This is a genomic window from Streptomyces sp. BK239 (genome assembly GCF_004217285.1).
Classification (GTDB): Bacteria; Actinomycetota; Actinomycetes; order Streptomycetales; family Streptomycetaceae; genus Streptomyces.
In genome coordinates this window covers 56,701-113,936 of sequence record NZ_SHKS01000003.1, presented here as the reverse complement: position 1 = coordinate 113,936, position 57,236 = coordinate 56,701, and the positions used below count along the sequence as shown (strand labels likewise).

General features: G+C 72.1%; 48 protein-coding genes, 1 tRNA gene and 2 pseudogenes (1 of these 51 running past the window's edge). 33 read left to right on the top strand and 18 right to left on the bottom strand.

Annotation, left to right across the window (positions count from 1 at the left end; translation table 11 throughout):
* Window positions 1–177: 177 nt before the first annotated feature.
* The 12 genes from EV567_RS10425 (at window position 178) to EV567_RS10365 (ending at window position 20,697) form a co-directional block, all read left to right on the top strand.
* Window positions 178–780 (top strand): small secreted protein, encoded by a 603-nt coding sequence (locus EV567_RS10425; RefSeq protein ID WP_130438498.1) that lies wholly within the window; start codon window positions 178–180, stop codon window positions 778–780.
* A gap of 97 nt (window positions 781–877) precedes the next feature.
* On the top strand, window positions 878–2,401 hold the full coding sequence (locus tag EV567_RS10420; protein ID WP_130438496.1) for a class I SAM-dependent methyltransferase: 1,524 nt from the start codon (window positions 878–880) through the stop codon (window positions 2,399–2,401).
* Window positions 2,402–2,717: 316 nt separating this feature from the next.
* Window positions 2,718–2,918, top strand: a complete 201-nt coding sequence (locus EV567_RS10415; protein ID WP_130438494.1) for a hypothetical protein — start codon at window positions 2,718–2,720, stop codon at window positions 2,916–2,918.
* A 403-nt stretch (window positions 2,919–3,321) separates the two neighbouring features.
* Window positions 3,322–6,159 (top strand): type I DNA topoisomerase, encoded by a 2,838-nt coding sequence (gene topA, locus EV567_RS10410; RefSeq protein WP_130438492.1) that lies wholly within the window; start codon window positions 3,322–3,324, stop codon window positions 6,157–6,159.
* A 134-nt stretch (window positions 6,160–6,293) separates the two neighbouring features.
* A complete protein-coding gene (gene tmk / locus EV567_RS10405) occupies window positions 6,294–9,602 on the top strand; it encodes a dTMP kinase (protein WP_130438490.1) in 3,309 nt (1,102 codons plus the stop codon).
* Window positions 9,603–9,993: 391 nt separating this feature from the next.
* Window positions 9,994–11,199: a DNA polymerase III subunit delta' gene (locus EV567_RS10400; RefSeq protein ID WP_130438488.1), complete on the top strand. Its 1,206-nt coding sequence runs from the start codon at window positions 9,994–9,996 to the stop codon at window positions 11,197–11,199.
* Between the two features lie 125 nt (window positions 11,200–11,324).
* Complete coding sequence (locus tag EV567_RS10395) at window positions 11,325–12,902, top strand: alpha/beta hydrolase (protein ID WP_130438486.1); 1,578 nt, start codon at window positions 11,325–11,327, stop codon at window positions 12,900–12,902.
* Window positions 12,903–12,998: 96 nt separating this feature from the next.
* Window positions 12,999–13,072, top strand: a tRNA-Thr gene (locus tag EV567_RS10390).
* 1,234 nt (window positions 13,073–14,306) lie between these two features.
* The gene (locus tag EV567_RS10380; RefSeq protein WP_242620747.1) at window positions 14,307–15,578 is read left to right on the top strand and encodes a glycosyltransferase family 2 protein; all 1,272 of its coding nucleotides are present in this window, start codon (window positions 14,307–14,309) and stop codon (window positions 15,576–15,578) included.
* Window positions 15,575–17,626 (top strand): right-handed parallel beta-helix repeat-containing protein, encoded by a 2,052-nt coding sequence (locus EV567_RS10375; RefSeq protein ID WP_130438482.1) that lies wholly within the window; start codon window positions 15,575–15,577, stop codon window positions 17,624–17,626. The genes EV567_RS10380 and EV567_RS10375 overlap by 4 nt, the downstream gene beginning before the upstream one ends.
* A 128-nt stretch (window positions 17,627–17,754) precedes the next feature.
* Window positions 17,755–19,179 carry a nitrous oxide reductase family maturation protein NosD gene (locus EV567_RS10370; protein ID WP_242620746.1) on the top strand — a complete coding sequence of 475 codons (1,425 nt, stop codon included), beginning with the start codon at window positions 17,755–17,757 and terminating at the stop codon, window positions 19,177–19,179.
* Between the two features lie 258 nt (window positions 19,180–19,437).
* Window positions 19,438–20,697, top strand: a complete 1,260-nt coding sequence (locus tag EV567_RS10365) for a UDP-glucose/GDP-mannose dehydrogenase family protein (protein WP_242620787.1) — start codon at window positions 19,438–19,440, stop codon at window positions 20,695–20,697.
* A gap of 58 nt (window positions 20,698–20,755) precedes the next feature.
* Here the strand turns inward: EV567_RS10365 and EV567_RS10360 are convergent.
* Window positions 20,756–21,110, bottom strand: a pseudogene (locus EV567_RS10360) (NAD(P)-dependent oxidoreductase); the annotation flags it as partial.
* 201 nt (window positions 21,111–21,311) lie between these two features.
* On the opposite strand from EV567_RS10360, the gene EV567_RS10355 reads away from it, so the two are divergent.
* Complete coding sequence (locus tag EV567_RS10355; RefSeq protein WP_130438476.1) at window positions 21,312–22,205, top strand: glycosyltransferase family 2 protein; 894 nt, start codon at window positions 21,312–21,314, stop codon at window positions 22,203–22,205.
* Between the two features lie 427 nt (window positions 22,206–22,632).
* Window positions 22,633–24,839: pseudogene (locus EV567_RS10350) on the top strand (BTAD domain-containing putative transcriptional regulator); the annotation flags it as partial.
* Window positions 24,840–24,862: 23 nt separating this feature from the next.
* Here the strand turns inward: EV567_RS10350 and EV567_RS10345 are convergent.
* The gene (locus tag EV567_RS10345) at window positions 24,863–26,548 is read right to left on the bottom strand and encodes a bifunctional 3'-5' exonuclease/DNA polymerase (RefSeq protein ID WP_130438472.1); all 1,686 of its coding nucleotides are present in this window, start codon (window positions 26,546–26,548) and stop codon (window positions 24,863–24,865) included.
* Window positions 26,549–26,636: 88 nt separating this feature from the next.
* The gene (locus EV567_RS10340) at window positions 26,637–27,371 is read right to left on the bottom strand and encodes a Clp protease N-terminal domain-containing protein (protein WP_130438470.1); all 735 of its coding nucleotides are present in this window, start codon (window positions 27,369–27,371) and stop codon (window positions 26,637–26,639) included.
* Window positions 27,372–27,473: 102 nt separating this feature from the next.
* Between EV567_RS10340 and EV567_RS10335 the strand changes: the two genes are divergently transcribed.
* Complete coding sequence (locus tag EV567_RS10335) at window positions 27,474–28,592, top strand: DUF2786 domain-containing protein (RefSeq protein ID WP_130438468.1); 1,119 nt, start codon at window positions 27,474–27,476, stop codon at window positions 28,590–28,592.
* Window positions 28,593–28,604: 12 nt separating this feature from the next.
* Here EV567_RS10335 and EV567_RS10330 read toward each other — a convergent pair whose 3' ends face one another.
* The 4 genes from EV567_RS10330 to rpmB form a co-directional block, all read right to left on the bottom strand.
* Complete coding sequence (locus tag EV567_RS10330; RefSeq protein WP_130438466.1) at window positions 28,605–29,147, bottom strand: DUF4232 domain-containing protein; 543 nt, start codon at window positions 29,145–29,147, stop codon at window positions 28,605–28,607.
* A 79-nt stretch (window positions 29,148–29,226) separates the two neighbouring features.
* Window positions 29,227–29,781 (bottom strand): hypothetical protein, encoded by a 555-nt coding sequence (locus tag EV567_RS10325; protein ID WP_242620745.1) that lies wholly within the window; start codon window positions 29,779–29,781, stop codon window positions 29,227–29,229.
* A 129-nt stretch (window positions 29,782–29,910) separates the two neighbouring features.
* On the bottom strand, window positions 29,911–30,216 hold the full coding sequence (gene rpsN, locus EV567_RS10320) for a 30S ribosomal protein S14 (RefSeq protein ID WP_130438464.1): 306 nt from the start codon (window positions 30,214–30,216) through the stop codon (window positions 29,911–29,913).
* Window positions 30,216–30,452: a 50S ribosomal protein L28 gene (gene rpmB / locus EV567_RS10315; protein WP_130438462.1), complete on the bottom strand. Its 237-nt coding sequence runs from the start codon at window positions 30,450–30,452 to the stop codon at window positions 30,216–30,218. Before rpmB ends, rpsN begins: the two co-directional genes overlap by 1 nt.
* 62 nt (window positions 30,453–30,514) lie before the next feature.
* Between rpmB and rpmG the strand changes: the two genes are divergently transcribed.
* The 5 genes from rpmG (at window position 30,515) to EV567_RS10285 (ending at window position 33,446) form a co-directional block, all read left to right on the top strand.
* Entirely contained in the window at window positions 30,515–30,679 is a 165-nt protein-coding gene (gene rpmG, locus EV567_RS10310; protein WP_130438460.1) for a 50S ribosomal protein L33, read from the top strand.
* A gap of 9 nt (window positions 30,680–30,688) precedes the next feature.
* Window positions 30,689–30,952, top strand: a complete 264-nt coding sequence (locus tag EV567_RS10305) for a type B 50S ribosomal protein L31 (protein WP_130438458.1) — start codon at window positions 30,689–30,691, stop codon at window positions 30,950–30,952.
* A complete protein-coding gene (locus EV567_RS10300; protein WP_130438456.1) occupies window positions 30,949–32,154 on the top strand; it encodes a GTP-binding protein in 1,206 nt (401 codons plus the stop codon). The genes EV567_RS10305 and EV567_RS10300 overlap by 4 nt, the downstream gene beginning before the upstream one ends.
* A gap of 7 nt (window positions 32,155–32,161) precedes the next feature.
* The gene (rpsR, locus tag EV567_RS10295; protein ID WP_130438454.1) at window positions 32,162–32,431 is read left to right on the top strand and encodes a 30S ribosomal protein S18; all 270 of its coding nucleotides are present in this window, start codon (window positions 32,162–32,164) and stop codon (window positions 32,429–32,431) included.
* Window positions 32,432–33,185: 754 nt separating this feature from the next.
* Window positions 33,186–33,446 (top strand): DUF397 domain-containing protein, encoded by a 261-nt coding sequence (locus EV567_RS10285; RefSeq protein WP_207228730.1) that lies wholly within the window; start codon window positions 33,186–33,188, stop codon window positions 33,444–33,446.
* 114 nt (window positions 33,447–33,560) lie between these two features.
* On the opposite strand, the gene EV567_RS10280 is transcribed toward EV567_RS10285, so the two are convergent.
* The gene (locus EV567_RS10280) at window positions 33,561–34,058 is read right to left on the bottom strand and encodes an ATP-binding protein (RefSeq protein ID WP_130438450.1); all 498 of its coding nucleotides are present in this window, start codon (window positions 34,056–34,058) and stop codon (window positions 33,561–33,563) included.
* Window positions 34,059–34,431: 373 nt separating this feature from the next.
* Here EV567_RS10280 and EV567_RS10275 point away from each other — a divergent pair, with 373 nt between their 5' ends.
* From EV567_RS10275 to EV567_RS10255, 5 genes are all read left to right on the top strand, one after another.
* Window positions 34,432–35,256, top strand: a complete 825-nt coding sequence (locus EV567_RS10275; protein ID WP_130439492.1) for a helix-turn-helix transcriptional regulator — start codon at window positions 34,432–34,434, stop codon at window positions 35,254–35,256.
* 108 nt (window positions 35,257–35,364) lie between these two features.
* The gene (locus tag EV567_RS10270; protein ID WP_130438448.1) at window positions 35,365–36,825 is read left to right on the top strand and encodes an aldehyde dehydrogenase family protein; all 1,461 of its coding nucleotides are present in this window, start codon (window positions 35,365–35,367) and stop codon (window positions 36,823–36,825) included.
* 50 nt (window positions 36,826–36,875) lie between these two features.
* A complete protein-coding gene (locus EV567_RS10265; RefSeq protein WP_130438446.1) occupies window positions 36,876–37,517 on the top strand; it encodes a PadR family transcriptional regulator in 642 nt (213 codons plus the stop codon).
* Window positions 37,518–37,612: 95 nt separating this feature from the next.
* Complete coding sequence (locus EV567_RS10260) at window positions 37,613–38,593, top strand: ATP-binding cassette domain-containing protein (protein WP_130438444.1); 981 nt, start codon at window positions 37,613–37,615, stop codon at window positions 38,591–38,593.
* Window positions 38,590–39,351, top strand: coding sequence for an ABC transporter permease (locus EV567_RS10255; protein ID WP_165430342.1), 762 nt, complete (start codon window positions 38,590–38,592; stop codon window positions 39,349–39,351). Before EV567_RS10260 ends, EV567_RS10255 begins: the two co-directional genes overlap by 4 nt.
* Window positions 39,352–39,367: 16 nt before the next feature.
* Here EV567_RS10255 and EV567_RS10250 read toward each other — a convergent pair whose 3' ends face one another.
* The gene (locus EV567_RS10250) at window positions 39,368–40,765 is read right to left on the bottom strand and encodes a glutamate decarboxylase (protein WP_130438442.1); all 1,398 of its coding nucleotides are present in this window, start codon (window positions 40,763–40,765) and stop codon (window positions 39,368–39,370) included.
* Window positions 40,766–40,850: 85 nt separating this feature from the next.
* Window positions 40,851–42,137, bottom strand: coding sequence for an ion channel protein (locus tag EV567_RS10245; RefSeq protein ID WP_130438440.1), 1,287 nt, complete (start codon window positions 42,135–42,137; stop codon window positions 40,851–40,853).
* A gap of 201 nt (window positions 42,138–42,338) precedes the next feature.
* On the opposite strand from EV567_RS10245, the gene EV567_RS10240 reads away from it, so the two are divergent.
* Window positions 42,339–43,103, top strand: coding sequence for a MerR family transcriptional regulator (locus EV567_RS10240; RefSeq protein WP_130438438.1), 765 nt, complete (start codon window positions 42,339–42,341; stop codon window positions 43,101–43,103).
* A gap of 54 nt (window positions 43,104–43,157) precedes the next feature.
* Here the strand turns inward: EV567_RS10240 and EV567_RS10235 are convergent, their stop codons facing one another.
* Complete coding sequence (locus tag EV567_RS10235) at window positions 43,158–43,523, bottom strand: YbjQ family protein (protein WP_130438436.1); 366 nt, start codon at window positions 43,521–43,523, stop codon at window positions 43,158–43,160.
* Window positions 43,524–43,665: 142 nt separating this feature from the next.
* Here EV567_RS10235 and EV567_RS10230 point away from each other — a divergent pair, with 142 nt between their 5' ends.
* Entirely contained in the window at window positions 43,666–44,553 is an 888-nt protein-coding gene (locus EV567_RS10230) for a DedA family protein (RefSeq protein WP_130438434.1), read from the top strand.
* 49 nt (window positions 44,554–44,602) lie between these two features.
* On the opposite strand, the gene EV567_RS10225 is transcribed toward EV567_RS10230, so the two are convergent.
* Both EV567_RS10225 and EV567_RS10220 read right to left on the bottom strand, forming a co-directional pair.
* On the bottom strand, window positions 44,603–46,267 hold the full coding sequence (locus EV567_RS10225; RefSeq protein ID WP_130438432.1) for a threonine/serine exporter ThrE family protein: 1,665 nt from the start codon (window positions 46,265–46,267) through the stop codon (window positions 44,603–44,605).
* Between the two features lie 175 nt (window positions 46,268–46,442).
* Window positions 46,443–46,934, bottom strand: a complete 492-nt coding sequence (locus EV567_RS10220) for an inorganic diphosphatase (RefSeq protein WP_055637912.1) — start codon at window positions 46,932–46,934, stop codon at window positions 46,443–46,445.
* Window positions 46,935–47,013: 79 nt separating this feature from the next.
* Here EV567_RS10220 and dacB point away from each other — a divergent pair, with 79 nt between their 5' ends.
* The 6 genes from dacB to folE all read left to right on the top strand — a co-directional run bounded on the left by dacB (window position 47,014) and on the right by folE (window position 54,770).
* On the top strand, window positions 47,014–48,678 hold the full coding sequence (dacB, locus tag EV567_RS10215) for a D-alanyl-D-alanine carboxypeptidase/D-alanyl-D-alanine-endopeptidase (protein WP_130438430.1): 1,665 nt from the start codon (window positions 47,014–47,016) through the stop codon (window positions 48,676–48,678).
* A gap of 131 nt (window positions 48,679–48,809) precedes the next feature.
* Window positions 48,810–49,940: a zinc-dependent metalloprotease gene (locus EV567_RS10210; protein WP_130438428.1), complete on the top strand. Its 1,131-nt coding sequence runs from the start codon at window positions 48,810–48,812 to the stop codon at window positions 49,938–49,940.
* A 172-nt stretch (window positions 49,941–50,112) separates the two neighbouring features.
* A complete protein-coding gene (gene tilS, locus EV567_RS10205) occupies window positions 50,113–51,174 on the top strand; it encodes a tRNA lysidine(34) synthetase TilS (RefSeq protein WP_130438426.1) in 1,062 nt (353 codons plus the stop codon).
* Window positions 51,175–51,233: 59 nt separating this feature from the next.
* Window positions 51,234–51,794: a hypoxanthine phosphoribosyltransferase gene (hpt, locus tag EV567_RS10200; RefSeq protein ID WP_130439488.1), complete on the top strand. Its 561-nt coding sequence runs from the start codon at window positions 51,234–51,236 to the stop codon at window positions 51,792–51,794.
* Between the two features lie 206 nt (window positions 51,795–52,000).
* A complete protein-coding gene (gene ftsH, locus EV567_RS10195) occupies window positions 52,001–54,040 on the top strand; it encodes an ATP-dependent zinc metalloprotease FtsH (protein ID WP_130438424.1) in 2,040 nt (679 codons plus the stop codon).
* 124 nt (window positions 54,041–54,164) lie between these two features.
* Window positions 54,165–54,770, top strand: coding sequence for a GTP cyclohydrolase I FolE (gene folE / locus EV567_RS10190; protein WP_130438422.1), 606 nt, complete (start codon window positions 54,165–54,167; stop codon window positions 54,768–54,770).
* Between the two features lie 42 nt (window positions 54,771–54,812).
* On the opposite strand, the gene EV567_RS10185 is transcribed toward folE, so the two are convergent.
* The 5 genes from EV567_RS10185 to folP all read right to left on the bottom strand — a co-directional run.
* Window positions 54,813–55,298: a DUF3180 domain-containing protein gene (locus tag EV567_RS10185; RefSeq protein WP_130438420.1), complete on the bottom strand. Its 486-nt coding sequence runs from the start codon at window positions 55,296–55,298 to the stop codon at window positions 54,813–54,815.
* A gap of 66 nt (window positions 55,299–55,364) precedes the next feature.
* Window positions 55,365–55,976: a 2-amino-4-hydroxy-6-hydroxymethyldihydropteridine diphosphokinase gene (folK, locus tag EV567_RS10180; protein WP_130438418.1), complete on the bottom strand. Its 612-nt coding sequence runs from the start codon at window positions 55,974–55,976 to the stop codon at window positions 55,365–55,367.
* Window positions 55,973–56,332, bottom strand: a complete 360-nt coding sequence (folB, locus tag EV567_RS10175; RefSeq protein WP_130438416.1) for a dihydroneopterin aldolase — start codon at window positions 56,330–56,332, stop codon at window positions 55,973–55,975. The genes folK and folB overlap by 4 nt, the downstream gene beginning before the upstream one ends.
* 270 nt (window positions 56,333–56,602) lie before the next feature.
* A complete protein-coding gene (locus EV567_RS10170) occupies window positions 56,603–57,154 on the bottom strand; it encodes a nuclear transport factor 2 family protein (protein WP_130438414.1) in 552 nt (183 codons plus the stop codon).
* On the bottom strand, window positions 57,151–57,236 hold the end of the coding sequence (gene folP, locus EV567_RS10165) for a dihydropteroate synthase (protein WP_130438412.1). 850 nt of this gene lie beyond the right edge of the window; 86 of the gene's 936 nt are visible here — the last part of the coding sequence; its start codon lies beyond the right edge, outside the window; it ends in the stop codon at window positions 57,151–57,153. Before folP ends, EV567_RS10170 begins: the two co-directional genes overlap by 4 nt.

Genomic DNA, 57,236 nt, shown 5'->3' with positions numbered 1-57,236 from the left:
CGGCTCAAGAGGCGGGCAGACGGCGCGTGTTGACGCGCCGTCTGCCCGTTTCGACGTGCCTGTGCACGGCTGGTGAGGCTTCTCTCGCCCGGTGTGAATGGACTCATCGGTCCATATAACGGACATTCGTTCTGGGGTAGGCACCCGGTTGGCGTGTATGTTCCGGGGCCGAGAGTCATGGAAGGGGCCGAACCGGTGAACAAGAAGCTCGGGGCCGCACTGTCCGGCGGTGCGGTACTGGTACTGGCGCTGTCCGCGTGCAGCGGCGGCGGCGACGACGGCAACAAGGAGCTCGACGCCTGGGCCAAGCAGGTCTGCGACGCGCTGCCCGCCCAGGACGCCAAGGTCGACGCGGCCAACGACGCGATCAAGAAGGCCGCCACCGACGACAACGCCCCGGTGAACGTCCAGAAGACCGACTCCAAGGCCTTCCAGGACATGTCCGACGCCTACAAGGCGCTCGGGCAGGCGGTCCAGCAGGCGGGTCCGCCGCCCGGCGTCGACGGCGGTCAGAAGAAGCAGCAGGACGCCGTGACGGCCCTCAACGGCCTGTCCACCTCGTACGCCGGCCTCAAGAAGCAGGTCGACGGCCTCGACACCAAGGACCAGGCGAAGTTCGCCGACGGCCTTCAGGACATCGCCACCCGGCTCGGCAAGCTCAGCCAGAGCGGGAACGCCGCGCTGAAGAACCTCGAGCAGGGCGACGTGAAGAGCGCCATGGCCCAGCAGCCGAGCTGCCAGAAGGTGGCGTCCTCCTCGTCCCGCGCCACGACCAGCTGACGCGCCGCCCTCTCGCCCGCCCGAGGGGGCCTGACGACGCGGTGCGGGTCGCGTGGGCCGCACCGCCTACGGGCGGCGGGCGGGACACAATGGGGGCGTGAGTGAAGCCACCCTGCCCCCGCTGCCCTCCGCCGAGCGCCCCGACGTCGCCGCCCGGCTGCGTGAGGCCCTGCTCGCGGCCTCTTTCACCGCCGACGGGCTGCTCGAACTGCTCGGCGCCCCCGCGTACGCGGCGCTGGCCCGAAGCGAGACGGTGCCCGCGCTGCGCGCCACCCGCGGCGACACGCCCCTGGAAACGCTCGTCCGCCTGTTCCTGCTCCAGCAGCCCGTGCCCCACGCGCGCGTGGAGGACGTCCTGCCCGTCCACGCGTGCGTGGAGAGCGGCTGGCTGACGCGGGCGGGCGGGGCCGACGGCGATGTCGCCGCGACCGTGGACGTACGGCCCTACGGCGGGTCCGACGGCGAGGACTGGTTCATCGTGTCCGACCTCGGGTGCGCGGTCGGCGGGGCCGGCGGCATCGGCAACCGCGACGAGGGCGTCGTCCTCGGCGTCGGCGGGGCGTCCACGACCCTCGCCGGGATCACCGTCCGCACGCCCGTCGCCTCCGCCCTCGACCTCGGCACCGGCTCCGGCATCCAGGCACTGCACGCCGCCCAGCACGCCACACGCGTGACGGCGACCGACCTCAACCCGCGCGCGCTGCACATCACCGCGCTCACCCTCGCCCTGTCCGGCGTGCCGGCGGCCGACCTGCGGGAGGGCTCGCTGTTCGAGCCGGTCCGGGACGACGAGACGTTCGACCTCATCGTGTCCAACCCGCCCTTCGTCATCTCGCCGGGCGCGCGGCTGACGTACCGCGACGGCGGGATGGGCGGGGACGATCTGTGCCGCTCGCTCGTTCAGCAGGCGGGGGAACGGCTGAACGTGGGCGGGTTCGCGCAGTTCCTCGCCAACTGGCAGCACGAGGAAGGGGAGGACTGGCAGGACAGGATCAGGTCGTGGGTGCCGCGCGGCTGCGACGCGTGGATCGTGCAGCGCGAGGTGCAGGACGTCACGCAGTACGCCGAGCTGTGGCTCAGGGACGCCGGTGACCACCGGGGCGACCCGCAGGAGTACCAGGCGCGCTACGACGCCTGGCTGGACGAGTTCGAGGCGCGCAAGGTGAAGGCCGTCGGCTTCGGCTGGATCACCCTGCGCAGGACGGCGTCCGCCGAGCCCGTCATCACCGTCGAGGAGTGGCCGCACCCGGTCGAGCAGCCCCTCGGCGACACCGTCCGGGCCCACTTCGACCGCGTCGACTATCTGCGCGAGCACGACGACGCCTCGCTGCTCGCCGGGCACTTCAAGCTGGCCCCGGAGGTCATGCAGGAGCAGGTCGGACTGCCCGGCGCCGAGGATCCGGAGCACGTCGTGCTGCGGCAGAACCGGGGGATGCGCCGGGCCACCAAGGTGGACACCGTCGGCGCGGGCTTCGCGGGCGTGTGCGACGGCTCGCTCAGCGCGGGCCGCATCCTGGACGCGATCGCCCAGCTCGTCGGCGAGGACCCGGTGCTGCTGCGAGACCGCACCCCCGCGCAGATCCGGCTGCTGGTGGAACAGGGATTCCTGGAGCCCGCCTGACGTCTCCGCCCCACCCGTGAACGCCGGACGCCGCCCACGCGCCAGGCGATCGGAATCGTTCAGACGCCCGCCCGAAATCGGCTGCCGGAACGGAACCGAACAGCCGATCAAGGGCGGCGGCGACAATTTCGAGTCGGTTCCGACACGCGGCGGAGCCCTCGTCGCGGAGATCACGCGCCCGCCCCGCGACCCCGACGGCCCCGCCGCCCCCACCCGTCGGCCCGGTGTTCACCTCGGGTTCGCTCCGGCGCCGCCCGCGCGTGTCAGTCTCCCGGCAAGGGGCCACGCGCGGGTGGGAGAAGAGGGGGCGCTGACGATGACGGAGAGCGGACCGGCGATCTTCACGGGGGCGGTGTTCGCCCTGTTCGGCGGCTGTCTGCTGGCCTGGACGGCGGTCCGCGTACGGCAGCGGCAACCCGTGGCGCAGGGTGTGAACCCGGTCGCATCGGCCGCCCTCGCCACCACCGTCGCGGTGATCGCGCTGACCGCCGGGGCATGGTGCTTCAGTCGTCTTTGACGCACCATGGAAGGCCCTGTGGAAGCCGGTGCGGGCATCACGCGGGAGCGGCTCCACGGACAATTGAGAGATCGCCCTCCGGTCCGGCGGAAAAGTGCCGGTCGGCACTCCGGGCGGCAGGAATGGCGGTAGTCGGGTTACCGTTCGAGTGGCCGTTGCGGGCTTTTCCCGTTTGACACGGGGGCGGGATGTACCGTCACACTCCGCAGCGTCACCAGCGAAGCGAGCCGAAGAGACGCGACGGTGTCCGGACGGCGAACGCGGAGAGGGCCCGAGGGCCGCTCGCGGTCGCCGCCTCGACGCCGGCTGTAGCGTCCGGAGGCGAGCTAGCCACGAAAGGGTGGCCCCGACCCCGGGAGCAAGGCCTGGGGAGGCCCAGCGTCGACCGGAGAGAAGAGCCAAGTTGTCCCCGACCAGCGAGACCGCGAAGGGCGGCCGCCGACTCGTCATCGTCGAGTCGCCTGCCAAGGCGAAGACGATCAAGGGCTATCTCGGCCCTGGATACGTTGTCGAGGCGAGCGTCGGGCACATCCGCGACCTCCCCAACGGCGCCGCGGAGGTGCCGGAGAAGTACACCGGCGAGGTCCGCCGCCTCGGTGTGGACGTCGAACACGACTTCCAGCCGATCTATGTGATCAACGCCGACAAGAGAGCACAGGTCAAGAAGCTCAAGGACCTGCTGAAGGAATCCGACGAGCTCTTCCTCGCCACCGATGAGGACCGCGAGGGCGAGGCCATCGCCTGGCACCTGCAAGAGGTCCTCAAGCCGACGATCCCCGTCAAGCGGATGGTCTTCCACGAGATCACCAAGGACGCGATCCGCGAGGCCGTCGCCAACCCGCGCGACCTCAACCAGAAGCTCGTCGACGCCCAGGAGACCCGCCGCATCCTCGACCGCCTCTACGGCTACGAGGTCTCGCCGGTCCTGTGGAAGAAGGTCATGCCGCGCCTGTCGGCCGGCCGGGTCCAGTCGGTCGCCACACGACTCGTCGTCGAGCGGGAACGCGATCGCATCGCCTTTCGTTCCGCTGAGTACTGGGACCTGACGGGCACCTTCGCGACCGGCCGCGCGGGCGATCCGTCGGACCCGTCGTCGCTGGTCGCCCGCCTGCAGACCGTCGACGGCAGGCGGGTCGCGCAGGGCCGCGACTTCGACTCCCTGGGACAACTCAAGAGCGCCAACACCCTCCATCTCGACGAGGCGAACGCCCGCGCCCTCGCCGCCGCCCTGGAGAGCACCAGCTTCTCCGTGCGGTCCGTCGAGTCCAAGCCCTACCGCCGCTCGCCGTACGCCCCCTTCCGTACGACGACGCTGCAGCAGGAGGCGAGCCGCAAGCTCGGCTTCGGCGCGAAGGCCACCATGCAGGTCGCGCAGAAGCTGTACGAGAACGGCTACATCACGTACATGCGTACGGACTCCACGACGCTGAGCGACACCGCCGTGGCGGCCGCCCGCGCCCAGGTCACGCAGCTGTACGGCGCCGACTACCTCCCGGCGCAGCCCCGGACGTACGCCGGCAAGGTCAAGAACGCGCAGGAGGCGCACGAGGCGATCCGCCCGTCGGGCGACCGTTTCCGCACCCCCGCCGAGACGGGCCTGACCGGCGACCAGTTCAAGCTCTACGAGCTGATCTGGAAGCGGACCGTCGCCTCCCAGATGAAGGACGCCACCGGCAACAGCGTCACCGTGAAGATCGGCGGCACGGCGGCCGACGGCCGGGACGTCGAGTTCAGCGCCTCCGGCAAGACGATCACGTTCCACGGCTTCCTGAAGGCGTACGTCGAGGGCGCCGACGACCCGAACGCGGAGCTGGACGACCGCGAGCGCCGGCTGCCCCAGGTCGGCGAGGGCGACGCCCTCAGCGCCGAGGAGATCACGGTCGACGGGCACGCCACCAAGCCCCCGGCCCGCTACACCGAGGCCAGTCTGGTCAAGGAGCTCGAAGAGCGGGAGATCGGCCGCCCGTCGACGTACGCGTCGATCATCGGCACGATCCTCGACCGCGGATACGTGTTCAAGAAGGGCACGGCCCTCGTGCCGTCCTTCCTGTCCTTCGCCGTGGTCAACCTCCTGGAGAAGCACTTCGGGCGGCTCGTCGACTACGACTTCACCGCCAAGATGGAGGACGACCTCGACCGCATCGCGCGCGGTGAGGCGCGTGCCGTGCCGTGGCTGAAGCGGTTCTACTTCGGCGAGGGCACCGTCGAGGGCGTGGCCGCCGACGCCGGCAACGGCGACGGGGACCACCTCGGCGGCCTCAAGGAGCTGGTGACCGACCTGGGCGCGATCGACGCGCGCGAGGTGTCGTCCTTCCCCGTGGGCAACGACATCGTGCTGCGGGTCGGCCGCTACGGCCCCTACATCGAGCGCGGCGAACGCGACTCGGAGAACCACCAGCGGGCGGACGTCCCCGAGGATTTGGCACCCGACGAACTGTCCGTCGAGCTGGCGGAGGAACTGCTCGCCAAGCCGAGCGGTGACTTCGAGCTGGGCGCCGACCCCCAGACCGGCCACCAGATCATCGCCAAGGACGGCCGCTACGGTCCGTACGTCACCGAGGTGCTCCCCGAGGGCACCCCGAAGACCGGGAAGAACGCCGTCAAGCCGCGCACGGCGTCCCTGTTCAAGACGATGTCCCTGGACACGGTGACGCTGGAGGACGCGCTCAAGCTGATGTCCCTGCCGCGTGTCGTCGGCGCCGACGCCGAGGGCCAGGAGATCACCGCGCAGAACGGCCGCTACGGCCCCTACCTGAAGAAGGGGACGGACTCGCGTTCGCTGCAGTCCGAGGAGCAGCTCTTCACGATCACCCTCGAAGAGGCGCTGGAGATCTACTCCCAGCCCAAGCAGCGGGGGCGGGCAGCCGCCAAGCCGCCGCTGAAGGAGCTCGGCGAGGACCCGGTGAGCGCGAAGCCGGTCGTCGTCAAGGACGGTCGCTTCGGGCCGTACGTCACCGACGGGGAGACCAACGCGACCCTGCGCTCCGGCGACAGCGTCGAGACGATCACCCCGGAGCGCGGCTTCGAGCTGCTCGCCGAGAAGCGTGCCAAGGGGCCCGCCAAGAAGACGGCGAAGAAGGCCACGGCGAAGAAGACGACCGCCAAGAAGGCCGCACCGGCCAAGAAGACGGCCGCCAAGAAGACCGCGGCCAAGACGACCACCGCGAAGAAGACGACGGCGAAGAAGACCGCGACGGCCGCCAAGAAGACGACGGCGGCCAAGGCGGCCTCGGAGGACTGATCCGCCCTTCCCCGAAGCGCCTGACGCACACCCGGCTTCACGGGATGCACACCCCGGCATCACATCGGTGTCGGGGTGTGCGTACGTGTGGATGGCTCCACCGGCCTGTCAGTCGCTCCCGATAGGCTGAACGCATGACGCGAGCCGAGCAGCCAACGGCCCCCCACCCGGCGCAGGACGAGGCCCTGGTGGCGGATTCCCGCGAGCGCGCCGTCCGCGCTCTGTTGCGCCAGCCTCAGTTGAAGCGCTTGTGGAGCGCGCAGTTGGTGAGCGGCGTCGGTGACGCCCTCGCCCTCCTGGTCCTCGTCCTCCTCGCCCTCCAGGCGGCCGTCGCCGAGGGCTCCTTCGGGGGCGGCTACCGGGGCGTGGCGTTCGCGGTGGCGACGGTCTTCGGGGTGCGCATCCTCGCCACCCTCCTCTTCGGCGCGGTCCTCCTGGGCCCGCTGACCTCCCTGACCTCACCGGACGGTCCGCTCGACCGCCGCTGGACCATGGTCGGCGCGGACGGCCTGCGCGCCGTCCTGCTCCTGGTGGCGCCCCTGTGGATCGACTGGGTGCCGGACGACGCCCTGGCGCTGCTGCTCGTCACCGTGTTCCTGACCGGTGTCGCCGAGCGGTTCTGGACGGTCGCCCGCGAGAGCGCCGCCCCCGCGCTGCTGCCCGCCCCGCCCCTGGAGGGCGCGGCGGTACGGCCGTTGCCGGACCACATGGACGCGCTGCGCCGGCTGTCGCTGCGGACCACCTTCATGGCGGTCCCGCTGGGCGCGATCGCCCTGCTCGTGGCATCCCTGGTCAACAACCTGCTGGGCGCCGGGATCGACTGGTTCGACCAGCACCAGGCGGCCCTCGCCTCGTATGTCGCGGGCGGTCTGTTCGCGGGTTCCCTGTCCGTCGTGGTCTTCCTGGAGCTGCCCGGCACGCGCACACCGCGCGCGCGGTCGCCCCTCGAAGGGCTGCGCCGTCCGCGGACGGCCACCGGCGCCGACGCGGGCCGCACCGGCTCCATCCCGCTGCTGATCCTCGCCTGCGCGGCCGTGGCCGGGGCGATCGCGGCCGCCGTCGCCGTGGCGGTCCTGCACGCCAAGGACCTGGGCGGCGGCCCGGTGCTCTACGGCCTGTTCGTCCTCGCGCTGACCGGAGGGGTCGCCCTCGGCATCCGTACGGCGCAGAAGGTGCTGGCGTCGCTGTCGCGGCGGCGGCTGCTCGCGCTGGCGATCGCCTTCACCGGCGTGGCGCTGCTCGCGGCAGGCCTGGTCCCGGACGTCACCAGCGTGCTGCTGATCGACGTCCTGGCCGGCGTCGGCGCGGGCGTCGCGGCCAACATCGGGCACGCGCTGCTCGACCAGGAGACCGAGGAGCACCGGCGCACGCGCACGACGGAACACCTGCACGCCGTCGTGCGGGTCGTCGTCGCGCTGGGCGCGCTGATCGCCCCCGTGGTGGCCGCGCTGATCGGGCCGCACCGCCTGGAGAACGGCAGGTTCGTCTTCGCGCACGGCGGGGCCGCGTTCACGTTGATGCTGGTGGGCGCGCTGCTGCTGCCGGTGGCCGCGCTCGTCCTGGCCAAGATCGACGACCGCTCCGGTGTTCCCCTGCGGCACGACCTGCGCGACGCGCTGCTCGGCGGCGACGACCCGGTGCAGGCGCCGGCCGCGAACGGTTTCTTCATCGCCCTGGAGGGCGGCGACGGCGCGGGCAAGTCCACGCAGGCCGAGGCGCTCGCCGAATGGATCAGGGGCAAGGGCCACGAGGTCGTCCTCACGCGCGAGCCGGGGGCCACGCCCGTCGGCAAGCGGCTGCGGTCGATCCTGCTCGACGTGTCGAGCGCGGGCCTGTCCCACCGCGCGGAGGCGCTGCTGTACGCGGCCGACCGCGCGGAGCACGTCGACACCGTCGTACGGCCCGCCCTGGAGCGCGGCGCTGTGGTGATCACCGACCGGTACATCGATTCGTCCGTCGCCTATCAGGGCGCCGGCCGCGACCTCTCCCCGACCGAGATCGCCCGGATCTCCCGGTGGGCGACCGACGGGCTGGTGCCGCATCTGACGGTCCTGCTGGACGTCTCGCCGGAGACCGCCCGCGAGCGTTTCACCGAGGCCCCGGACCGGCTGGAGTCGGAGCCCGCGGAGTTCCACACGCGTGTGCGCTCCGGTTTCCTCACGCTGGCCGCCGCCGACCCCGGCCGCTACCTCGTCGTCGACGCCGGTCAGGAACCGGACGCCGTCACCTCGGTCGTCAGGGCCCGGCTGGACCGGATGCTGCCGCTGTCCGAGGCCGAGATCAAGGCCCAGGAGGAGGCGCGGAAGAAGGCCGAGGAGGAGGCGCGCAGGAAGGCCGAGGAAGAGGCCGCCCGCAAGGCCGAGGAGGAGCGCCTGGAGCGTGAGCGCCAGGAGCAGCTGGCCCGGCTGCGTGCCGAGGAGGAGGAGCGCAAGCGCCGCGAGCTGGAAGAGGCCCAGCGGCGCGAGGCCGAGCGACAGGCCGAGGAGGCCCGGCAGCGGGCCGAGGAGGCGGCCCGGCGCGCGGAGGAGGAGCGCGTGCGGCTGCTCGCCGAGGAGAAGGCGCGCGTCGAGGAGGAGGCCCGCCGCAAGGCGGAGGAGGAGCGCCGCCGCAGGGAGGCCGAGGAAGAGGCCCGACTGCGTGCCGAGGCCGAGGCACTGCGTCTGGAGAAGCAGCGCAAGGCCGAGGACGCGCTGCTGCGGGCGGAGCAGGCCCGGCGGGCCGCCGAGCAGGCCGCCGCGGCGGCGCAGGCCGGCCCGAAGAAGCCGGCCGCGCCCCCGGCGACCGCCCCTTCCACCACCTCCTCGTTCGGGGCGGCCGGGGTCGGCCCGGAGGCGGCGACCGTGCCGACGCCGGTGGTCACGCCGACGAACGCTTCGGGCGGGCCGGTGGACGAGACGGCGGTGCTGCCTCGGGTGCGGATGGACAAGGACCCCGAGCCGGGCGCCGATGCGGCTCCCGCGCGGAAGCCGTCCGGGGCGTCTTCGGGAAGGTCCAGGCGTTCGCCGCAGTCGCCGAGGACCGCTGAGGCGACGTCCGACGCCGAGGTGACGACCGAGCTGCCGCAGCCGTCGCGGGCCGCGGGCGCGTCCGACGAGACGGCCAAGCTTCCTCCGGTGCGGGACGCGGACGCCGCCGAGACGGCCGTACTCCCGCCCGTGCGCGGGGAGGGCCCCGCGGACCGGGTGCCGCCGGGGTACTTCCGCGACGAGCGCCCGGGCGCCGGGCCGGACGGCTCCGAGGACCGCACGCGCGAGCTGCCGCAGCTCGACGAACAGGGCGCACCGCGCCGGCGTCAGCGGTCCGACTGGGCCGAGGAGACCCCGCTGGACGACCTGCCGTCGCTGGCGGACGAACTGCTGGGCCCGCACCAGGACGACGAGTCAGGCGACGACCAGCGCGGAGACGGCGCCGGCGGTGGCCGCGGGCGCGGACGTCGACGGTGAGGCTTCGCCGGTAGGGGGCTGCGGGGCGCGGACGTCGGAGTGAGGCGGGGGCTGGAGCCGAGGTTCGGGTGGCCGGGCGGCCCGGTGGCTCTGGCCGGCCCGGGTCGGTCCGGCTCGGGTACGGGACTGCCGCGGCAGGGGCCGGGCACCGCCCGTGCCGCGTCCGCGGTAGCACCCCGTCGCCAGCGGCACGCGATGTGAGTGGTCCCGATGTCAGTGGCCCCGATTGCCAGTCCGGCCCCGGATGTCAGTGGTCCCGATGGCGGTCCGGCCCCCGATGTCAGTGGCTCCCCGCACAATGGAAGCCGCGACGTGGGACGTGGTCCGCGGCGCGTGAGGCAGCCCGCGGCGTACCGGCGATGCGGGCCTGGACGAAAGGGCGGCGGGAGCCATGGCCGTGTGGGACGACCTCGTCGGGCAGGAGAAGGTGAGCGAACAGCTCGCCGCCGCCGCCCGGGACGCCGACGCGTTCGTCACCGCGGCCGCCACCGGCGCGCCGCCGCCCGAGGCGTCCAAGATGACGCACGCCTGGCTGTTCACCGGACCGCCCGGAGCGGGCCGGACCCAGACGGCCCGTGCGTTCGCCGCGGCGCTGCAGTGCGTGAGCCCCGACCGGGCGCTCGGCGGGGCGCCGGGCTGCGGCTTCTGCGACGGGTGCCATACGGCGCTCATCGGCACGCACGCGGACGTCACGACCGTCGCCGCCGTGGGCTCGCAGATCCTCGCGGAGGACATGCGCGACACGGTCCGCAAGTCGTTCACCTCGCCGGCGAACGGCCGATGGCAGGTGATCCTCGTCGAGGACGCCGAGCGGCTCAACGAGAAGTCCGCCAACGCAGTTCTCAAGGCGGTCGAGGAACCCGCGTCCCGCACGGTGTGGCTGCTCTGCGCCCCCTCCCTCGAGGACGTGCTGCCCACCATCCGCTCCCGCTGCCGGCACCTGAACCTGCGCACGCCCTCGGTCGACGCCGTGGCCGACATGCTCGTACGGCGAGAGGGCATCGATCCCGCCGTGGCCGCGTCGGCCGCCCGTGCCACACAGGGGCACGTGGACCGGGCCCGCCGCCTGGCCACCGACCCGGCCGCCCGTGAACGCCGCGCCACCGTGCTCAAGCTGCCGTTGCGCGTCGAGGACGTCGGCGGCTGCCTCAGGGCCGCGCAGGAACTCGTCGACGCGGCCACCGAGGACGCCAGACAACTCGCCGAGGAGCGGGACGCCAAGGAGACGGAGGAGCTGAAGGCGGCGCTGGGCGCGGTCCAGGGCGGCCGGATGCCGCGCGGCACGGCGGGGGTGATGAAGGACCTGGAGGACAAGCAGAAGCGCCGCAGAACGCGGACGCAGCGAGACAGCCTCGACCTCGCGCTGACCGATCTCACCTCCTTCTACCGTGACGTCCTCGCGCTCCAGCTCGGCTCGCGCATCGCCCTCGCCAACGCGGACGCCGAGGACGCTCTCGAACGGCTCGCCCGCGGCAGCGCCCCCGAGTCCACACTCCGGCGCATCGAGGCCATCGCTGCGTGCAGGGACGCCCTCGACCGCAATGTGGCTCCGCTGCTGGCGGTGGAGGCGATGACGATGGCGCTGAGAGCGGGTTGAGACCTATCGGCGGGGGGACGCCGCACGAGGCCGGCGAGACGGAGCGCCGGTTGACGCCGTCACTCGTCCGTGGCGCTTCCCGTACGGAATGACGTCGCTCGATCGCACAGGGTTACTCTCGCTGGATGCACACCAGGCGCTCCCGCTCCCCCCGAAGGTCCCGTATCGGCGTCGCGCTGGTCTCCCTCGCCGCGCTGCTCGTCCCCGCCTGCTCGTCAGGAGGGGCGGCGGGTTCAGCGAGCCCGGCCGTGGCGCAGGCGGCACTGGCCGCGCTGCCGCAGGCCACGCCGTCGGCGCTCGCGCCGTACTACGGGCAGAGGCCGGCCTGGCGGGACTGCGGCGTCCCCGGCTTCCAGTGCGCCACCCTGAAAGCGCCCCTCGACTACGCGCGTCCCGGCGAGGGCGACATCCGTCTCGCCGTCGCCCGCAAGAAGGCGACGGGCCCGGGGAAGCGGCTCGGTTCACTGCTCGTGAACCCGGGCGGACCGGGCGGCTCGGCGGTCGGCTACCTCCAGCAGTACGCGGGGATCGCCTACCCGGCCGGCGTCCGCGCCCGCTACGACATGGTCGCCGTCGACCCGAGGGGCGTGGCCCGCAGCGAGCCGGTGCGCTGCCTCGACGGACGCGACATGGACGCGTACACGCAGACGGACGTCACCCCCGACGACCAGCGGGAGAGGGACCGACTCGTCGGCGCCTACAAGAAGTTCGCCGAGGGGTGTGGCTCTCGGTCGGCCCGGCTGCTCAGGCACGTCTCCACCGTGGAGACGGCCCGCGACATGGACATCCTGCGCGCGGCCCTGGGGGACCGGAAGCTGACGTATGTGGGGGCGTCGTACGGCACGTTCCTCGGGGCGACGTACGCGGGGCTGTTCCCGGACCGGGTCGGACGGCTCGTCCTGGACGGGGCGATGGACCCGTCGCTGCCCGCCCGCCGGCTGAACCTGGATCAGACGGCCGGCTTCGAGACGGCGTTCCGCTCGTTCGCGAAGGACTGCGTGCGCCGGCCGCGCTGTCCGCTGGGCGCCCGGGCGGACGAGGTCGGGCCGAACCTCGGGGCCTTCTTCAAGAAGCTCGACGCGCGGCCCATGCCCACGGGGGACCCGGGCGGCCGCCGGCTCGGTGAGTCGCTGGCAACCATCGGCGTGATCGCCGCGATGTACGACGAAAGCACATGGGAAAGGCTGCGGGACGCGCTGACCACGGCGATCGACGACGGCGACGGCGCGGGGCTGCTCGCCCTCGCGGACAGCTACTACGAGCGGGACGGCGACGGCCGGTACGCCAACCTGATGGCCGCCAACGCGGCGGTGAACTGCCTGGACCTGCCGTCCGCGTTCGACGGCCCCGACCAGGTGCGCAAGGCGCTGCCCGCCTTCCGCAAGGCGTCCCCCGTCTTCGGCGAGGGCCTCGCCTGGGCCTCTCTGAACTGCGCGTACTGGCCCGTCGCGCCGACGGGCGAGCCGCGCCGCATCGAGGCGAAGGGTGCGGCCCCGATCGTGGTCGTCGGCACCACCCGCGACCCGGCGACCCCCTACCGCTGGGCCCGCGCCCTGGCCGGCCAGCTCTCCTCGGCCCGCCTCCTCACCTACGACGGCGACGGCCACACGGCATACGGGAGAGGCAGCGCCTGCGTCGACTCCACGATCAACGCGTATCTGCTTCGCGGCACGGTCCCGCCGAAGGGAAAGCGCTGCTCATAGCCCCTGCGACCACCCCCTCCGGGGGTGGTGCGGACCACCCTCGGAAACTGTGTAGACTTACCGACGTTGCTGATCGCACCATGGTGCGGACAGCGCGCCGCCTTAGCTCAGATGGCCAGAGCAACGCACTCGTAATGCGTAGGTCTCGGGTTCGAATCCCGAAGGCGGCTCTTTCTAAGCCCAGCCCAGACAGTGTCTGAGCTGGGCTTTCTCGTTCAGCGGATGCGGCGACGGCGCTGCGCGCGGGCGACGCGGTGATCCCCGGTCTCAGTTCTGGTCTCAATGGGGCCAGGGCCGGGGGCGACGGTGTGCCAGCAGCGAGCGGGTGGCTTGCGCCCCCGGGCGGGTGATTCGCCGGCGGCGCCGCGTTCCACGGCCAGGTGGTGGCCTGGCGGTCGACGCCGGCCGGGTGCCGGGGCGGCGCGTACACCCGCTGTGGTGGTCCGCGCGTGGACGTCGAACGCGGCGGGGACTCACAGGGGCGGGCGCGGGCATGGGCAGCGTCCGGGGCGTGACCTCGTGGGCGGGGGCGTGAGGCCGAGCCGTGCGTACATCTCGGTACCCAGCCTGTCCATGGCATCGCCGGGGGGGTGCGAACGCGGCCCGGGCGGCGGCGAGAGCCGGGCCCGGCCGGTACGGCCGCAGCGTCGTGGTCGGTGACCAGGCGTCGGCGGCGACCAGGACGGAGGCCCGAGCCGGCAGCAGCATCCCGGCGTCGCGGGCCGGCGCGAGCCGCTCAGCCAGCTCGTGCGTACCGAGCCGACTGCGTTCGTCGGGATGGACCGCGAGCGCCAACTGGTGTTCGTCGCAGGGGAGTCGGTTGACGAGCAGCGCGGTTGGCCAGGTGTGTCACCGGTGGCGCAGCGTCTCGTCGACTGCCTGAAGAGCCATCAGCCTCCTCTCCGGGAGCGCGCCTCCGGGAAGGGTGACGCCCCTGTGACAGGCGTGTCACGGGTGTTCGTACGATGGAATCGGGGTGTGTGAGGTGTATCACATTCCGTTTGCTTGTGTGAATCATGTGAAGCAAGCGCGTTCGAGGTGCGGGAGGGATGTACGCTTGCGTGTCGCGTTCATCTCAAGTCGCTTCTTGCGGACGCGGGGTGACGACATGTCAGACCAGTGGTCGGTGGCCGGAAGTCGGTGCTCGAACCGTTCACCGTTCGCTGAGAGATTGCTCGTCCTGTGAATGTTTGGTGCCCACCTCAGGTGAATTTTGTGTTGATCGTGTGTCGGAAGAGCTCGTTTCGGCCCTAGATTTCCCGGCGTAGACCGCGAACGTCGCACATATGGCCCATGCGGTGGGCTGCGCTCCGGCTGGGGGGTTCTGAGTTCGTGTCGGGTTTCTTCGACGATTTCTGGTCATGGATTGTCACGGCGACTGCCGAGACGTCATGGCGTGAGCTGATGCCGCTCGGCCTCGCCGGCGTGTTCGTCTGGGGTCTGTGGCTCTACCGGGCGGTGCTGTCCCGGTTCGCCAAGCCCGTGGTGAACGACTACCGGACGACGGTGTCCGTGGTCGTCCCGGCGTACCGCGAGGACGCGAGCATTCTGGTGGACTGCCTGGACACCTGGCTGGCGCAGGATCCCACCGAGGTGATCATCGTCCCGGACGTCGAGGACAAGGAAGTCCTGGAGCGGCTGGCGCAGGTGCGGGACCCGCGGGTCCGCGTGCTGGCCTTTGAACACCGCGGCAAGCGGTCGGCGCTCGGCGTCGGCATCCGCGCCGCGAAGAGCGAACTCGTCGTGCTGGTCGACTCCGACACCCGCTGGGAGCCGGGGCTGCTCGCCGCCGTGCAGATGCCCTTCGTCGACCCCGAGGTCGGCGGCGTCGGCACCCAGCAGAACGTCTACCAGCGCCGGACCAGCGTCTGGCGGCGGATCGCCGACTGGCTGGTCAACCTGCGCTACTACGACTACGTCCCGGCCATGGGGCGCGCGGGCGCCGTGGCCTGCCTCTCCGGCCGTACGGCGGCCTACCGCAGGTCGGCGATCACGCCGGTGCTGGAGAACCTGGAGAACGAGTTCTTCCTGGGCCGGCGTTGCGTCGCCGGCGACGACGGACGGCTGACCTGGCTGGTGCTGGCCTCCGGTTACAAGACCGTGCACCAGAGTTCCGCGCGGGCGATGTCGATGTTCCCCTCCTCCTTCCGCGCCTTCGTCAAGCAGCGGGTGCGCTGGAGCCGCAACTCCTACCGGTGCTACCTCACCGCCCTCTACAAGGGTTGGCTCTGGCGGGTCCCCCTCGTCACCAAGATCACCGTGTTCCAGATCCTGCTGACGCCGGTCACCATGGGCATGGCGCTCGCCTATCTGCTGTTCAGCCGACTGGAGTTGACCGGCCGGGGCGTGATCCTCGTACTGATCTGGCTGCTCGTGGGGCGCGGCATCCGCGGCTACTCCCACCTGCGCAGGCACCCGCAGGAGATCCTGCTGCTGCCCCTGCTCGCCGTCGTCGTCATCATGATCTCGCTGCCCATCAAGCTGTTCGCCTTCATCACCATGAACAAGCAGGGCTGGCTGACCCGCGCCAGCAACCGCATCGGCGGCGAGGGACAGAACTCGGCGTCCCTCGGCGGCGGAACGGGCACCGGTGCCGGCGCGTCCCGCGCGCCGGCGGCCGCCGCCGCGTCCACCGCCCACACCGCACCCTCGTGGGCGGAGGCCCAGCAGTCATGACACAGCGTCGACTTCCGTCCGCCCCGCGGACCCGTGCCCTGCCGTCCGCCCTGCGCGCCCGCACCCTCCCGGCCGTCCTGCGGGCGCCGCGCCTGTCGGCCGTGGTGCCGGTGCTGCGCGCCGCCCTCGTCGTGCCGCTCGCCGCCGGTCTGCTCGCCGCGTCCGCGACCGCGGCAACGGCCGCCGACACGGACGACAAGCCGAAGGTGAACGCCGCCGACGCGGAGAACGAGACCGCGCTCGTCGCCGCCGAGGACCACCGGCTGGACCAGGTCCGCGCGGTCGCCGCCGTCGCCCCCCTGAAGGGCGGCCAGTGGAAGGCGCCGTACCGCCTGGACACCGGCAGCGGCTACACCCTCGTGCTCACCCAGCGCAGCAACGCCTACACCATCTCCGACCTGCTCGAACTGGCGCCGCAGACGTTCGTCCGGATGCAGGACGGCTCCTACCTGCTGACCGAGAACATCTACCTGAACGCCGGGGCCAAGCTGAAGCTGTCCAACCCCGGCGGGCTGACGCTGCGGATGGCGAGCAGCAACAAGGGCTTCGTCAGCATCGTCTCCTTCGGCGGCCGGCTGACCCTGGAGGGCACCCCGCAGGCGCCCATGCGGATCACCAGCTGGGACGACAAGAAGAACAAGCCCGACACCGACGTACGGGACGGCCGCGCCTACATCCGCGCGATCGGCGGCCAGTACTCCATGACCTACGCCAGCGTCACCGACCTGGGCTTCTGGAGCGGCCGTACGGGCGGGCTGAGCCTCACCGGCACCGACCGGCCCGACACCGGCAACATCGACGACTCCCCCGCGAGGTCGGGCGCCAAGGCCGGCAGCAGCGGCGTCATCGCCCAGCCCTCCGGTTCGCTGACGACGCCGGACACCCGCTTCTCGGTGCCCAGCCTGTCGTACGTCTCGGCGGAGATCGGGCACTCGACGGTCACCGGCAACGCCTACGGTCTGTTCATCTCCGGCGCCACCGGGGTCAGCATCAGCGACACCACGGTGCAGGGGAGCCTGGAACACGGCGTCGTGCTGCACCGGTTCGTCACCAACGCGGTCGTCGAGCGGACCGTCTCCCGCAACAACGGCGGCGACGGGTTCGTCATGGCCCGCGCCACCGAGCAGGTGCGCGTCAGCGGCTCCACGGCCAAGGGCAACGGCGGCAACGGCTTCACCATCAGCGGCCGTCCGCTGGCCAGCGGGCCGTCGGCGTCCGGAGAGTCCATCAGCAGCTACGGCTCCAACTCCGTGTCCAACAGCGTCGCCACGGACAACGGCCGCTACGGCATCGAGATCTTCGGCGGCACGGACGTCGGCGTCCAGAACAACCGCGTCGAGGGCGGCGACATGGGCATCGTGGCCCGCAAGGACGCCACCGACGTGGCCATCACCGGCAACCACCTCAAGGGCCAGTCGCGGCAGGGCATTTCGGTGCGCGACGGGGTGACCGCCGCCACGATCACCGGCAACATCGTCGAGGGCACCGACACCGGCATCTACGTGCGCGACAGCGTGGCCGAGATCCGCGGCAACACCGTCCAGGACGGCCGCAACCACGGCATCTCCATGGTCGGCGGTGTCGACGACTCGATGATCACGTACAACGTCATCTCCGGCGTCGGCCCGAGCGCCGTCGACACCACCCGCGCGCACGGCGACATCACCGTCCGCTCGAACCAGCTGTTCGCCTGGCACGACACCAGTTCCTTCTGGATCAAGTTCCGGCATTACGCCAGCCCGATGACGCTGCTGTGGACGTTCATCCTGCTGCTCATCCTGATCTCGGCGGTCATGGGCGGCCGTGAGCGCGGGGGACGCCGCAACGGCCGCCGGCGCCTGGGCGCGCACCCGTACGAGGACAAGCTGCCGCTGAACGGCACGCCCGTCATCGAGGTGCCGGTCCGTCAGGTGACGCCCAAGCGGGAGTGGTTCACCGAGGAGGACCAGCGGACCACCGGCCTGCGCGTGTGGGCCTCCCAGTCCGCGCAGTCCGTCCCGGCCGCGCAGTCCGCGCAGCCGGCGTCGGCCGCCCGCGCGCCCCGATGACGATCTGACCGCCCAGCAGCCGGAGTTTGCCGCCTATGCCTTCCGATCCGTCCTCTGTCTCTCCTGAGCCGACCGAGCCGACCGAGCATTCTGTGAATCCCGAGTCCTCCGTGCCGTCCGAGCCCGCTGTGCCTTCCGAGGAGAGGGGAGCGTCCTCCGGGGAGCCTTCCGCTGCCTCGGGGACGCCCGTCTCCGGGACGCCCGCGTCTTCTTCGGACGGTCCGGCGGCCACGGAAACGGACCCGGCGTCCGAGGGGGCTCCGGCTCCCCGGAAGGACGGCGAGGCGCCCTCCGCGCTGCCCGAGCCGGCGGAGGCCGCCGGCCAGGCTGAACCGGCGGAGGCCGCCGGGCCGCCCATGCCGTCGTACGCGCCGTCGGCTACCGGGGGCGGTGGCGGCTCGTCGGCCTCCCGGCAGCCGGCCGTCTGGCTGGCCGGGGGCGCCTTCCTGCTCGCACTCACCGCGCTCGTCGTCGTGGTGGCGCGGGACGGCGACGCGGAGCCGAAGGTGACGGCCGGCGCCTCCACCGCCGGGCCCAGCGTGTCGCCGCCCGGGCTGCTGCCCGCCGAGGAGACCCCCTCGGCGCTGCCCAGCCGGTCGGTCGCCCCGAAGGCGCCGTCCACGGCCCGGCCCACCCGCGGTTCGGTGCCGTCGGAGGCCGTCAGCTGCCCGGCGGCCACCGTCAAGGTGAGCAACGCCGAGACGCTCGAACAGGCCCTCGCCCAGGCCCAGCCCGGGGACAGCATCGCGCTCGCCGCGGGCACGTACGCGGGCAACTTCGTCGCCGAGGTCTCCGGCACCGAGGCCAAGCCGATCTTCCTGTGCGGTGGCTCCGGGGCGGTCATCGACGGCGGCGACACCGACGACGGGTACGCCTTCCACCTGAAGAACGCCGGCTACTGGCGGCTGGTCGGCTTCACCGTGCGCAACGCCCAGAAGGGCGTGATGGCGGACGGCGTGGTGGGCAGCGTCCTCCAGGGCCTCACCGTCGAGCAGATCGGCGACGAGGCCATCCATCTGCGCGACTTCAGCTCGGACAACATGGTCAGGGACAACACGATCCGTACGACCGGGCTGCGCCGCGAGAAGTTCGGCGAGGGCATCTACATCGGCACGGCCGAGTCCAACTGGTGCACGGTGACCGACTGCAAGACGGACACCAGCGACCGCAACGTGGTGATGGGCAACCACATCAGCGACACCACCGCGGAGTCCATCGACATCAAGGAAGGAACGAGCGACGGCAAGGTCATCGACAACACGTTCGACGGATCGAAGCTGAGCGGCTCGCACAACAACGACTCCTGGGTCGATGTGAAGGGCAACGGCTGGCTCCTGGAGGGCAACACCGGCAGCCACACGCCGATGGACGGCTTCCAGACCCACCAGATCGTCAGCGGCTGGGGCACCGGCAACACCTTCCGGGGCAACACCGCCAACGTGGACGGGCCGGGTTACGGCTTCCACCTCACGTCCGAGGGCAACAAGGTCGCCTGCGACAACAAGGCGAACGGCGCGGACGAGGGCCTCACCAACGTCGACTGCGGTTCCTGACGCCCACGGCCCCGCCGCGTCCGCACCTCCTCACCGCCCGCAGACCTCCGCCTCCCGTCCCGACCACCCTTCCCTCTCCCCTTCTCCTCCTTCCCATCGCTCCGCAGACCGCCATCCGTGACCGGCTCGTGCGGCGGGCCGACGTGCCCTGACACACCCCTGGAGACCACCGTGACCCTGAAGGACGACGCGCACACCGACGCACCCCGTCTCACCGTCATAGGCACCGGCTACCTCGGCGCCACCCACGCCATCTGCATGGCCGTCCTCGGCTTCGACGTCCTGGGCGTCGACGTCGACCCGGCCAAGATCGAGCGGCTGAACTCGGGTGAGGTGCCCTTCTTCGAGCCCGGCCTGCCGGAACTGCTCGCCAAGGCCCTCGACAGCGGGCGGCTGCGGTTCTCCACGAGCTTCGCCGAGGCCGGCGAGTTCGGCGACGTGCACTTCATCTGCGTGGGCACGCCGCAGCAGCAGGGCTCGTACGCGGCCGACATGCGCTATGTCGACAGCGCGGTGGAGGAGCTCGCCCGGCATCTGCACCGGCGGGCGCTGGTGGTCGGCAAGTCCACGGTGCCGGTGGGCACCGCCGCCCGGCTGGCGGAGGTCGTCCGGCGGACGGCGCCGGCCGGGGCGGACGTCGAACTCGCCTGGAACCCGGAGTTCCTGCGTGAGGGGTACGCCGTCGACGACACCCTGCGGCCCGACCGGCTCGTCTTCGGCACGGAGTCGGAGTGGGCCGAGGAGCGGCTGCGTGCCGCGTTCGCGCCGGTGATCGCGCAGGGCACGCCGGTGGTCGTCACCGACCTGCCCACGGCGGAACTGGTCAAGGTCGCCGCCAACTCCTTCCTCGCCACCAAGATCTCGTACATCAACGCCATGGCGGAGGTGTGCGAGGCGACCGGCGCGGACGTCACGGGGCTCGCCGAGGCGCTGGCCTACGACGACCGCATCGGCGGCCGGTTCCTCAAGCCGGGCCTCGGCTTCGGCGGCGGCTGCCTGCCCAAGGACATCAGGGCCTTCAGCCACCGCGCCGAGGAGCTGGGCGTCGGGCAGGCCGTGTCCTTCCTGCGCGAGGTCGACGCCATCAACCAGCGCCGCCGGGCCCGCACGGTGGACCTGGTCCGTGAGCTGGCCGGCGGTGAGCTGGCCGGGGTGCGGGTGACCGCGCTGGGCGCGGCCTTCAAGCCCAACTCCGACGACATCCGGGACGCGCCCGCCCTGGACGTGGCCCGGACGCTGCACCAGGCCGGCGCCGTGGTGACCGTCATCGACCCGGCGGCCACGGAGAACGCCCGGCGGGCCTACCCGGACCTGAACTACGGCACGGACGTCCTCACGGCGGCCCGCGAGGCGGACGTGGTGGTGCTGCTCACCGAGTGGGCCGAGTTCCGGGAGATCGAGCCCGACGCGATGGGCGCGGTCGTCGCCCACCGCCGGATCGTCGATGGCCGCCACGCCCTGGACCCCACGAAGTGGCGTGCCGCCGGCTGGGAGTACCGGGCCTTGGGCCGCCCCTGAACCACCCGAGGGGGGAGCCGTCAGCGCGGAGCCGGCGGCTCCCCTCACCGGGAAGCTGTCAGCTGCCGTCCCGCTGCGTGCCCGGTTCCCGGAGCGGGGAGCCCTTGAGGAACGCCTCGATGTTCTCCACCGCCTGACCGTGGTACCGCTCGTAGTTCGCCCCGGGTGACGTATCCGAGGTGCGGGGTGGCCAGGAGGCGCGGCGCCGTGCGGAACGGGTGGTCGGCGGGGAGCGGTTCGCTGTCGTGGACGTCGACGGCCGCGCCGGCGATGCGGCCCCGGTGCAGGGCGCCGAGCAGGGCGTCCTGATCCACGATCGCGGCGCGCGAGGTGTTGACCAGGTAGGCGGTCGGCTTGAGGAGGGCGAGTTCGGCCGGTCCGAGCAGCCCGCGGGTGCGGTCGCTCAGGGCGAGCCGGTTCCTCCGAAGGTCGGTGCGGCGTGTGGCGTGGCCACTGCTCGTGATCATGGCCGTCGTGCGGGGGCGGGGTGGAAAGGGCAGGCAAAACGGGCCGCCGTCCGGGCAACGCCGGTGGCTGGGGCACCATCTAGGTGGACGACGGGTGTCGCGCGCACGGGCGCGGTCGCTCTCGCGGAGCCGGACGGAGAGTGGGACGTGGTGGAGCCGAGGATCGCCGTTGCCGTGGTGACGATGGGCAACCGGCCCGCCGAGGTCGACGCCCTGCTGGAGTCCGTCGCCAAACAGGACCTCCCGCCCGCCCGCATCGTGATCGTCGGCAACGGCTGCCGGCTCCCCGACTTCGCCCGCCGCCTCTCGCTGCCCGGCGAGGTGACCGTCATCGAGGTCGACGACAACCTGGGCTGCCCCGGCGGGCGCAACGTCGCCCTGGCCCGCCTGCGCGAGCACGGCGACGTCGACGTCGTCGTCGAACTGGACGACGACGGGCTGCTCGTGGACGCGGACGTCCTGCGCAGGGTCCGCGACCTGTACGCCGCCGACCCACGCCTGGGCATCGTCGGCTTCCGCATCGCCGACGAGAACGGCGAGACGCAGCGCCGGCACGTGCCGCGCGTCGGCGCCTCCGACCCCATGGTGGGCGGCTACGTCACCGGTTTCCTCGGCGGCGGCCACGCCCTGAGCATGGCCATGCTCGACCAGACAGGCGACTGGCCCGCCGAGTTCTTCTTCGCCCATGAGGAGACCGACCTTGCCTGGCGCGCCACCGACGCCGGCTGGAAGATCCTCTACGCCCCCGAGCTGCTCCTGCAGCATCCCAAGACCTCGCCCGCCCGGCACGCCATCTACCACCGCGTCACCGCCCGCAACCGCGTCTGGCTGGTCCGGCGCAACCTGCCGCTGCCGCTGATCCCGGTGCACCTGGGCGTGTGGATCGCCGTCACCCTGCTGCGCACCCGCTCGCTCGGCGGGCTGAAGGCCTGGTTCGGCGGCTTCGCGGAGGGCGTGCGCGAACCGGCCGGTGCGCGTCGGCCCATGCGGTGGCGGACGGTGTGGCGACTGACCAAGCTGGGCCGGCCGCCGGTCGTCTGACACCCCGGCGCCCGCCCGCAGCGGGGCGCGCGGCACGTGAAAACGGGGCGCGGGCCCCGGTCGTTCACCTCTGCCGACCGGGCCCGGACGCGCCCCCAACTCCAGCCGCGGCGGCGACACTCCCCCGAGCAACGCGTTCTACGCGCGCGCCGTCGGGCCGGAGCCGATGTTGTGATCACATCAGGCCACACCAACGAATCGCTAACATGTCGCCAACGGTTCTGCGTATCACCGCTGGTCGTCCGGTCTGAAGCCGCCGGACGGGCTGGGGACCGGCCGCGACGGCAGCCGGATTCCGCCGGGAACCGACAGGGACAGGATGGCGTGACGCCCCGCTCAGGGGCCAAATCCCGCCAAGAGAGCGGCAGTTGATGCACGGGGGCACGACAGGCCGGTACGCGGCGCGTGAAAGGCGAAGATCGGCGTGATGCGGTACGAGCTGCGGTTCGGACTGCTGGGAGCGCCGATCCTCTACGACGCCGGATCCGCCCTCTCCCGCAGCGTCCACGGCGATGACGGCCCGCACGGCGTCCTCCTCCCCGCGGCGAGGACCGTCCGCAGCCCCAAGGCGCGTGTCCTGCTGGCCGCCCTGCTGCTCGACGCCGGACGGATCGTCCCCGTCGACTCGCTCAAGGAGGCGCTGTGGGGCGGCGCGCCGCCGCCGTCCGCCCAGGCCTCGCTGCACAACCACGTGTCCCGGCTGCGCCGGCTGCTCGACGACCCGGACCGGCTGCGGGCGGCCCCGCCGGGGTACCGGCTCCGGGTCGACCAGGGCGAGCTCGACGTCCACGTCTTCGAACGCCACCTCGCGGCGGCGCGCGGCGCGTTCGCCGCCCGGAACTGGGAGCGGGTCGTCCGCGAGTGCGAGGCCGCGCTCACGCTGTGGCGCGGCACACCCCTCGCCGGGCTTCCCGCCGAACTCGGCGGCTACGCACTCGTCCAGCGTCTGAAGGAGGCCCGGCTGCTGATGCTGGAGTGGCGCTACGACGCCGAACTGGCGCTGGGTGACGGCGAACTGGACCGTCTCGTCCCGGAGCTGACGGAGCTGGCCGCCGAGCATCCGCTGCGCGAGTCCTACCACCGGCAGCTCATGCTCGCCCTGCACCGCGCGGGCCGCCGGGCCGAGGCTCTCGCCGTCCACCGCGACCTGCGCACCCGCTTGGTCGAGGAACTCGGTGTCGAACCGGGCCCGACGGTGCGCGAGGCCCACGTGGAGGTGCTGCGGGACGCGGGGGAGGGGGCGGCGAGCGGTGCCGCGGAGGGCGCGGCGGGCGGCTCCGCGGGCGGTACAGGGGGCGATGCCGGGAGGTACGGCGAGGCCGACGCGGTGAGGCACGCCGGGGCCGATGCCGTGAGGCATCCCGAGGTCGCCCCCGTGAGGCACGCCGAGGTCGACCCCGATTCACCGGTCGAGACCGACGCCGAGACGGGCTTCGCCCGCTCGCCCGCGCCGACCTCCCCCCGGCCCGCCCAACTCCCACCTCGGGCAGCCCATTTCACCGGCCGCGCGGACCTCCTCCAGCGTCTCCGAGAGGCTGTCGCCTCCGAGCCCACGGCGGGCCCCCTCGTCATCTGCGGGATGGCCGGCGTGGGCAAGAGCGCCACCGCGCTCCAGGTCGCCCACCAGCTGAAGGAACGTTTCTCCGACGGTCAGCTCTACCTCGACCTGCACGGCGCGACCCCCGGCACGACCCCGCTCACCCCGGCCCAGGCCCTCGTCGTCCTCCTGCGCCATCTCGGCGTCGATCCCCATCACATCCCCGAACCGCCGGACGCGGCAGCCGCGTTGCTGCGCACCCTGCTCGCGCCGACCCGCACCCTTCTCGTCCTGGACGACGTCGCGCACGCCGCTCAGGTACGCCCCCTGCTTCCCGCCGGCCCGGGCTGCGCGGTCATCGTCACCAGCCGTTCCCCGCTCACCGCTCTCGACGGGGCGCACCGTTTCCCCCTCACCCCGCTGTCGGCCGAGGAGAGCGCGGAGTTGCTCCGTACGGCCTCGGGCCGCGCGACCCACACCGGGCGCATGAACCCCACCGCTCCCGTCCACGCCCGTGATCACGGACATCACGACCTGCCCGCCTCCCACCCCCTCGTCGAACTCACCGGACGGCTGCCCCTCGCCCTGCGCGTGGTCGCCGCTCGCCTGGCCGCCCGCAGCCACCTCACCCCTGACGCGCTGGCCCGTCGGCTCGCCGCTCCCGGGAGCAGGTTGCGTCACCTGGAGTACGACGACCTCAGCGTCCGCCGCTCCCTCGCCGTCGCCCACGACGCCCTCGCCGCCTCCGACCGCGAGGCGGACCGGGACGCCGTCCTCGTCCTGCGCCGCGTCGGCGGCCTCGACCTGCCCACGTACGGTGTGCCGCTGCTGGCCCGTCTCGCCGGGATCGACGAGCGGCGCGCGGAGGCCGCCCTCGACCGGCTCGTCGACGTGGCCCTGCTGGAGGAGACGGCGTACGGCCGGTACGTCCCGCACATCCTCGTACGGGACTTCGCCCGGGAACTCGCGGAGGCGGCGCCGCCGGCCTGACCGCCCCCGCGCGGCACCGGTACGCCACCGTGACCGGACACGGCCCAGCCGTCATCGCCCAGCCGGGTCCCGCCCGGGACGACCGACGTCGACCGGCCTCCGGCCGGGGCGTTGCGGAAACCGCTCGCGCTCACTTCGCGTCGGCATAGCACTCCACCACCGCCGTCGTGAACGGGAACCGCACCGGCGTCTCGCCGAACGTCAGCCGTCCGGCCAGGTCGGCCGCCTCGCGGATCGCGGCGACGACCGCCTCCGCCTCCTCCTCGGGACAGTGCACGATCACCTCGTCGTGCTGGAAGAAGACCAGCTCGGCCGCCATGTCCGCGCAGGCGCGCCGCAGCGCGGCGAGCAGCAGCAGAGCCCAGTCGGCGGCGCTTCCCTGGACGACGAAGTTGCGGGCGAAGCGGCCACGCGCGCGGGCGCCCGAGGTGTGCCCCGGCGTCCGCTGCCGGCCGTCGGACTCGTCCTCGCCGCCCACGGGGATGCCGGCCTCCTCCGAGGCGTCGTCGCCCGCTCCGGCCGCCGGCGGGCAGGTCCGCCCCAGCCAGGTGCGCACGAGCCGGCCTTCCTCACCGGCACGCGCCGCGTCGTCGACGTAGGCCACCGCGCGCGGGAAGCGGCGGCGGAGCGCGGCGAGGTTCTTCAGGCCGTCGCCGGAGGTCTGGCCGTAGACCGCGCCGAGCACCGCCAGCTTGGCCTGGGCGCGGTCGCCGGAGAAGGCGCGGTCGGAGACCGACTGGTACAGGTCGCTCTCCCGGCCCGCCACCTCCATCAGCCCGGGGTCTCGGGAGATCGCGGCGAGCACGCGCGGCTCCATCTGGTCGGCGTCCGCGACGACGAGCCGCCAGCCGGGGTCGGCGACGACGGCCCGCCGGATGACCTTCGGGATCTGCAACGCGCCCCCGCCGTTGGTCACCCAGCGGCCGGTGACGGTCCCGCCCGCGAGGAACTCGGGCCGGAACCGGCCGTCGCGGACCCAGTCGTGCAGCCAGGACCAGCCGTGGGCGACCCAGATGCGGTAGAGCTTCTTGTACTCGATCAGCGGCTTCACGGCCGGATGGTCGATGGACTCGATCTCCCAGCGCCGTGTGGACGTCACCCGGATGCCGGCTCCCGCGAAGGCCTTGACGACGTCGGCGGGCAGGTCCGGCCGCACCCGCCGGCCGAACGCGGCGGACACCTCGTCGGCCAGCTCGGCGAGCCGCCGGGGCTCGCCCCCGCCCGCGTACCGCTCGCCCAGCAGGTCGTGCAGCACCGCGCGGTGCACCTCGGCGCTCCACGGCAGCCCCGACCGGTTCATCTCGGCGGCGACCAGCATCCCCGCCGACTCGGCCGCCGTCAGCAGCCGCATCCGGTCCGGGTGCTCCGCCCGGTCGTGCCGCCGCTGCTGCTCGGCGTAGACGGTGAGTAGGTCGGCCAGTGGGAGCGAGGAGCCCTCCGGTTCGAACAGCGGGGACTGCGCCCCGCGTTCGGCGGAGCGCTGCGGCGGATCCGGCGGCACGGGTCCGCCGCGCAACCGGGCGAGCGCGGCGGCGGCCGAACGGGGCTCGCCCGACCGCCCCTCGTGGCCCAGCAGGAGGGTCTCGGCGTCCTCGACGTCGTAGCACCGTTCTGCTCGCACCCCCGCGGCGAGCAGACGCGGATACACCTCGGCCGTTGACCGCCACACCCATCGCCCGACCTCGGGCCGTGCCCGTACGGCCGCCACGAGGTCCGGCTCCCGCAGCACCGGGCCGGCGGGCAGCCCGTCCGGGCCGAGGAGGGCGAGCTCGGCGCCGCCGTCCCCGGCCGGAGCGAGAGCCCACCGGTCGGTCATGCCGCGAGTGTGACAGGCGCCTCTGACAGCGGCCCCCGATCGCCGCCCGGCGGCGGCTCGGGAAGCCCGGCCGGCGTCCGTCGGGCGCTCAGTCGCCGTTCCGCGGGAACGCCGCGATCTTCTCCAGCGCCTGGGCGACGTACCGCTCGGTGGCGGTCTTCTCGACGCCCAGGCCGCTGAGGACGCCCTGGCCGTTCTCGAACTCCAGCAGGGCCAGCAGGATGTGCTCGGTGCCGATGTAGTTGTGGCCGAGGCGGAGGGCCTCGCGGAAGGTGAGCTCCAGGACCTTCTTGGCGTCCGAGCCGTAGGGCACCAGTTCCGGCGCCTCCTCCACGGCCGGCGGCAGCGCGGCGGTCGCCGCCTCTCGTGCGGCGTCGGCGGAGACGCCCTGCTCGTCCAGCGCCTTCGCCGCGAGGCCCTCTGGCTCGGCGAACAGACCGAGGACCAGGTGGGCGGGCAGCCCCTCGGCGTTGCGGGCCGCCTTGGCCTCGTTGTGCGCCGCCATGACGACGCTCCGCGCGCGCGGGGTGTAGCGGCTGAAGCCCTGGCTGGGGTCGAGGTCCGCCGACTCCTTCGGCACGAACCTCTTCTGCGCCGCCTGCCGGGTCACCCCCATGCTCTTGCCGATGTCCGTCCAGGAGGCCCCGGAGCGGCGGGCCTGGTCCACGAAGTGGCCGATCAGGTGGTCGGCGACGTCGCCGAGGTGTTCGGCCGCGATGACGGCGTCCTGGAGCTGGTCGAGGGGCTCGGGGTGGACCTTCTTGATGGCGCCGATGAGGTCGTCGAGGCGGATGGACGACGTGGGGTCCTGTGACGAAGTCATGTGTCAACCGTAGGTTGACACAGCCCTGCCGTCAACCTCGCGTTGACAGTCGTAAGGGAATGCCCAGGAATCGGCCTCCCGCGCGCGTGGCACCATCACCGGATGAGCAGCAGTACGCCCACCACCGTCGACCGGGCCTTCCGGACCGCCCTGTACGAAGCCGGCGACTCCGCCCTGGACGCCGGCGCCTCCCTCCTCGCCGCCGACCCTGCGGCGGACGTCGAACTCGCCCGGCGCGGCCAGGAGTTCGTCGCGGCGGCCTGGCGGCGGGGCTGGCAGCCGGCGGACGTCGTGCGGATCGTCGGGCGGGACCTGGACGACGTGCACGTAGGCCTGGTGTCGGCGCTGATCCGCGCCCAGGCCGGCGACGACCGGCCCCGTGGGCGGCGCTGGGCGGCCCAGCTGGAGGAGATCGAGGGCGGGGCCCCGCCCCGTGCGGACCGCTTCTCGCACGCCACCGCTGTCCTGGAGCTCTACCGTCTGCTGCTGCGCCTGCCGGCCCTGGAACCCCTGGACGAGCAGGCGCCGCAGCGGCAGCCCCGTTCCGACGCCCACTCCCGCACGCTCACCCGCATCCGCGCGCTGCTCGCCAAGGCGGAGGCGACGGGCTACCCGGAGGAGGCGGAGGCGCTCACCGCCAAGGCGCAGGAGCTGATGGCCCGGCACAGTGTCGACGAGGCGCTGCTCGACGCCCGGGCGCCGGCGCCGGACGCGCCCGGAGCCTGCCGTGTCGGCGTCGAGCCGCCGTACGAGCAGGCCAAGGCGGTGCTGCTGGACGCGGTGGCCGAGGCGAACCACTGCCGGGCGGTGTGGAACGAACCGTTCTGCTTCTCCACGGTCGTCGGCTTCGAAGCCGACCTGGACGCCGTGGAACTGCTCTACACCTCGCTCCTGGTGCAGGCGCAGACCACGATGACGAAGGCGGAGGCGGCGCAGCGCGCGTCAGGCCGCAAGCGCACGAAGACCTTCCGGCAGTCCTTCCTCGCCGCCTACGCCCACCGCATAGGCACCCGTCTGACGGCCGCCGCCGAGACGCAGGTGACCGACGACCTGCTGCCCGTCCTGGTCTCCCGCGAGGTCGCGGTGACGGCGGCGGCGGACCGGATGTTCCCGGAGACCACCACCACCCGTCTGCGCGGCGTCACCGACGAGGCGGGCTGGACGCAGGGCGCGCAGGCAGCGGACCACGCGCGCGTGCACGAGCGTCCGCGTCTGCCCTGACGAACGCCTTCCTCAGTCCCCGGCCTGCTGGAAGCCGCTGACCGAGGCGTCCGGCGTCTTGCCGTCCTTCAGGGCCACCGCGCCGTAGGACCACTCGAAGCTCTCCGTGGCCGAGGCGCCGGGCAGGCCGTACTTCGCCGTCTTGGCGGCGAGGCTCTTGTCGCCGCCGTCCTCGCCCCGGACGTAGGTGATGGTGAAGGAGGTGGTGCCCTGCGCGGGCAGCGTCAGCTTCTGGGGCGCGGCGGCCGCGTCCGCGGGGACGGCGGCCTTGGTGCCGTCGGCCTCCAGCTCGACGGTGGGGAAGCCGTCCAGGGCGCAGTCGGAGCCCTTGTTGGTGAGGGTCACGGTGACGTTGCCGCTGTCACCGGCGGCGGGGGCGGCGTTGACCGGGCCGACCTGCGCGGCCAGGTCGCAGGCGGAGCCGGCCGGGGCCCCGGCGGAACTCGTCGGGGCCTTGCTCTTCGCGTCGTCCGAGGAACTGTCGTCCCCGCCGCCGCAGGCGGTGAGGAGCAGGGCGGTCGCGAGAGCGGTGACGGTGATCGGAACGGCGCGCATGTATGGGGTTCCTTCGGATGACGTGACGGTGCTCGAAGGATCATCACGCATGAACCCCACCCTCCGCTTCCCCGGCCCCCTACGTCCCGAGGCCCGCCGTCGGCAGTCCCGAGGGCAGTCGGCCGTCTTCCGCTTTGGTGTAGGTCTCCGCGCCGGTTCCGCCCTCCCAGGTGACCTTGAGGGATCCCTTGTCGACGGAGTCGACCATGCCGGTCGTGCGGTCGTTCTTCCCGCCCGGGCACTTGAGCCGGATCATGCGCATGTCCGATTCCTCGCGGGCGGTCCCTGTGCACATGGTTCCGCCGGACGCGAAGAGCGCCGCCTTGTCGCCGGTGATGACGAGGGCGACGGCCTGGCCGCCCGTGGTGGCGAGCCAGCTGCCCTCCAGCGGGCCGCCGGCGGAGGCGGAAGACGACCCTCCGGTGCCGACTCCCGTGTCCGCCGTGGCGGTCGGGGTCGGGGTGGGGGAGGGGCCGTCGTCCGCGCCTCCGCCTCCGCCGCACGCGGTCAGGACGAACGCGCCGGCCAGGACCGCCAGCGCGGCGACCGCGCGCACCGGCCGACGGACCGTCCCGCGCGCGGGACGCGCGGCAGCGGTGCACGGAGCGGGCGTGGAACCCGAAAAGATCGCCATGGTCACCTGGTTCCTCCGAGGATCAGCGGCCGGCCGGTCGGCGCAAGCTACCAGCCGCGCCGACGACCGCCTGACGGGGCCTCCCGGTGGGACGTCCCCTCGGGCGGCCCCGCCCTCGACGGTCACCGCCTACCAGGAGGCCTTTCGCACCCCCGGCAGATGGCCCGCGTGCGCCTGCCCCCGCAGGCTCACGCGGGACAGGCCGAAGGTGCGGAGGTAACCGCGCGGGCGGCCGTCGGTCTGGTCCCGGTTGCGGACGCGGGTCGCACTGGCGTCCCGGGGCTGGCGGCTCAGTTCCCGCTGGGCGGCCAGCCGTTCCGCCTCCGTCGACGAAGGCCGGCGGATGACCTCCTTCAGCTCGGCCCGCCGTGCGGCGTACCGCGCGACGACCCTCCGCCGCTCCTCATTCTTCGCGATCTTGCTCTTCTTGGCCATCAGACCCGCACCCCCCGCGCCCGGATCCGGGCCACCGCCGCCTCGACGCCGATCGTGTCGACGGTGCGGATTCCCCTGACGCTCAGCCGCAGCCGCACGAAACGGCTCTCGCTCGGCAGCCAGTAGCGCTTGGACTGGACGTTCGGGTCGAAGCGGCGCGAGGTGCGCCGATGGGAGTGCGAGACGCGGTTGCCGAAGCCCGGCCGGGCCCCGGTCAGCATGCAGTGTGCGGACACGGTGACGTACCTCTCCTCGAAGCCGTAGTGCTAATGGGATTCATTTTCAGTAAGGTAGCAGCATGGCACGCAACGAACTGCGCCCGGTGGTCAAGCTCCGCTCCACGGCGGGAACAGGCTTCACCTATGTCACCCGGAAGAACCGCCGCAACGACCCGGACCGCATGACCCTGCGCAAGTACGACCCCGTCGTCGGCCGTCACGTCGACTTCCGAGAGGAGCGCTGAACCTCCGCCATGCGCAAGGCAATCCACCCCGCCTACGGCCCCGTCGTCTTCCGCGACCGGGCCGCCGGCCACGCCTTCCTCACCCGCTCGACGCTGTCCGCCGCCGACGGCGGCAGGACGATCGAGTGGGAGGACGGCAACACGTACCCCGTCGTGGACGTCGAGATCTCGAACGTCAGCCACCCCTTCTACACCGGCACCGCCCGCGTCCTGGACCAGGCCGGCCGCGTCGAGCGCTTCGAGCGCCGCTACGGGAAGCGGGGCGGGGCGTGAGCCTGTCGGTGGTGATCGTCGGCGGGCTGCACGCCGAGGCCCGCCGGGACACCGTCGCCCGTCTGCTCGCCGACGTCCCCGGCAGTGTCGCCCTCCACCACGACCTCTCGACCGCCGCGGCCGGCACGGTGATCCGAACCGTCCGCGACGCCGACGGCCTCCTCGACGTCGGCGAGACCCCGCTCGTCGACGACTGCGCGTGCTGTGCCCTGCGCGAGGACCTCGTGCCGGAACTGCGCCGCCTCGCCGACGACGGCACGACCCGGCTCGCCGTCGTCGAACTGTGGGACTCGGTCGAGCCCAAGGCGATGACCGAGGTCGTCGCCGCCGGCGGGCTGACCGTCACCGGCGTCGTCACCGCGGTCGACCCGGCGCTGCTCCTGCCCTTCCTCGGCAACGGCGACGATCTCGCCGAGCACGGCCTCGCGGCCGCCGCCACCGACCGGCGGACCGTCGCCGACACCTTCGCGCGGCAGCTGGAGTACGCCCCGGTCCTGGCCGTCGTCGACTCCCCGGAGGCCGACGACCAGGACGGCGAGCTCCTGGCCCAACTGCACCCGACGGCCTGCCGGGTCCCCGTCTCCGGCGACCGCCCCGGAGACCCGGCGGGCGCGCCGTCGGCACATGCACGTGCGCATGCACCCGGCATGGCTCCCGGCCCCGGCACCCCGCTCGTCGCCGCCGTTCTGGCGGGCTTCGACGTCGAGGCAGCCGCGGCCGCCCAGCACCCGGCCTGCGCGCTGCTGCCCGCCGAGGCCGACGCCCACGGCGTCAGCACCCTCGTCTGGCACCGCCGCCGCCCGTTCCACCCGGAGCGGCTGTACGCGGCCCTTGAGGACCTGACCTGCGCCGCCGCCCGCAGCCGGGGCCGGTTCTGGCTGGCGGACAAGCCCGACGTCCTGCTCCACTGGGACGCCGCCGGAGGCGCGCTGTGCGTGGAGTCGGCCGGCCCCTGGCTGGCCTCCCTGCCCGACGCCGCCTGGGACATGGTCCCGCCGGTACGCCGGGCCGCCGCCGCGCTTGACTGGCAGTCCGAACACGGCGACCGCTGCCAGCACCTCGTCTTCACCTCCCCCGGCCTCGACCGGGACGGGCTCGCGCATCTGCTGGAGTCCTGCCTGCTGACCGACGCCGAGTACGCCGCGGGCCGCGACGCCTGGAAGCGGCTGCCGCCCGCCTTCGACGCCTTCCTGGAGGTCTGACCACGCCATGCCGCGCAAGCCCGACACCAAGACCGGCCGCAAACCGGACCGCAAGACCGGCCGCAGCCCGGCCAAGGACCGCGCCAACCCGCTGGACCGGGCCGGCGTCGAGTACATCGACTACAAGGACACCGATCTGCTGCGGAAGTTCCTCTCCGACCGGGGCAAGATCCGCAGCCGTCGCGTCACCCGGGTCACCGCCCAGCAGCAGCGCCGACTGTCCCGAGCGATCAAGAACGCCCGTGAGATGGCCCTGCTCCCGTACGGCAGCCGCTGACGGCGCCGAGAACGGCACGGCCCGACCGGCCGCCGGTCCGCCCCGGTGGACCGCAAGAGTTCGGCCACCGTCGTAGGGACGGGTGCTTCGGCGGCGTACGCCGTCGACGTCGTTCGTACGAGTGGAAAGTACGCCGTGCGCCCCGCCGTCCCGGACCGTGATTCCGGTCGCATCTGCGGTCGGGCGTCGGCATGGCGTCGGCCGGAGAGCGGGTATCGCGCTCACCCCTGTGGAGGATCTCTCCCTCGTCCACGGGGTGGGCGCTTTTCGCTTCCCGGGCTGCCGGTGTCCCGTCCCGGCCTGCTCGTGCCGGGGCGCGGGAGCTCGCGGCGGCGGAAGGGGACCCACCGGAGTCCCGTCGGCCATGGAGAGCGGACGGGGGGCGTCCGCCCAGGCGGGAGAGGCCCCGGCTCGCGCCGGCGACCCCGCACGGCCGCCCGTCCGGCGAATCGGTGGCATGCCGACGGAACAGGAAGGCGACCCGGCGCGTCTCTTCTTCTGCGCGAGTGGTTCGATCCGAACTACTTCGCCCGGGCGCCCGCCCGGCCGGGTCGACAGAGCGGTCGGCGGCGCCGGCACTGTAACCGCCCAAGCACCCCTCGTGCACGTGCATCTGCTCATGCATTGGCACGTGAACAGGGTTATGATCCGAGACAGTTGACTACGGCATCAAACGCCACATCAGTCACAGAGCCACACACGCCACACAGCGCCACAGCCACACACGAGCCAGTGCAGCACCAGGGAGCGACCTGTGGACCACGACGTTGACGGGGGGTACGACGTGCACAACGGCATGACCGCGACACAGTTGTACGGGGTTGCCTGGCAGAAGAGCCGGCACAGCAACTCGCAGGGTTCCTGCGTGGAGTTCGCGCGACTGCCGGGCGGCGACGTGGCCGTGCGCAACTCGCGCTTCCCGGACGGCCCCGCGCTCGTCTACACGCGCGCCGAGATCGAGGCCATGCTGCTCGGCATCAAGGACGGCGAGTTCGACCACCTGATCGCCGGCTGACACCCCCACCCGCGACGCCGAACGGGCGGCGGCCGGGGGAACAGTGCTGCACCCGGTGTGCCAGGCACCCGGTGACGCGCGTAGAACCGCGACGCCGGAAAGCGCCGCGGTCCGTCACTCGGCGGGAGGGCGCAGCCGGAACAGCGCCCACACCACCTTGCCGCCCAGTCTCGTGGAGAGCGGGTGCCAGCCCCAGCCGTCGGTGAAGGACTCGACGAGGAGCAGGCCGCGCCCGGACTCCGCTGAGAAGTCCTCGGCCTCGCCGGGTACGGGGCTCTCGCGGCTGGGGTCGCGCACGGCGCACACCAGCCGCCCGGTCCAGCGCATCAGGTGCAGCCGCACCGGCGGGCTCTGCTCGGGCTCGCGGGGGGCGGGCACGCGCGGGGAGTCCTCGGGCGACAGCCCGTGCCGCAGCGCGTTGGTCACCAGCTCCGAGACCACGAGGCAGACGTCGTCGAAACAGTCGCCGATGTCCCACTGGCCCAGGGTCCTGCGAGTGAACTGCCTTGCCTCGCGCACCGCTTCCAGGCGGGCGGGCAGTGCACAGGAGGCCGCGTCGGACACGGCCGCGGGATCAAGCGGCGGAAGGCCCTGCCGTAACGGCTCGAGCATGGTCGATCCATTCGTCCCCATGCGAGGCACTCCCGGGATTCGCGGTCGTTGCGATGCAGCGGTGGCGCGGGACCATGGTTTCGGATGCGTAGAGCAGATGCAAGGGCAGATGCACGTGCACCTGACCGAAATGGACCTGCCCGTACCGCTTCTTGGCCATTTTTTCCGCCATACTCTCGCTGTTCATAGGGACTTCCCTTGCTTTCTCCTCACCCTTCCCTCGCGTCGTTCCGTGCGTATCCTTGGCTTCTTTCATCTCTGTAACCGGACGAGTACTGCTCGAAGTGTTTTAGTGGCAGACTGCGGGCCCTGGGAACGGCTGGGGAGGCTGGCGAAAGTGAGCGCGGGAGAGCCCGGATCGGTGGTGCGGCGCATGCTGCTCGGTTCGCAACTACGGCGGCTGCGCGAGACGCGCGGCATCACACGCGAGGCGGCCGGGTACTCCATCCGCGCCTCGGAGTCGAAGATCAGCCGTATGGAACTGGGCCGGGTGAGCTTCAAGACGCGGGACGTGGAAGACCTGTTGACGCTCTACGGGATCACGGACGAGGCGGAACGCCAGGCGCTGGTCGGACTCGCCCGCGAGGCCAACGTGGCCGGGTGGTGGCACAGTTACTCCGACGTGCTCCCCAACTGGTTCCCCACGTACGTCGGTCTGGAAGGCGCGGCAGCGCTGATCCGCGCCTACGAGGTGCAGTTCGTGCACGGGCTGCTGCAGACGGAGGCGTACGCGCACGCGGTCGTGCGGCGCGGTATGAAGGGGGCGAGCGCGGCCGACGTCGACCGGCGCGTGGCCCTGCGGCTGGAGCGGCAGAAGTACCTCGTGGCGGAGAACGCCCCCGACGTCCACATCGTCCTCGACGAGGCGGCCCTGCGCCGGCCGTACGGCGACCGCGAGGTGATGCGCGGGCAGCTCCAGCACCTGATCGAGATCTCCGAGCGGCCCAACGTACGGCTGCAGATCATGCCGTTCAGCTTCGGCGGCCACGCGGGGGAGAGCGGGGCGTTCACGATCCTCAGCTTCCCGGAGTCCGACCTGTCGGACGTGGTCTACCTGGAGCAGCTCACCAGTGCGCTGTACCTGGACAAGCGCGAGGACGTCGCCCAGTACGAGCAGGCGCTGAAGGAGCTCCAGCAGGAAGGACCGGGCCCCGACGAGAGCCGGGACCTGCTGCGCGGCCTGTTGCAGTTGTCCTGAGCGTCACTCCCAACTCCCTTGTCTCACACGTACCATGACGTGTGATCAGATCGTGATTACCGAACGCAGTCGAGCGGAACCGATCACATCAGGGGATTGAGGGATCACATGGCGTCCTATCTGACCGACCTGGCCCAGCAGTACATCGACGGGGAGTGGCGTCCGGGCACAGGCTCCTGGGACATCATCGACTTCAACCCCTACGACGGCGAGAAGCTCGCCTCGATCACCATAGCCACCGTCGACGAGGTGGATCAGGCCTACCGGGCCGCCGCCCGCGCCCAGAAGGAGTGGGCCGCCACCAACGCCTACGCCCGCCGCGCGGTCTTCGAGAAGGTGCTGCGGCTGGTCGAGGAGCGCGAGACGGAGATCAGCGAGATCCTCGTCGACGAGGCCGGCGGCACGTTCGGCAAGGCGGCCTTCGAACTGCACCTCGCCAAGGAGTTCCTGCGCGAGTCGATCCACCTGGCGCTGCGCCCCGAGGGCCGGATCGTCCCCTCGCCGGTCGACGGCAAGGAGAACCGCGTCTACCGCGAACCGGTCGGCGTCGTCGGTGTGATCAGCCCCTTCAACGTGCCGTTCCTGCTGTCGCTGAAGTCCGTCGCCCCCGCGCTGGCCCTCGGCAACGGCGTGGTGCTCAAGCCGCACCAGAACACCCCGATCGCCGGCGGCACCGTGATCGCCAAGCTGTTCGAGGACGCGGGCCTGCCGCCCGGCCTGCTGAACGTGGTCGTCACCGACATCGCCGAGATCGGCGACGCCTTCCTGGAGCACCCCGTCCCGCGGGTCATCTCCTTCACCGGCTCCGACAAGGTCGGCCGCCATGTCGCCACGGTCGCCGCCTCGCACTTCAAGCGGTCCATCATCGAACTCGGCGGCAACAGCGCCTTCGTCGTCCTCGACGACGCCGACGTCGACTACGCGGTCGACGCCGCCGTCTTCAGCCGCTACGTCCACCAGGGCCAGGTGTGCATGGCCGCCAACCGCATCCTGGTCGACCGTTCGATCGCCGACGAGTTCACCGAGAAGTTCGTCGCCAAGGTGCGCACCCTCAAGGCCGGCGACCCGCGCGACCCGCAGACCCTGATCGGCCCGCTCATCAACTCCCAGCAGGCGGAGGCGGTGTCCGCAGCCGTCGAGCAGGCCCTCGCCGAAGGCGCCACCGCCCTGCTGCACGGCACGACCGCGGAGAACGTCGTCGAGCCGTCCGTCCTGTCCGGTCTGCCCCTCGACTCCGCACTGCTCCAGCAGGAGGTGTTCGGGCCGGTCGCCTTCATCAACACCTTCGACGGCGAGGACGAGGCGCTGCGCATCGCCAACGACACGCCCTACGGCCTGAGCGGCGCCGTCCACACCGGTGACATCGAGCGCGGCGTCGCCTTCGCCAAGCGGATCGTCACCGGCATGTTCCACGTCAACGACGCCACGGTCGCCGACGAGCCGATCGTCCCCTTCGGTGGCGAGAAGAACTCCGGCGTCGGCCGCCTCAACGGCGAGACGACCGTGGAGGCCTTCACCACCACGAAGTGGATCTCGGTCCAGCACGGCCGCAGCCGCTTCCCCTTCTGACCCCGGGGTGCGGCGCCGGGGCCCGTCCGGCGCCGCCTACCCTGGACGGCATGTCAGCGATCCGTCTCCTCGTGCTCGGCGCCGTCCGCCAGCACGGGCGGGCCCACGGCTACCAGGTGCGCAACGACCTGGAGTACTGGGGCGCGCACGAGTGGTCCACCGCCAAGCCCGGGTCGATCTACCACGCCCTCAAGCAGATGGCGAAGCAGGGCCTGCTGCACGAGCACGAGGTCGCGCCGTCCACCGCCGGCGGCCCGCCCCGCACCGAGTACGAGATCACCGACCGCGGCGTCGAGGAGTACCTCCGGCTGGTCCGCGAGGCGCTGACCGCCTACGACCAGAAGATGGACGTCAAGTCGGCGGCCATCGGCTTCATCGTCGACCTGCCCCGCGCCGAGGCCGTCGGTCTGCTTCAGGAGCGGATCCGGCGCATCGAGGAGTGGCGCTCCGCCGTGACCGAGCACTACGTGCCCGAGCAGGGGCCGGCTCAGCTCGGGCACATCGGCGAGATCATGAACCTCTGGGTCCACACGGCCGACGCGGAGGCCGAGTGGACCCGTGGGCTGATCGCGCGCATCGAGGGCGGCGCGTACACCTTCGCCGGTGAGGGCGAGCCGTTCGTCGGCGTCCTCACCGACGGGCAGGAGAACCCGTACGCCACAGGGGAGCGGCATCCGGAGGACGCCCGCTAATCAAGTTTGACGACTGGAGGTCCGGGTATTACGTTGGATCTCTAGTCAACTTTGACTAGCTTGCCGACCGGCAAGGCGACGATTGGGGGAGCGGCATGGCCGACGCGGCGATCATCGTCGAGGACGTGCGCAAGAGGTACGGAGACACCCAGGCGCTGGACGGGCTCGGCCTCACGGTCGCCCGCGGCACGGTCCACGGGGTGCTCGGCCCGAACGGCGCGGGCAAGACCACCCTGGTCAGGATCCTCGCCACCCTGCTTCGGCCCGACTCCGGCCGCGTCGAGGTGGCCGGCCACGACGTGGTCCGGCAGGCACGGGAGGTCCGGCTGCGCATCGGGCTGCTGGGCCAGCACGCGGCGCTGGACGAGGAACTGGACGGCCGTCAGAACCTGGAGATGTTCGGCCGGCTGCACCACCTCGGCGCCCGCCACGCGCGCGTGCGGGCCGGCGAACTCCTGGAGCGCTTCGAGCTCGCCGACACCGGCCGCAAGCCGGTGCGCGCCTACAGCGGCGGCATGCGGCGCCGGCTGGACCTGGCGGCCTCGCTGATCAGAGACCCGGAGGTGCTCTTCCTGGACGAGCCGACGACCGGCCTGGACCCGCGCGGGCGCGCAGAGGTGTGGTCCGCCGTCCGCTCCCTGGTCGGCGGCGGCACCACCGTCGTCCTGACCACCCAGTACCTGGAGGAGGCGGACCGGCTCGCGGACCGCGTCAGCGTCCTCGACCACGGCGACGTCATCGCCGAGGGCGCCCCGGACGAGCTGAAGTCGCTGACGGGCGGCGACCGCATCGACGTCGTCCTGCGCGACGAGGGCCATCTCGGCGCGGCGCTCGCCCTGCTGCCCGTGCCCAAGGACACCGTCTCGGTCGACGCCGACCGCCGTCTGCTCAGCGCCCCCGTCACCGACCGGATGGCGGCCCTCTCCGGGGTCGTGCGCGCGCTGGAGGAGGCCGGCATCGAGGCGGAGGACGTGGCCCTGCGCCGCCCCACCCTCGACGAGGTGTTCCTGCATCTGACCGGAGCCCGCGACGGTTCGGGCGCCCCCGTGGGCAAGCGTGTGAAGGAGGCCGTGTGAACACGTACGCGCTGACCGATTCCTGGACCATGACCCGGCGCGAACTCGCCCACTGGGCGCGGCAGCCCGGCCGGGTGGCCGTCGGGCTCGTCTTCCCGGTGATGCTGCTGCTGATGTTCGGCTACCTGGTCGGCGGCGGCCGCGGGGTGAGCGGCGGCTACCTCGACTACCTGCTCCCCGGCATGCTCGCGCTCACCATGGCCTTCGGCCTGGAGAGCACGATGCTCGCCGTCACCCAGGACGTGAACAAGGGCGTCGTCGACCGCTTCCGGTCGATGCCCATGGCCGACGGCGCGGTCCTGGTGGGCCGTTCGGCGGCCGACATGCTCCAGTCGGCGGTGGGCCTGGCCGTGCTGCTCGCCGTCGCGTACGCGCTCGGGTGGCGTGCGCACGGCGGCTTCGGAGACTTCCTGGGCGCCGTGGGACTCCTGCTCCTGTTCCGGTTCGCGATGCTGTGGATCGGCATCCACCTGGCGCTGGTGGCGGGCAGGCCGGAGATGGTCCAGGCCGTGCAGATCCTGGTCTGGCCGGTCGGCTTCCTCTCCAACGCCTTCGCCGCCCCCGAGTCCATGCCGGCCTGGCTGGGCGCCCTCGTCGAGTGGAACCCCATGTCCCACACGGCGACGGCGGTACGGGACCTCCTCGGCGCCCCCGGCGGCGCTCCCGGCCACATCTGGCCCGCCCTGCTGTGGCCCCTGGCCCTGCTGGCCGTCTTCTTCCCGCTGGCGGTCCGCAGGTTCACTCGCATGAGCCGCTGACCGCCCCGCCCCGGCACTAGTGATGGAACCCCGTCGCCGCCGCCTTGTCCCGGGTCAGCGGGTGAGGCTGGCGGCGCAGTTCCGGCAGCAGCCGGGACAGGTCGTCCACGAACAGGTCGGCCAGGTCGGTCGAGAAGCCGTTGCGGCACACGACGCGCAGCACGGAGAGGTCCTCCCGGTTCGGCGGGAAGGTGTACGCGGGCACCAGCCAGCCGCTCTCCCGCAGCCGCCGGGACACGTCGAAGACGTCGTACGACTCCACCTCCGGAGCGGTGGTGAAGGCGAAGACGGGCAGCTCGTCGCCCCGGGTCAGCAGCCGGAAGTCGCCCAGCTCCGCCACCCGGTCGGCGATGCTCCGGGCCACCTCGCGCGCGGAGTGCTGCACGGCCCGGAAGCCCTCCCGCCCGAGCCGCAGGAAGGTGTAGTACTGCGCGACGACCTGGGCCCCCGGGCGCGAGAAGTTCAGCGCGAAGGTCGGCATGTCACCGCCCAGGTAGTTGACGCGGAAGACGAGTTCCTCGGGCAGGGCGGCGGCGTCGCGCCACAGCGCCCAGCCGACCCCGGGATAGACCAGCCCGTACTTGTGCCCCGAGGTGTTGATCGACGCCACGCGCGGGAGGCGGAAGTCCCACACCAGGTCCTCGTCGAGGAAGGGCGCGACCATCGCCCCGGACGCCCCGTCGACGTGCACCGGGACGTCGAAGCCGGTGCGCTCCTGGAGGGCGTCGAGCGCGGCGCACAGGTCCGCGATCGGCTCGTAGGAGCCGTCGAAGGTCGAGCCGAGGACGCCGACCACCCCGATGGTGTTCTCGTCGCACAGCTCGGCGGCGGCCTGCGGGTCGAGGTGGAAGCGGTCGCCCTCCATGGGGACCTGACGGGGCTCCACCTCCCAGAAGGTGCAGAACTTGTCCCAGCACACCTGGACGTTGACGCCCATGACCAGGTTCGGCCTGGCGCCGGGCTTCTGGCCGCGCGCGCTCCAGCGCCGCTTGAGGGCCATCCCGGCGAGCATGCACGCCTCGCTCGACCCGGTCGTCGAGCAGCCCACGGCGCCCGAGGGGTCGGGCGCGTTCCACAGGTCGGCGAGCATCGCCACACAGCGCCGCTCCAGTTCGGCGGTGCGCGGGTACTCGTCCTTGTCGATCATGTTCTTGTCCCGGCACTCCGCCATCAGCCTCCCGGCCTCCGGCTCCATCCAGGTGGTGACGAAGGTGGCCAGGTTCAGCCGGGAGTTGCCGTCCAGCATCAGCTCGTCGTGGACCAGCTGGTACGCCGTCGCGGGCGGCGTCGGGGCGTCCGGAAGCCGGTGCTTGGGCGGCGACTCGGTCATCCCGCCGACGGGGTCCGCGACGCCGTAGAACGGGTTGACGGAGAGCTGGCGGTCGTCGGGACGGGAACCCTTGTGCAGGGGCATGGAAGTCACTCCTCGGCAGACGGAACGAATCGGGACGCGGAAACGGATGGACGCGGAACGGGCGAGGCGGGGAAGGCGGCGGCGCTCAACGGACCGATGTCCCGTCCTCGCGCAGCTGCATCTGCGGCCGGCCCGTGACCAACAGCCAGGCCGGCAGGGAGGCGACGCACAGCAGGGTGACGATCGTGGGGGAAGCCACCAGGACGGCGGCGACGAAGAGGCTCACCCAGCCCTGCCGGGTGATGGCGAGCAGCACGCCCAGGACGCCGGCGGACACCCCCACCGCGGGATGAACGCCGGGCACGAGCGCGTGGGCGGTGAGACCGAGGGCGGTGCCGATGAAGATGGCGGGGAAGATCCGACCGCCCCGGAAGCCGCAGGACGCGGCCACCAGCAGCGCCGCCAGCTTCACCACCGTCATCGTGGCGAACTGCCCGGCCGTCCAGCCCTCGGGATCGCTCGCGAGCTCCCCGATCTCCTCCAGTCCCTTGAAGAGCGTCAGATGGCCGCCCACGGCCGCCAGGAGGCCCAGGACGATCCCGCCGACGGGCAGCGCCAGCATGGGGTGCCGCAGCCGCGCGAACCCGGCGTGGACGTAGGGGAAGGCGCGCACGGCGCACAGCGCGAGCAGCGCGCCCGCCGACGCGACCACCACCGCCGACAGCAGGTCGCCCCCGTCCGGGCGGCCGATCGGGGGAAGGTCGAGGTCGAAGGTCGGCTGGGCCACCAGGCTGGTCGTGAAGGAACCGGCCGCCGCGGCGACCAGGGGGGCGAAGACGCTGTCCCACAACGGGCCCTTCGTCTGCCGCCCCGCCATCGCCTCGGAGATCATCAGCGCCGCCGCCACCGGCGTGCCGAACAGTGCGCCGATCGTCGCCGCCTCGGCCAGCACGGGCCAGACCGGGCCCGGCATGCGGGGCACCAGCCTCCGGCCCAGCCAGTAGGCGAGGCCGACGTTCACGGCGATGAGCGGGTTCTCGGGGCCGAGGCTCGGACCGCCGGCCAGCATCAGCACGGTCGCCACCAGCAGGCCCGGCAGCACGACGGGCGGCAGTACGGGCGCGTTCAGGCCCGTCGTCGCGGGGTCGGGACCGGCGTGGCCCGGCGCCTTCCACACCACCAGGCCGACCGCGATCCCGGTCGCGGTGAGCATGACCATCATCCAGAGCACGGAGTAGCGGCCGATGCCCAGCGCGTCCGGCAGGTTGCCCCACAGCACGTCCTGGAGGCGTTCGGCCAGCCCGCTCACGCCGACGAACAGCAGGCTCGCCACCACGCCGACGACCAGGGCGGGCAGGATCAACGGCAGCAGCGCGCGAGCCGGGGTCGCCGGAGCGGGGGGCGGCGTCTGCCGCGCGGTGTCCTGAGCCACGGGCTCACCATAAGCGGACAAAACGGACTCAACATCCGGAGCCGGGCGGTCGGTCGGCCGACCGGGGCGCACGGAGGAGCCGACGCGGCGGGGAAACCGGCTTGCACCTCACGCCGCGTGAGGTCCCATCGTGGGGCGCGTACCGAGCGCCGCGACCGGGCGAACGTCGCCCGCCGGGGCCGTAATCAGGGAGCGGACGACATGAGCTACTCCGTGGGACAGGTGGCCGGCTTCGCCGGAGTCACGGTGCGCACGCTGCACCACTACGACGGCATCGGCCTGCTCACCCCGAGCGAGCGCAGCCATGCGGGCCACCGGCGCTACAGCGACGCCGACCTCGACCGGCTGCAGCAGATCCTGTTCTACCGCGAGCTCGGTTTCCCGCTCGACGAGGTCGCCGCCCTGCTCGACGACCCGGCCGCGGACCCGCGCGCACACCTGCGCCGCCAGCACGAGCTGCTGACCGCCCGGATCGAGAAGCTGCGGAAGATGGCGGCGGCCGTCCAACACGCCATGGAGGCACGCACGATGGGCATCGACCTGACACCGGAGGAGAAGTTCGAGGTGTTCGGGGACAAGGACCCCGAGCAGTACGCCGAGGAGGCCGAACAGCGCTGGGGCGGCACCGAGGCCTACGCCGAGTCGCAGCGCCGGGCCGCCCGTTACACCAAGGACGACTGGAAGCGCATGCAGGCCGAGGTGGCCGACTGGGGCGAGCGCTACGACGCGCTGATGGCCGCCGGGGAGCCCCCGGCCGGTGAGGCGGCCATGGACATGGCCGAGGAGCACCGGCAGCACATCTGCGGCTGGTTCTACGAGTGCCCGTACGACATGCACCGGGGCCTGGGCGAGATGTACGTCGCGGACGAGCGCTTCAAGGCGTTCTACGACTCCATGCGCCCGGGGCTCGCCGAGCACCTCAAGGAGGCGATCGACGCCAACGCGGCCCGGCACACACGCGCGTAACGGGTCCCTCCGAGGAACCGCACGACAGGCGCCGCGCACCGGTGTGGCCCGGGGTCACTCCCGGGCCACGACCACCGCCGTCCCGTAGGCGCACACCTCGGTGCCCACGTCCGCGGCCTCCGTCACGTCGAAGCGGAACGCCAGCACCGCGTTGGCGCCACGCACGCGTGCCTGCTCGACGAGCCGCTCCATGGCCTGGTTGCGGGTCTCCACGAGCGTCTTGGTGAGGCCCTTCAGCTCGCCGCCGATCATCGACTTCAGGCCGGCGCCGATCTGGCTGCCCAGGTGCCGCGAGCGCACCGTCAGCCCGAAGACCTCGCCGATGACCTGCTCGACCCGGTGCCCGGGTACGTCGTTGGTGGTGACGACCAGTACGTCCGGCTGGGGCCCCTGGCCGCCGCCGTAGTCCTCGATGCCCATGTCCACAGGTTTGCCCAAGCGGAGGCACAGTGCATCCTGGGAACGCCTTGGAACCTGGGCGGGGCCGGTTGCGTTGTACGTTTGGGCAGCCAGCCCGGCCCGTACCCCCCAGCCCGTACCCCACAGCAGGAGCCACATCCCCGTGACCACGCTTGCGCTAGGCCCCGAGTGGCTCAGCCCGGACTATCTGATCGAGACCTTCAGCCTGCCCGGCATCCTGCTGATCGTCTTCGCCGAGTCCGGCCTGTTCGCCTTCCTCCCCGGTGACTCCCTGCTGTTCACGGCGGGCCTCTTCGTGGCCGAGGGCCAGTACATCTCCCAGCCCCTGTGGCTGGTCTGCACGCTCATCGTGCTCGCGGCGGTCGTCGGTGACCAAGTGGGTTACATGATCGGCAAGTTCCTCGGGCCCAAGCTCTTCAACCGCCCGAACTCCAAGCTCTTCAAACAGGAGAACCTGGAGAAGGCGCACGAGTTCATGGAGAAGTACGGCCCGAAGGCGATCGTCCTCGCCCGCTTCGTGCCGATCGTGCGCACCTTCGCGCCCATCGTGGCCGGCGCAGGCAGCATGAAGTACCGCACGTTCCTCGCCTACAACATCATCGGCGGCGTCGCCTGGGGCACGGGCGTCACCCTCGCCGGGTACTGGCTCGGCCAGATCAAGTTCATCAAGACGAACGTCGAGGCGATCCTGATCCTCATCGTGCTCGTCTCCGTCGTCCCGATCCTCATCGAGTTCCTCCGGGAGCGGTCCAAGAAGAAGCGCGCGGCGGCCCAGCAGCCGGCCCACGCCCAGCAGCAGGTCGCGGCCCCCGTCATGGACGACGCGACCACGCAGCTCCGCCGCATCGACCAGAACGAGCCTTACGGCCGGCCGGGCAACCAGCAGGACGACTACTACGGCGGCGGGCAGCAGTACCCCCAGCAGGACTGGCAGCCGCAGCAGCAGACCTACGGCGCCCCCCAGAACACCCAGCACCCGCAGCACCCGCAGAACCAGAACGGCCAGTACCCCTACAACGGCGGATACTGAGCCCGCGACTGACGAGGGGCGCGGCCCTCCAGAAAGGCTGCGCCCCGGCTCAGAAGCCTCGCGTCCGCTTGGCGGCCCGCCGCTTCTCCGCCGACCCGATCCGCAGGAACATCCGCGAGATCTCCGACCCCAGGTTCACCCCGATGGCGATGGCCATGGCCAGCGCCGCTGCCTTCGTCAGGGACACCAGCCCGGCGTCCACCTTGTTCTGAGCGAACGCCAGCAGCCCGAAGTAGGTGGCCGAACCGGGCAGCAGCGGACCGATCGCGGCCGTCGTGTACGGCAGCGCCGAAGCGAACCGGTACCGCGCCAGCAGCTGCCCGAACAGGCCCACCACCCCGGCCGCGACCGCCGTGGACGCGACGGGGGAGATGTCGCCGGCGTAGTGCATCGCGCCGAACACCGACCAGGCCACGCCGCCGTTCAGCGTCACGGCGAGCACGGTGGCCCGCTCCTGCTGGAGCAGCACCGCGAAGGTCAGCGACAGCAGCATCGACGCGGCGATCGACCACAGCGGACGCTTGCTGATGCCCAGGGCGGCGTCGGGGTTGAGGTGCGCGCCGAGCTGCACGCCCACGTACAGCATCACCAGCACGCCGAGCACGATGCCGACGAAGAAGTACATGACCTCCAGCAGTCGTGCCGCGGCGGTGATGTAGAAACCGGTCAGACCGTCCTGCACGCCCGCCACCAGCGCCCGCCCGGGCAGCAGCGCGAACAGTCCACCGGTGATGACCGCGGAGGCCTCCACGTCGACGTGCGTCAGCGTCAGCGCGGCCCCGATCGCGGCGGGCGGCATCGCGGCGACCAGGAACTGGTAGAACTCCGGCAGCCCGCGCCCCGCGCACAGCCAGGCCAGCCGGTCGCCGAGCATCGCGCCGAGCGCCGCCGCCACGAACACGATCAGGTCGCCGCCGACCAGCACCGAGGCCGCGCCCGCGAGCAGTCCGCTCGCCGAGGTCAGCACCCAGGTGGGGTAGGGGTGCCGGTTGCGACGTATCTCCGCGAGACGGCGGTAGGCCTCCTCCAGGGAGATCTGCGTCTCGGGGTCGCTGAGGTCGTCGACGAGCTGGAAGACGGCCGCCAGGCGCGTGTAGTCGGTGCCGCGGCGCCGCACGGTCCGTGAGGCCGTCACCGGGTCCTCCACCAGCGAGGGCTGGTAGGAGATCGACAGCAGCGTGAAGGTGACGTTCGGCTCGCAGCGGTCGAGCCCGTAGGAGCGGCACACCGCGAACATCGCGGCCTCCACGTCCTCGGCGCCCTCGCCGCCCGCCAGCAGCAGCTCACCGATACGCAGCGTCAGGTCGAGGACGCGCGGGACGGCCGGGCCCTCGTCCTCCTCCGTCTTCGGCGCCCGCTCCGGCGCGGGCCGCTCGGCCACCGGCATGCGCAGCATCGTGCGCATCCGGTCCTGCCAGGGCACGTCCTTGGTGAGGCTGACCACCGGAAAGCCCTCGGCGGGCGTGAACGCTGCCGGGGCCTGCCGGGAGCTGTACGTTCTCGGGGTGCTGAACGCCGACCCCTCGGGTTCGCCGGAGGCCGGCTGCGGGGTGTCCAGCCCCTGCGGCACGGAGAACTCCGACGTGGTCTCCGACTCGCCCCCCGCCCGGGAGACGGCCAGTCCCCGGGGGATCGCGAACTCCGAAGTGATCTCGGAGTCGAACGCGCTCCTCGCCTCGTCCGACTGCGGCTTGCGGTCCTCCGCCTCCGACACTGAGCAACGCTCCCTGAACGACACATCCCGTAGGCCTCAGTATGCGCGGATGACGCACACGTATGCGTGCAGGTCGCAAACGGGCAGACGAAAGGGCCGCACACGCACGTGTGCGGCCCCCGGGCCCCGTCCGGCGGGACCTCGCGCTCAGGGCGTCGTCCGGACCGGGGGGAGGTCAGTGACCGCCCTGGTCCTTGAAGCGCTTGTACGACCGCTCGATCTCGGCCTCGGCGTCGGTGCGGCCGACCCAGTCGGCGCCCTCGACGGACTTGCCCGGCTCCAGGTCCTTGTAGACCTCGAAGAAGTGCTGGATCTCCAGGCGGTCGAACTCCGACACGTGGTGGATGTCACGCAGGTGCTCCACGCGCGGGTCGGTCGCCGGGACGCACAGCAGCTTGTCGTCGCCGCCGGCCTCGTCCGTCATCCGGAACATGCCGATGGCGCGGCAGCGGATGAGGCAGCCCGGGAAGGTCGGCTCGTCCAGGATGACGAGCGCGTCCAGCGGGTCGCCGTCCTCGCCGAGGGTGTTCTCGACGAATCCGTAGTCGGTCGGGTAGGCGGTCGAGGTGAAGAGTCGACGGTCCAGGCGGATCCGACCGGTCTCGTGGTCCACCTCGTACTTGTTCCGCGAACCCTTCGGGATCTCGATCGTGACGTCGAACTCCACCGGTGGCTCCTCCATGATCAGCACATAGTTCTGGTGGTTAAGTGTCCCTCACGCAGGTGTGTGATCGCGAAAGGGGCTGGTGATCGTGCCCGAGCTGAGGCCGTGGCGCGCCGCGAGACCGCACGTGGTGCGGGCCGTGGACGCCGTACGACCGCGTCTGGCACAGGCCGCAGAGGTCGTACGACCGCGTCTCGCGCGCGCGGCGGCTGCCGCGAAGCCGCAGGTCGTACGGCTCACACAGGCGGCGAAACCGCAGCTCGCGCGGATCACGAGGCCGAAGGCCGGCCGGGCCTGGCAGTACTCCGCGGGTGCGGCGACCGCCGGGCTGGCCCTGGCCGCCGGCGTGGTGACGGCCGCCGGCCCCTGGGACTCCACGGGTCAGCGTACGGCCGAGCGGGACCGGGCCGCCGCACTGGAACGGACGGGTGGCGCAGATCACGGTCACGGGGGCGACACGTCCCGGGCGTCCGGTGGATCCGATGCGTCCGGAACGTCGGGCACGCCGCGGCCCGCCCCGAGCGCCGCGTCCGTCCTCACCGGTCTCGGCGGCGGCCAGACCCCCGTCAGGTCCGCACCCGGCTCCTCCGCGGCCCTCGCGCGCGTGCTGGACCCGCTCCTGGCCGACCCCGCGCTCGGCGCGAGCCGCGCGGCCGCCGTCGTCGACGTCGCCTCCGGGCGGCGGCTGTACGGCGCGGGCGCGGACCGGCCGTTCACGCCGGCCTCCACCACGAAGATCGCCACCGCGGTCGCCGCGCTCTCCGCGATGGGCGCCGACCACCACCTCACCACCCGCGTCGCCCTCGAACCCGGCACCGGCGAAGTGGTCCTCGTCGGCGGCGGCGATCCCACCCTCGCCGGCCGCCGCAACGCCGAGGGCTGGGCCGACCTGACCACCCTCGCCGACGCGACCGCCGCCGCCCTGAAGAAACGTGGCATCACCCGCGCGACGCTCTCCTACGACACCACCCTGTACGCCGGCTCCGAAGTTCACCCCATCGGGGTCAACGACAACCTCGCCCGCGTCACCGCCCTCACGGTCGACGAGGGCCGCACCGACGGCTCCACGAGCGGCCCGGCGGCCCGCGTCCCCGACCCCGCGGCCGAAGCCGCCCGCACGTTCGCCGAGGCCCTGCGCGCCCGCGGCATCGGCGCCACGTCCCCCGGCCCGTCCAAGGCGACCGCGCGCGCGGTGACCCTCGCCTCGGTGTCCTCGCCGCCCCTGTCCGTCCTCGTCGAACGCATGCTGACCAACAGCGACAACGACATCGCCGAGGCCCTCGCCCGCCAGACCGCCGTGGCGGCCGGCGTCCGCCCCGACTTCGCCGGCGCCGGAAAGGCCGTCCAGAAGCAGCTCGAGGGGCTCGGAGTGCCCCTGTCGGGCGCGGTGTTCAGGGACGGCAGCGGCCTCGACCGCGGCGACCGCCTCACGGCGAACCTCCTCACGACGCTCCTCGCCAAAGCCGGCGACCCCGCCCGCCCCGACCTCCGCCCGGCCCTGACCGGCCTGCCCGTCGCCGGGTTCACCGGCACCCTCAGCGCCCGCTACGCCGACGGCGCGGCCGGCATCGTCCGCGCCAAGACCGGCACCCTCACCGGCGTCAACACCCTCGCCGGCACGGCCGTCGACAAGAACGGCCGCCTGCTGGCCTTCGCCGTCCTCACCTCGCAGACGACGGACCCCGCGTCGGCCCAGTCGGCCCTGGACCGGGCGGCGACAGCCCTGGCGACGTGCGGCTGCACCTGAGACGGACCGATCGGCTCGGGCGGGCTCGCGAGGACCACCCGCCGGGCCGCCGCCCGGATCACAGCACGCCGGGACCGCCGAGGGGGCTTCGCGCTCTGCCCGTGGTCGCGGGCCTCACGTACGGTTGACACATGACGAGCATCGGTGGTGCCTCTTCCGGGATGGTCGACTGGGATCTCGCGGTGGCGACCGCGACGCGGCTCGTGCGGCCGGGGCCCGACGTGAGCCGGGACGAGGCCCGGGCCGTCGTCGCCGAGTTGCGCCGGCACGCCAAGGCCTCGGAGGGGCACGTCCGGGGCTTCACCGGTCTGGGCACCGAGGAGACCCACGACACCCCCGTCCTCGTCGTCGACCGCCCCGGCTGGGTCCGGGCGAACGTCGCCGGCTTCCGCGAGATCCTCAAGCCCCTCCTGGAGAAGATGCAGGAACGCCGTGGCGGCGGCGCCGGCGGCACCGTCCTCAGCGCCGTCGGCGGCAAGGTCACCGGCGTCGAACTGGGCATGCTGCTCTCGTTCCTGGCCTCCCGCGTCCTCGGCCAGTACGAGACCTTCGCGCCCGCCGCCCGCGAACTCCCCGGCGGCAACGGCGCGGGCCGGCTCCTCCTCGTGGCGCCGAACATCGTGCACGTCGAGCGCGAACTCGACGTCGACCCGCACGACTTCCGCCTCTGGGTGTGCCTGCACGAGGAGACCCACCGCACCCAGTTCTCCGCGGTGCCCTGGCTGCGCGACCACCTCGAGGGCGAGATCCAGTCGTTCCTGGCGGAGACCGACGTCGACCCCATGACCTTCCTGGAACGCGTCCGTGAGGCCGCCCAGTCCCTCGCCGGCGGCCGCCCCGAGGGCGAGGAGGACGACGGCGGGCACTCTCTCGTCGAACTCGTCCAGAGCCCCGCCCAGCGCGAGATCCTCGCCCGCCTCACCGCCGTGATGTCCCTCCTGGAGGGTCACGCCGACTTCGTCATGGACGGCGTGGGACCGGACGTCGTGCCGACCGTGGCCGAGATCCGCGAGAAGTTCCAGCAGCGCCGCGCCAAGGGCGCCTCCCGCCTGGACATGGCCCTGCGCAAGCTCCTCGGCCTGGACGCCAAGCTCCGGCAGTACAAGGACGGCGAACGCTTCGTGCGGGCCGTCGTCGACCAGGTCGGCATGGACGGCTTCAACCGGGTGTGGACCTCCCCCAACACGCTCCCCACCAAGGCCGAGATCGCCAAACCGGCGGACTGGGTCGCCCGGGTGCACCGCAAGGCCGACCCGGCGTGACGTGAGAACGCCGAACGGCAGGCGAACGCCCTCGCAATCACCCGTCCGAGGGACCGTGAGCCTCTCGTAGGCGTGCAATGCTCGGGGAGCGGCCCGGTTCTGTCACCATCTACACACTCTGCGTGACCGGACTCGGGCTCACCCCCGACAACTTCATTGAAGGGAACCGGACATGGGTCCCCATCCTGCGGTCGCGGCGATACGCCTGGCGGTCCGCCGCGTCCTCCACGACATCCTCAACGACCACACCGGCGCCCCCGGAGCCCCGGCCCCCGCCGAGGCCCCTCGCGGCTCCGACGCCCCACCGCACGAGCGCCCGCGCCCGCCGCTCGTGCTCGTCGCGTGCTCCGGCGGCGCCGACTCCATGGCGCTCGCCTCCGCCCTCGCCTTCGAAGCCCCCAAGCTGGGCATCCGCGCCGGCGGCGTCACCGTCGACCACGGTCTCCAGGCCGGCTCCGACCAGCGGGCCGACGAAGTCGTCCTGCGGCTTCGCGAACTCGGCCTCGATCCCGTCGAGGCCATCGCCGTCACCGTCGGGCGGCAGGGCGGCCCCGAGGCGGCCGCCCGCGACGCACGCTACGCCGCCCTGGACGCCGTCGCCGAACGCCACGGCGCCGCCGCGGTCCTGCTCGGCCACACCCGCGACGACCAGGCGGAGACCGTCCTCCTCGGCCTCGCCCGCGGCTCCGGCATCCGCTCCCTGTCCGGGATGGCCGCGGTCTCGGGGGCCGGCGGCCGCTACCGGCGCCCCTTCCTCGCCCTCGACCGGCAGACCGCCCGCAAGGCCTGCATGGCCCAGTCCCTGCCGGTCTGGGACGACCCGCACAACACCGACCCGGCCTACACGCGCTCCCGGCTGCGCCACGAGGGCCTGCCCGCGCTGGAGAAGGCCCTCGGCAAGGGCGTCGTCGAAGCCCTCGCCCGGACGGCCCAGCTCTCCCGCGACGACGCCGACGCCCTCGACGCCTGGGCCGGCCAGGCCGAGACCTCCGTACGGGACGCGACGGGCCTGCTGGAGTGCGCCAAGCTCTACGCCCTGCCGCCCGCCGTACGACGGCGCATCCTGCGCCGCGCAGCCATCGACGCGGGCGCGCCGGCCGGCTCGCTCTTCGCCCGGCACATCGAGGAGATCGACCGGCTGATCACCGGCTGGCGCGGGCAGGGCGCCATCAATCTCCCCGGCAAAGTCGTGGCCCAGCGCCAGGGTGGCAGACTGGTGATTCGGCAAGGCTGAATCCGGACCCCTCCGGCACCGCGTGGAGGGGCGGCCGGCCGGTGGGACGACCGAAAGTGATGCGGGTGGACGCGAAAGACATGGGTGCCGACCTCAAGAAGGTGCTCATCACCAAGGAAGAGATCGACGCCAAGCTCGCCGAGCTGGCGGCGAAGATCGACGCGGAGTACGCGGGCAAGGACCTGCTCATCGTCGGCGTCCTCAAGGGCGCGGTAATGGTCATGGCCGACCTCGCCCGGGCGCTGTCCACCCCCGTCACCATGGACTGGATGGCCGTGTCCTCCTACGGCGCGGGCACCCAGTCCTCCGGTGTGGTGCGGATCCTCAAGGACCTCGACACCGACATCAAGGGCCGGCACGTCCTCATCGTCGAGGACATCATCGACTCCGGCCTGACCCTGTCCTGGCTGCTGTCCAACCTCGGCTCGCGCGAGCCCGCCTCCCTCAAGGTGTGCACGCTGCTGCGCAAGCCCGAGGCCGCGAAGGTCGCCATCGACGTCGAGTGGGTCGGCTTCGACATCCCCAACGAGTTCGTCGTCGGCTACGGCCTCGACTACGCCGAGAAGTACCGCAACCTCCCGTTCGTCGGTACGCTCGCGCCCCACGTCTACGGCGGTTGAGCCGTACGGGCGGGGTGCGGTGACCAGACGGCCCAAGCCCCGCGGCACGACCGGGAACCCCAGCGGGTCCAGCACCGTTGGAGCTTGCAGACGGGTACGCCGACCTTCCAGTGCGGCTTCGCGCGACAATGCTGGGGTACCGTCAGAAGAACTGTCTTATCAAACTCACTATGGCAGGAGGGACGGGGCGGCTCCGCTCCGTATGGATGGACGTGAAGCGATACTTCCGTGGGCCGGTCATGTGGATCGTGCTGGCCGTCCTTGCCGTGGTCGTGTTGATGCAGGTCGTCGGCTCGTCCGGCGGCTACAAGACGGTGGACACCGGCCAGGTCGTGGCAGCGATCAACGACAACAAGGTCGAGTCGGCCAAGCTGACCACCGGTGACGATCAGATCGTCAAGATCACCCTCAAGGACGGCGAGAAGGTCGAGGGCAGCTCCAAGGTCCAGGCCAGCTACATCGGCGACCAGGGCGTGACCATCGCCAACACGCTGCAGACCAAGTACCAGGACAAGCAGATCCCGGACGGCTACACAGTGTCGCCGTCCAAGCAGAACCCGATCGTGGGCATCCTGCTCACGCTGCTCCCCTTCGTCCTCATCGTCGTCGTCTTCCTGTTCCTGATGAATCAGATGCAGGGCGGCGGCTCCCGGGTCATGAACTTCGGCAAGTCCAAGGCCAAGCTCATCACCAAGGACACTCCGAAGACGACGTTCTCCGACGTCGCCGGTTCGGACGAGGCCGTCGAGGAACTGCACGAGATCAAGGAGTTCCTGCAGGAGCCTGCGAAGTTCCAGGCCGTCGGCGCCAAGATCCCCAAGGGCGTTCTGCTCTACGGGCCTCCCGGCACCGGCAAGACCCTGCTCGCGCGCGCCGTCGCCGGCGAGGCGGGCGTCCCCTTCTACTCGATCTCCGGTTCCGACTTCGTCGAGATGTTCGTCGGCGTCGGCGCCTCCCGGGTGCGCGACCTCTTCGAGCAGGCCAAGGCGAACGCCCCGGCGATCGTCTTCGTCGACGAGATCGACGCGGTCGGCCGCCACCGCGGCGCCGGCCTCGGCGGCGGTCACGACGAGCGCGAGCAGACGCTGAACCAGCTGCTCGTCGAGATGGACGGCTTCGACGTCAAGGGCGGCGTGATCCTCATCGCCGCGACGAACCGGCCCGACATCCTCGACCCGGCCCTCCTGCGCCCCGGCCGTTTCGACCGCCAGATCGCGGTCGACCGCCCGGACATGCAGGGCCGTCTGGAGATCCTCAAGGTCCACCAGAAGGGCAAGCCGGTCGCGCCCGACGTCGACCTGTCGGCCGTCGCCCGCCGCACGCCCGGCTTCACGGGCGCCGACCTGTCGAACGTGCTGAACGAAGCAGCGCTCCTCACGGCGCGCAGCGACAAGAAGCTGATCGACAACCAGATGCTGGACGAGGCCATCGACCGCGTCGTGGCGGGCCCGCAGAAGCGGACCCGGATCATGTCGGACAAGGAGAAGAAGATCACCGCGTACCACGAGGGCGGACACGCCCTGGTCGCGGCGGCTTCCCCCAACTCCGACCCGGTCCACAAGATCACCATCCTGTCCCGGGGCCGCGCCCTCGGTTACACGATGGTGCTCCCGGACGAGGACAAGTACTCGACCACCCGCAACGAGATGCTCGACCAGCTCGCCTACATGCTGGGCGGCCGGGCGGCCGAGGAACTGGTCTTCCACGACCCGACCACGGGCGCCGCGAACGACATCGAGAAGGCCACCGCCACGGCCCGCGCGATGGTCACCCAGTACGGCATGACCGAGCGGCTCGGCGCCATCAAGTTCGGCGGCGACAACACCGAGCCCTTCCTCGGCCGTGAGATGGCTCACCAGCGCGACTACTCGGAAGAGGTCGCCGCGCTGGTGGACGAGGAAGTCAAGAAGCTCATCGAGAACGCGCACAACGAGGCCTGGGAGATCCTGGTCGAGAACCGCGACGTCCTCGACAACCTCGTGCTCCAGCTGCTGGAGCGGGAGACGCTGGGCAAGGAGGAGATCGCCGAGATCTTCGCCCCCATCGTCAAGCGCCCGCCGCGGCCCGCCTGGACGGGCTCCTCGCGGCGCACACCGTCCACCCGTCCGCCGGTGCTCTCCCCCAAGGAGCTCGCACTGACGAACGGCGCGAACGGCGCGTCGCCGGCGATCAGCACCGCCAAGTCCACCGCGTCGGATCCGGCCACGGTGGCCGAGCCGGCCCCTGAGGAGCGTCCCGAAAACTGACGCTCCGCCCGGAATGGATGCCGCGCCCCCCGAGGTTCTAGCCTTGGGGGGCGCGGCGTTTCCGCATGCCCGCAGCTCAGGCGCGTGACCCACGCGCGCGAACCGCACAGGAACGAGACAGCAGATGACCGACCCCGTGACGCTGGCCGGCGAGGGCCCGATCGGCGCGTTCGACGCGAAGCGCGCCGAGAACGCCGTACGAGAGCTGCTGCTCGCAGTCGGCGAGGACCCGGACCGGGAGGGCCTGCGTGAGACGCCGGCCCGGGTCGCGCGGGCTTACAAGGAGATCTTCGCGGGGCTGTGGCAGCGGCCGGAGGACGTGCTGACGACCACGTTCGACCTGGGGCACGACGAGATGGTGCTCGTGAAGGACATCGAGGTCCTGAGCAGCTGCGAGCATCATCTGGTCCCCTTCGTCGGGTTCGCCCATGTCGGCTACATCCCGTCCGCCGAAGGCAAGATCACGGGGCTCTCGAAGCTGGCCCGGCTCGTGGACGTCTACGCCCGGCGTCCGCAGGTGCAGGAACGGCTCACCACGCAGGTCGCCGACTCCCTGATGGAGATCCTGGAACCCCGGGGAGTGATCGTCGTCATGGAGTGCGAGCACATGTGCATGTCGATGCGGGGGGTGCGCAAGCCCGGGGCGAAGACCATAACGTCGGCGGTCCGCGGTCAGCTGCGCGATCCTGCGACCCGTAACGAGGCCATGAGCCTGATCATGGCGCGCTGACGCCGACGCGCCCAGCGACGGCCACGGCCGTCCCGGCGGCCGTCACGCCGTGGAGGCGGCTCCCGTGTTGTCGTCGTCGTCCTCGGGGAGCTTGCAGACCCGCTCCAGGAAGATGGCCGCCGCTATGACGGCGATGCCGGCCACGACGGAGAAGGCGGCGTAGACCGCCTGGTCGCGGCGGGCGGGCATGTCCAGGGACTCCAGCAGGAAGACGCCGGTGCCGCCGTACATGCCGGCGACGAGGGCGGCCACCAGCGCGCTGGCGTGGCCGAAGACGACGGCGCGCGCCGCCATCAGGGGGTCGACGCCCTTGGCCTCGGGACGGCGCTCGCGCTGCGCCTTGAGGCGGGCGCGCAGGGAGAGCGCCGTGGCCAGCAGGATCACGGCGATCACGGCGAGCGCGATGGGCGCCGCCAGCGGGACGCTGGGGAGCGTCCCGAGCGAGTTCCACAGGCGGGCGCCCGCCCAGGACAGGACGCCGGCGACGAGGAAGACGCCGACCAGCGTCCTGATGCGCAGCTCTCTCACGGTGTCCCTTCGGTTCCCCCGGATCCCACGGGCTGTGGTCGTCGCGGCCGTCGTCGACCTTAACGACTACTCGGGCAGCCTGAGTTCCAGGTCCGCCCGTGCTTCCACACCCTCGCGGGTGACCGCGTCGAGGAGGTCGGCGACCGCACCCCGGCCGGGGACGCGGGCCTCGGGGTCCACGTCGTGCCACGGCGCGAGGACGAAGGCCCGTTCGTGGGCGCGGGGGTGCGGGAGCGTCAGGTGCGGGTCGTCGGAGACGACGTCGGCGTACGCGACGATGTCGACGTCCAGCGTGCGCGCGCCCCAGCGCTCGTCGCGCACGCGGTGGAAGGCCTCCTCGACCGCGTGCGCCCGCTCCAGCAGCGAGGACGGGGGCAGGGTCGTCTTCAGCACGACGACGGCGTTGAAGTAGGGCGGCTGGCTGCCGGGCTCGACGCCCCACGGCTCCGTCTCGTACACCGGGGAGACGGCCTTCACCCGCACGCCCGGGGTGTCCTCCAGGGCGTCGATGGCTCCCTGGAGGGTCTCCAGGCGGTTGCCGAGGTTGGAGCCGATGGCGACGACGGCCCGTTTCGGGTTGTGGAGCGTGGTGTCGGCGGCGTCGACCTTCTCGACGACGGAGGCCGGTACCGGCTGTACGGTCGGGTCGCTGTGACCCTCGGTGAAGGACGCGGTCATGCTCGGCTCCGGGTGATGGTGACGGTCACGTCGTCGAAGGGGACCGTGATCGGCGCGTCCGGCTTGTGGACGCAGACCTCGACCTCCTGGACCCCTTCGTGCTTCAGGCAGGCCTGGGCGATGCGCTCGGCGAGCGTCTCGACGAGGTCGACGGGATCACCCTCGACGACGGCGACGACTTCCTCAGCCACGATGCCGTAGTGCACGGTCTTCGCCAGGTCGTCGTCGGCCGCGGCCGGACGGGTGTCCAAGCCGAGGGCGAGGTCCACGATGAAGGTCTGGCCCTCTTCGCGTTCCCTGGGGAACACGCCGTGGTACCCGCGGGCCTTCAGGCCGCGCAGCGCGACACGATCCACGCGAATCCTCCTGCAATCGTCGGTGACGGCCGGTTCGTCCGTGTGCGGGCGTCACACCGGCCTCGGACGAATCTACCCGCGAGCACTGACATCGCCGGGCCACGGGGACCCTCGGCACCGGACCGGACGTCAGAGGTTCACCGTGCGTTTCCCCTGGGGAGGCCGGTGGCTCACGGGCTGATAGCCGCCCCTACCCGCGAGTTCGTGATTCCAACCACTTCTTGGTCCCTTCGGCGTCCTGACCGGCGTCGTGGAGGACCGCCCGCCGACTCAAGCGAGGGTCTCGCCGCCGCCGTTGCCGCTCTCGCCGTCCTCGTCGTTCTCGCCGTTGTCCGGGCCCTCGTCGTCGTCGGCTTCGGCCAGCACCGGGGAGGCGTGGTGCGACCACAGCTTCCAGCCGTCGGACGTGCGGCGGAAGACGTTCGTGGCGACCACCAACTGGCCCACGAGCGGCCCCAGCTCCTCGCCCTCCTCCGGTGCGGGACCGCCGCTGAGGATGTTCTCGGTGCAGGTCACCAGGGCGGTGTCGCCGGTCACGGACACGTGCACGTCGGTGAGGAAGAACTGGATGTAGTCGGTGTTCGCCATGATCAGCGCGTACGACCGGAGCACCTCGCCGCGCCCGGTGAGCACGGGCCAGCCGGGGTGCACGCAGGAGACCACGCCGGTGTCCGCCGGGTCGTGGTACTCCTCGTCGACGCCGAGGTCGGCGGGTGTGAGCCAGAACGAGGACACCGACTCGAAATCGCCGCGCTCCAGCGCCTCGTAGAAGGCGGTGTTGGCGGCCTCGACCTGCTCGACGTCCGTGTGCGGGGCGCTCACAGGGCTCCCTCTGCGCCGGCGCGGGGGGTGTCCTGGCCGGTCGCGCGGTGGTGCGTGCGCGCTCCCTCCGCTGCGCGCGCTC

What these genes read in the sequence shown, in the direction of transcription:
- tilS (WP_130438426.1), top strand. Translation starts at nt 50,113, where the DNA reads ATGGGTCCCCATCCTGCGGTCGCGGCGATACGCCTGGCGGTCCGCCGC.
- EV567_RS10340 (WP_130438470.1), bottom strand. Translation starts at nt 27,371, where the DNA reads ATGACTTCGTCACAGGACCCCACGTCGTCCATCCGCCTCGACGACCTC.
- ftsH (WP_130438424.1), top strand. Translation starts at nt 52,001, where the DNA reads ATGGACGTGAAGCGATACTTCCGTGGGCCGGTCATGTGGATCGTGCTG.
- folE (WP_130438422.1), top strand. Translation starts at nt 54,165, where the DNA reads ATGACCGACCCCGTGACGCTGGCCGGCGAGGGCCCGATCGGCGCGTTC.
- rpmG (WP_130438460.1), top strand. Translation starts at nt 30,515, where the DNA reads ATGGCACGCAACGAACTGCGCCCGGTGGTCAAGCTCCGCTCCACGGCG.
- EV567_RS10400 (WP_130438488.1), top strand. Translation starts at nt 9,994, where the DNA reads ATGGCCGTGTGGGACGACCTCGTCGGGCAGGAGAAGGTGAGCGAACAG.
- EV567_RS10365 (WP_242620787.1), top strand. Translation starts at nt 19,438, where the DNA reads ATGGCCGTCCTCGGCTTCGACGTCCTGGGCGTCGACGTCGACCCGGCC.
- EV567_RS10425 (WP_130438498.1), top strand. Translation starts at nt 178, where the DNA reads ATGGAAGGGGCCGAACCGGTGAACAAGAAGCTCGGGGCCGCACTGTCC.
- EV567_RS10415 (WP_130438494.1), top strand. Translation starts at nt 2,718, where the DNA reads ATGACGGAGAGCGGACCGGCGATCTTCACGGGGGCGGTGTTCGCCCTG.
- EV567_RS10330 (WP_130438466.1), bottom strand. Translation starts at nt 29,147, where the DNA reads ATGCGCGCCGTTCCGATCACCGTCACCGCTCTCGCGACCGCCCTGCTC.
- EV567_RS10210 (WP_130438428.1), top strand. Translation starts at nt 48,810, where the DNA reads ATGACGAGCATCGGTGGTGCCTCTTCCGGGATGGTCGACTGGGATCTC.
- EV567_RS10275 (WP_130439492.1), top strand. Translation starts at nt 34,432, where the DNA reads ATGCTGCTCGGTTCGCAACTACGGCGGCTGCGCGAGACGCGCGGCATC.
- EV567_RS10375 (WP_130438482.1), top strand. Translation starts at nt 15,575, where the DNA reads ATGACACAGCGTCGACTTCCGTCCGCCCCGCGGACCCGTGCCCTGCCG.
- EV567_RS10280 (WP_130438450.1), bottom strand. Translation starts at nt 34,058, where the DNA reads ATGCTCGAGCCGTTACGGCAGGGCCTTCCGCCGCTTGATCCCGCGGCC.
- EV567_RS10325 (WP_242620745.1), bottom strand. Translation starts at nt 29,781, where the DNA reads ATGGCGATCTTTTCGGGTTCCACGCCCGCTCCGTGCACCGCTGCCGCG.
- EV567_RS10235 (WP_130438436.1), bottom strand. Translation starts at nt 43,523, where the DNA reads ATGGGCATCGAGGACTACGGCGGCGGCCAGGGGCCCCAGCCGGACGTA.
- EV567_RS10335 (WP_130438468.1), top strand. Translation starts at nt 27,474, where the DNA reads ATGAGCAGCAGTACGCCCACCACCGTCGACCGGGCCTTCCGGACCGCC.
- EV567_RS10305 (WP_130438458.1), top strand. Translation starts at nt 30,689, where the DNA reads ATGCGCAAGGCAATCCACCCCGCCTACGGCCCCGTCGTCTTCCGCGAC.
- rpsN (WP_130438464.1), bottom strand. Translation starts at nt 30,216, where the DNA reads ATGGCCAAGAAGAGCAAGATCGCGAAGAATGAGGAGCGGCGGAGGGTC.
- rpsR (WP_130438454.1), top strand. Translation starts at nt 32,162, where the DNA reads ATGCCGCGCAAGCCCGACACCAAGACCGGCCGCAAACCGGACCGCAAG.
- EV567_RS10345 (WP_130438472.1), bottom strand. Translation starts at nt 26,548, where the DNA reads ATGACCGACCGGTGGGCTCTCGCTCCGGCCGGGGACGGCGGCGCCGAG.
- EV567_RS10265 (WP_130438446.1), top strand. Translation starts at nt 36,876, where the DNA reads ATGTCAGCGATCCGTCTCCTCGTGCTCGGCGCCGTCCGCCAGCACGGG.
- EV567_RS10250 (WP_130438442.1), bottom strand. Translation starts at nt 40,765, where the DNA reads ATGCCCCTGCACAAGGGTTCCCGTCCCGACGACCGCCAGCTCTCCGTC.
- EV567_RS10380 (WP_242620747.1), top strand. Translation starts at nt 14,307, where the DNA reads ATGCCGCTCGGCCTCGCCGGCGTGTTCGTCTGGGGTCTGTGGCTCTAC.
- EV567_RS10240 (WP_130438438.1), top strand. Translation starts at nt 42,339, where the DNA reads ATGAGCTACTCCGTGGGACAGGTGGCCGGCTTCGCCGGAGTCACGGTG.
- EV567_RS10260 (WP_130438444.1), top strand. Translation starts at nt 37,613, where the DNA reads ATGGCCGACGCGGCGATCATCGTCGAGGACGTGCGCAAGAGGTACGGA.
- folK (WP_130438418.1), bottom strand. Translation starts at nt 55,976, where the DNA reads ATGACCGCGTCCTTCACCGAGGGTCACAGCGACCCGACCGTACAGCCG.
- EV567_RS10395 (WP_130438486.1), top strand. Translation starts at nt 11,325, where the DNA reads ATGCACACCAGGCGCTCCCGCTCCCCCCGAAGGTCCCGTATCGGCGTC.
- hpt (WP_130439488.1), top strand. Translation starts at nt 51,234, where the DNA reads ATGCGGGTGGACGCGAAAGACATGGGTGCCGACCTCAAGAAGGTGCTC.
- tmk (WP_130438490.1), top strand. Translation starts at nt 6,294, where the DNA reads ATGACGCGAGCCGAGCAGCCAACGGCCCCCCACCCGGCGCAGGACGAG.
- EV567_RS10270 (WP_130438448.1), top strand. Translation starts at nt 35,365, where the DNA reads ATGGCGTCCTATCTGACCGACCTGGCCCAGCAGTACATCGACGGGGAG.